Source organism: Pseudomonas sp. ASL7 (assembly GCF_056680375.1).
Genome location: NZ_CM155279.1, coordinates 2,345,939 through 2,403,609 on the forward strand (window position 1 = coordinate 2,345,939; position 57,671 = coordinate 2,403,609).

The window sequence follows — 57,671 nt, forward strand, 5'->3', positions numbered from 1 at the left end:
TCCTGCCGCCGACCCTGATCTATCGATTGCTGTCGCATCCAGATGCCAGGACGCGCGACTGCTCCTCCCTGGAATACGTGATCTACGGCGCGGCGCCGATGTCCGTGGACAAACTGCGTGAAGGCATCGCTTTGTGGGGACCGGTGTTCGTTCAGGCCTATGGCCAATCCGAAGTACCGGGAGTCATCACGGTGCTGACCCGCGAAGATCACATGCGTGACGGCAAGCACCTGGGTTCCGCCGGCCGCCCTACCGGCGCCTGCGAAGTGGCACTGATGGATGAGGAAGGACAGTTCGTCGAGTCCGGTGAACGCGGCGAGATCGTCGCCCGTGGCGAGCTGGTCGCACCGGGTTATTACGACAACCCGCAAGCCAACGCCGAGGCTCGACGTTTCGGTTGGCACCACACCGGTGACATCGGCGTGTTCGACGAAGGGGGTTACCTGTACATCGTCGATCGCACCAAGGACATGATCATCTCCGGCGGCTTCAACATCTACCCGAGCGAGATCGAGCAGGTGATCTGGGCACATCCGGCGGTCATGGATTGTGCCGTGGTCGGCATCCCCGATGCTGACTGGGGCGAGAGAGTGATCGCCGTCATCGAACTCAAGGCTGGCGCACGCGCGACGGCCGAGGAGTTCATCGCGACCTGCCGCGAAAAACTCGGCAGCCTGAAGACGCCCAAACAGGTGCTGTTCTGGGAAAGCCTGCCGCGCAGCCCGGTCGGCAAGGTGTTGAAGAAAGACGTGCGGGCGCAGCTCATCGCGCAGGAGCCTCAACCATGACGCTCGACGCTTCCCGTCTGGCCGGCCGCTACGCCATTGTCGGTGTCGGCGAGGCCGGTCTCGGCAAGGCGCAGCCGGGTGACACTGCGCTGTCGCTGCAATGCCGATCGGCTCGCGATGCCTTGCTCGATGCCGGGCTCACGCTGGCCGATGTCGATGGGGTATTCGCCCATTGGGACGACCGCGCCAATGCGCTGCTGGTCAGTGAGTATCTGGGCATCACGCCGCGCTATGTCGACAGCACCGTGGTGGGCGGCGGCTCGCCGCTCACTCACCTGATCCACGCCATGGCGGCGATCGATGCCGGCTTGTGCTCCGTGGCGCTGGTCACCTATGGCAGCACCCAGCGCCTGGATCACAGCCGCAGCCGTGGCGGCGTAGTCACCGACCCGCGCTCCCCTTCGGGGCAATTCGTGGCGCCGTACGGTGTGCTCAGCCCGATCAGTTGGTACGCGATGCTCGCTCAGCAGTATTTGCATCGCTATCAGGCGAACGTCGAGGACCTCGGCGAAGTGGCGATCAATGCGCGGCGCTGGGCGCAATTGAATCCACAGGCCACGCTGCGTAAACCGCTGACGATGGAAGAGTATCTGGCTTCGCCGCTGATCTCGGACCCGTTGCGCAAGGCCGATATTTGCCTGGTCAGCGACGGTGCTGGTGCGTTGATCCTGACCAAAACCGAACACGCCCGCACGTTGGCCAAGCCACCCGTCTTCATCCGCGGCTTCGCTGATACCTATCGACATCACATGACACCACTGAGCTCTACCGACTGGCTCGACCCTGGCATTATCGCCGGCTGCACCGAGCGCGCGCTGCACATGTCCGGCATCACGCGCGACGAATTGAGCATGGTGCAGATCTATGACGCCTTCACCATCAACGTGCTCGTCGCACTCGAAGCGATGGGTTTCTGCGCGCCAGGTCAGGCCGGCGCGTTCCTGCGCAGTGGCATCGCTGCGCCAGGCGGCGCACTACCGGTGAATACGTCGGGCGGTGGACTGGCCTTCAACCACTCCGGTCAATTCGGCATGCAATTGATGATCGAATCCGTGCGCCAGCTGCGTGGCGAATGCGCAGAGCGTCAGGTCGCCAACGCCAACAGCTGTCTGGTCCAGGCCAGCGGGCTCTTGATGTCGGCATTCATGTCCATGGTGTTGGCGAAGGATGCCGGTGATTAACAATGATGACAACAAACCCGTCTCCCACTATGCAGGCCTTTCGCATGTTCGACTGGCACGACGGCGGCCGCCTGTGCCAAGTGCCGGTGCCGGTTCCCGGCCCCGGCGAGGTGCGACTGCGAGTCGGCGGCAATGGTCTCTGTCAGTCGGACCTGCATGCGCTGGACGATCTGTGCTGTTCGCCACCGCATCTGGATGTGCAACTGCCGATGACCCTGGGCCATGAAATCGCGGGCTGGATCGATGCGCTCGGGTCGGGCGTCAGTTGCTGGTCTGTCGGTCAGGCCTGCGCCGTCAGCATCCCCGGCTGTGGTCATTGCCGCGCCTGCATCGACGGCTGGAACAACTACTGCTCGGCCTCGCGGCGCATCTATGGCGGCGGGTATGACGGCGGGCTTGCCGAGTACGTCGTCGTTCGCGAGGACTGCCTGGTGGACATCGGCAATCTCGAACCCTGGAAGGCCGCGCCGCTAACCGACGCCGGACTCAGCGCCTACCACGCGGTCAAGCGCGTCGCGCCGATACTGCAACCGGGCAGTAGCGTACTGGTCATCGGTGTCGGTGGACTGGGGCATATCGCTATCGCCGCGCTTGGCGCGATTACGGCGGCCGAAGTCATCGCCATCGATACCCGTGTCGAGGCCTTGGGACTTGCTGTCAGCCAAGGGGTGGATCGGGTTCTGGATGCCAACGGCCTAACACCTGAGCTGTTCCTCAAGCGCATCGGCCGGGTCGACGCGGTTCTGGATTTTGTCGGCAGCGGCGACACCCTGCGTCTGGCAGCCGGTGTGATTCGTCCCCTCGGTCACATCGTGGTAGTCGGGCGCGGACGCGGTGCATTTGAACTACGCAATGGCTCGCTACCGTATGGCGCGATGATCAGCACCACCTTCGGTGGTAGCAAATCCGAGTTGATCGAACTCGTCGCTTTGGCGTCCACCGGCCGTTTACCGATCCATCTGAAGCGCCACCGGCTGGACGAATTGCCAGAGGTCTTGCGCCAAATGCGTCGCGGCGAAATCGTCGGGCGTGCCGTCATAGTTCCCAATGAGACTGACTGATGACCCACGAACACTTATCACCGGAACAGGAACTACACGTCCGCCGCGCGAGCACCCTGCAAATGGGCGGCGAGAAAAAACTCCAGGCACGACGCGATACCGGCGTGCTCAACGCACGTGAACGTCTTGATGGCCTGCTCGACCCGCAGTCGTTCAGCGAAATCGGCATGCTGGCCCACTCGTCCCGCCCCGAAGATCGGGACAGCACACCCGCCGACGGCAAGATCACCGGCTTTGGCCGCATCGACTCACGCCGGGTGGCCGTGGTGTCCAACGACATGACCGTGAAAGGCGCGTCGTCCTCGTGGATCAATGCACGCAAGATCGCCTACATGAAGGAATGCGCCACCCGCAACGGCATGCCGCTGATTTTCCTCGGCGAATCGTCGGGCCAACGCATGCAGGATGCGATGGGCGCGGCGAGCATGGCCAGTGGTGGTCAGGACGCCCAGCAATACTGCCGGCGCCGCGAGATCCCTTGGGTCAGCGCCGTACTCGGACCGTGCTTCGGATCGGCGAGTTGGTACTCGTGCCTGGCCGATTTCACGGTGATGCGCAAGGGTGCACTGCTCGCCGTCTCCAGCCCGAAAGTCACCTCAGTCGCGATCGGTGAATCTTCGGACACCGAAGAACTCGGTGGCTGGCGCATGCACGCTGAGATCACCGGGCTGGCCGACATGGTGGTCAATACTGACCAGGAAGCGCTGACCGCTATCCGGCGCTTTCTCAGCTACCTGCCCTCGCACTCGAATGAGACGCCCGCCGTGCAGCCCTGTCAGCCCGAGGACCACCCGGACGCTTCGGGACCGGAAACCATCGTCCCGGTCGAGCGCAGCAAGACCTACGACATGCGCAAGCTGCTCGCCACGCTGGTCGATCGCGACAGCCTGTTTCCACTCAAGGATCGTTTCGGGCGCTCGGTCGTCACCGCCCTCGCCCGTCTTGAAGGTGCCAGCATTGGCATCGTCGCTTCCAATCCGCAATTCAAAGGCGGAGCGCTGGACGCCGATGCCTGCCGCAAGGCCACCGGTTTCATCGCTATGTGCGACTCGTTCAACATCCCGCTGGTGTTTCTCGTCGATACGCCCGGCTTCCTCGTGGGCATCGAAGGTGAGAAACGCAGCGCGCCCGCACACATCATGAACATGATTCACGCCGTGCAACTCTGTTCGGTGCCGAAACTCTCAGTGATCGTGCGCAAGAGTTTCGGTCAGGCTTATCTGAATTTCGGCGGAGGCCGCAACAGCGACCAGTCGGCCGCCTGGTGCATGGCCGATGTCAGTTTCGTCGACCCCGGCGTGGCGGTCAGCGTCGTGCATGACGTGACACGTGAGACCAATCCCGAGCGCTATGCCCAGCTACACGCTGAATTTTCAAAAGACACGTCGGCCTTTGCCCTGGCCGGTGCAATGGGCACCCACGAGGTCATTGCACCGAGTGAAACCCGCCGTTTCCTCGTCGAGGCGCTGGTAGCTCAGCGGCGCGGATTCAATAACGGTGTCGGGCGTCACGAAATGAGTACATGGCCGACCTACTTTTGACCAGCGGCCAGCAAAGCCATTAATCATTGACGTGCGGCGGGTTCGCTTTACGCGCAATCACGCCGCATGAATTTCAAGGAATCGCCATGAACGTTTTAATCGTGCACGCCCACCCCGAGCCAAAATCCTTTACCGCGGCCCTGCGCGACCAAGCGGTGGAGACCTTGCAAGCGCAAGGACATCAGGTCCAGGTCTCGGACCTGTACGCGATGAATTGGAACCCGGTGGCCAGTGCCGAGGATTTCTCCGCCAGGGAAAACCCTGAGTACCTCGTTTACGCGCTTGAGCAACGACGCAGCAGCAAAGAGCAGACGCTCGCCGCCGATATACAGCAAGAGCTGGACAAGCTGTTGTGGGCGGACTTGCTGATCCTCAACTTCCCCATTTACTGGTTCTCGACACCGGCCATCCTCAAGGGCTGGATTGATCGGGTACTGGTGTCCGGCATCTGCTATGGCGGCAAGCGCTTTTATGATCAAGGTGGACTGCGAGGCAAAAAAGCACTGGTGACGGTGACACTCGGCGGACGTGAACACATGTTCGGCGAAGATGCCATCCACGGTCCTTTGGAAGATATGTTGCGTCCGCTGCTGCGCGGGACGTTGGCGTATATCGGGCTGGAGGTCTTGCCGCCTTTCGTTGGCTGGCATGTTCCCTACGTCAGTCACTCGGATCGACAGGCGTTTTTGCAGAGCTATCGACAACGACTGGAGAACATCGGTGAAGATCAGCCAATGGAGTACCCGCGTATGAATCAGTTCGATGATCGTTTATATCCGTTGACGTAAATAGCCGACGTTCCGGGTTGCAAGCCACATCGCTGAAAATTCCTCTTCCGAGCTGGGCGGATCAGTATTTATCCGGGGGTGAGACTTCCGATTTTCCTTATATACCGCTCGGAAAGGTGGCTGGACAATCCATTCTCGCCCACTGCTGCAGCTCTTTACCGTACATGGACTGCGAGGCCGTGGCGCTGGGCATTCCCTGACCAATTGACTTGCACGGTGGACTTTCGTTGATGGGTGAAACCAAAGGGCCGCTCAAACACTCAAGATCACGCTGGCTCGGTACGTGCTCTCAACTTGTCATCTGCGTTGTAGTCCTTGTGGGTGCCGTCGTACTGCTGGGATGGATCTTCGATGTCGATCGCCTGAAGAGTCTTGTCACTGGCGCGGTTTCGATGAAGGTCAACACTGCCCTCGCTCTGCTGGCCTCAGGCATAGCCCTTTGGGCTGGACCACCGAACTCAACCCCTGACGGTCGACGGTTGCTCAGACAAATCCTCGCTAGCCTGGTGACGTTGACAGGCAGCCTGACGCTCGGCGAATACCTCTTCCAGGTTGACCTCGGCATCGACCAATTATTCTTCCTTGATAGCCCGACCGCAGCGTTGACGGTGAATCCAGGACGAATGGCGCCGGCAACGGCGCTGTGTGTCATTTTCTGTGGTGTGAGCCTGTTTGTGCTCGGCATCCACCAACGACTTGCCCAAACCTTTGCGTATTTCACCTTACTTATCAGCCTGACCGCCGTGGTCGGGTATGCCTTCAGCGTTAGCTCGCTTTACACCGTCGGCGCTTACACAGCGATGGCGATCCAAACGGCCATGTCGTTCATGCTACTGAGCATCGGCATCCTGGCAGCGGAGCCAACCAGCGGATTCGTCAGTGTTCTGATTAGCGATACAGCGGGGGGGATTGTCTCCAGGAGCCTGCTTGCCACCATTCCTATTTCAGTGCTCTCAATTGGCGCCGCGCTGATATTCGGAGAAAACCGCGCCTACTACGACAGCCGATTGACCCTGGCACTCATGGCGACCATATGCATTGTGGTCCTGGTGCTGGTGATAGCCGAAGTCTCCACCCGCCTGCACCGCATTGACCTGTCCCGTGAAAGAGCAAGAACCGAACTTGCCGATATCAAGACGGCACTTGAACACAGGGTTGCAGATCGGACGCAAGAGCTTGAAAGGGTAAACGCCAGCCTGGTGGCCGAAATCGCCGAACGACAACGAGTGGAAGAGGAAATGAGGCAACTTTCGCTGACCGACGAACTGACCGGACTACACAACCGTCGCAGCTTCTTCCTTCTAGCGAATCAACAACTGAGAGCTGCTCGCCGCAAGAAAGTCACCAGCCTTCTGTTCTTCGCGGATGTCGACAGGTTGAAACAAACGAACGATACCTATGGGCATGAGGCGGGCGACCTCGTCATTGCCGCTACCGCCCAAGTCCTCAAGGAGTGCTTCAGGGACACGGATATCGTCGCTCGCATCGGTGGCGACGAGTTTGTCATCCTGGCGGTGGACTGCGGCCAATCGTCGGCCGCCATCAACGCGCACATGCAGGCGCTGATCAATGAGCTCAACACCAGCGGTCGCTGTCGCTTCCCGCTCTCTCTGAGCACAGGCGTCGTCAGCTGCCCACCTCATGAACTGATCCCCCTGGAAGCACTGCTGGCGAGTGCCGATTCGATGATGTACAGCAATAAGCAAAAACGTCGCAACCCGCTTTGCGACGTTCAAACTACATGACCCTCGGGCAGGTCAGCCCCCTTCCCGCCCCTTCAGCACATGCACGAATCTATCTGCCCCTGCGCTACCGTGACCGACGTACGCCAACCATCGCGGGCAGGCGCCCACACCTCAGTCCCCTCGCAGAATCAGCGCATGCACACCGTCCCATTCGGCGAAGACTTTTTGCCCGCAATGCACGCCAAGCCGGTTGTAATCGGCATGGGGTTTCTGCACCTGCAGTTCGAGCCCGTCGCTGGCTTCGAGGTAGATGTTAACCATCGAGCCGATGAACTCTTCACCGACGACGGTGCAGGTCAGTCGGTTGTGCCGGACCGGCTGCGCGGTCAGGTCGATATGCTCGGCGCTGACGCAGACAGTGACTCGCTCTCCGGGGACGACCGACTTCCCCTCTGGCAACCGCGCCAGGAATTCACCGTGCTCGCAATCGAGGCGTACCAATCCCGCATCGTTGAAGCCGACGACCGCGCCGCAGAGGATGTTTTTGCCGCCAACGAACTCGGCGACAAAGCGGTTGTGAGGCTCAAGGAAAATCTCCTGTGGCGCGCCGATCTGTTCAACCCGGCCCCGACTCATGATCACCACCCGATCGGCCATTGCAAACGCTTCGGATTGACTGTGAGTGACGTAGACAAAGGTGATACCCAAGTCTTTTTGCAGTCCGGTCAGCACGCCTTGCATGCGCACGCTCAGATGAGCATCGAGCGCGCTCAGCGGCTCGTCGAGCAGCAGGATCGGCGGTTCGGTCACCAACGAACGTGCCAACGCCACCCGTTGGCGTTGCCCCCCGGAAAGCAGGCTGATATCGCGGGTGGCGAACTCCTCCAATCCAAGCCGCTCAAGCCAGTAAAGTGCCTTTTTGCGCCGATCGGCCTTGGCCATGCCGCGCATGCGCAGGCCAAACTCGACATTCTCCACCACGTTAAGAAACGGGAACAACGCCAGGTTTTGCCAGACCAGTGGCGTCTCTCGCTCCCAGGAGCAGAGGTCATTGATTCGCTCACCGTTAAGACGAATTTCACCCTCGCTGGGCTTATCGAGGCCCGCGAGCATGCGCAGCGTTGTGGTCTTGCCGCATCCGCTCGATCCCATGATCGCGACGAACTCACCTTTGTAAATTTCCAGGTTCATACGCTCGACGGCCTGGTAGCTGCCGAAGTGCTTGACCACGTTGTCGAATACCACCAGCGGTTGAGTCATGGCTGAATCCTTCGTGTCCGGATGATTGTCAGGGTGGTATCAGGCACTCGCGGGCTTACGCCGCCGCATCAACAGCAGCTGCGCGAGGGTCACCAGTGTCATGGTCGTGATGAAGACGATCGTGCCGATCGCGTTGATGGTCGGGCTCACCTGGCCTTGCAGGGTATTGAGGATGCGCACGGGGACGGTCTCGTTCAGTCCCGACACGAACCAGGCGACGGCGAACTCATCGAAGGAAACGGCCATGGTCACGAACAGCGCAGCGAATATGCTGGGCGCAGTGAATGGCAGGATCACATAACGCATGGCCTTCCACTGATTGGCCCCAAGGTTCCAGGCCGCCGCCTCGATGTTCGGGTCCATCTGCGCCAGGCGCATCCTGATGACTGCCATCGCGAACGGTGCACACATCACGATGTGGCTGATCATGACCGCGTAAATCTCGCCGGAAAGCCCGACCCGCGACAGAAACGCCAGCATTGCCAGCCCCATGATCACCACCGGAATGGTGGGCGGCATTAGCGCGAGCGCCATGTAGATCGACTTGCCGAAGAACTGGTAACGGAAGTCTGTATATGCCGCAGTGAATCCGAGCAGCGTCGATACCAACGACACGACCACCCCTACCGTGAGGCTGTTCCTGAAGGCTTGCCAAACCGCCGGGTCAGCGGCGATCACCTCGTACCAGTGCAGGCTGAAACCGCCCAGCGGCAACGACGGAAAACGGTCGATGTTGAACGAGAATACGAAGCTGCCGGCAATCGGCGTAAAGATGAAGATGAACACCAGTACGACAAAGCTGCGCAGCAAGAAGTTAATCAAACGATGCTCGTTCATGCGCGTCTCCGGTAAGCAAAGCGAACCGCGCCAAAGGCCGCGATGAGCAGTGTGACGATCATCATCGTTGCGATCACCGCCGCGCGTGGCCATTGCTGACCGGACTTGGTGGTATCAGTGATCAGGGTGCTCAAGGTCGGTGGCTGACCTCCGCCCAGATAGAGCGGACTGACGAAGTCGCCGAAGGTCAGAATGAAACAGAACAGCGCCGCGACAACGATGCCGATCCGCGCCGACGGCACGACCACCAGGAACACTGTTCTCAGTCTTCCGCAGCCAAGGTTATGCGCCGCCTCGATCAACGAACGATCGATGTACATCAGGCTGAAGAGTTGAAGCAGCACCACTAATGGCAGGCATAGCGTGAAGTAGCCAACATAGGTGCCGAACGCTGTGTTCAGCATCGCCAATGGCTCCAGGCCGAGTTGACCCAGCGCGCAATTGAAGATCCCGTTATCGCTGAGGAACACTTGCCAGGAATAGGTGCGAACCAGGTAGCTGGTGAAAAACGGCGTGATCAGCAGCAACACCAGCAACTGCTTGATCGACTCGCGGAACTTGAAGGCGATCGTATAGGCACAGGGGAAAGCCACCATGCTGACCAGTACGGTGGCCCCCGCCGCCATCGCAAGGGTGTGGACGTAGGCATCCCAAAAGAAGCCGCGACTGAGCATGTAGCTCCAGTTCAGCCACTCAAACGTCGGCACCATTCGGAAGTTGCGCACGACCCAGAAGCTGATAGCGACCAGGAACGCCAGCGGAAATACAAAAAAGATCAACTGCCAGATCAGGATCGGCATCGAGAAACCGAGCCCATACCAGGGCAGACGCCATCCCCTTTTGTGGCCTCGCTGCCGCACCAATAGCTCGGCAGAAGCGTTGTCCGTCAGTACCGGCGGTGAAGTCTTTAACTTGTCTGTCATCATTGCGATCACCTCCACGCGTCTCGTCAGGCACCCTTGTATTGCGACCAGAAGTCGTTCCACTCCTCCAGGTTCTGCTGGACTGGTAGCTCGCGGTACTTGATACGGCCGTCGCGGATATCATCCATGACGTTGCGCTGACCGAGCACCATGCCTTGACGCTTCGCTTCGGCGGGGTCCGTTCGGTTCAGCAGTTCCCATCCTTTTTTGTTCGGGATAAGTGCTGGATAGGCCGCCATCTTCGCCGACTTGACCTGGCCTTCCGGTGAGGTGATGTATTGGATGAACTTCTTCGCCAGATCCGGGCTGTGTGCTTTTCGGGCGATGCAGTAAGACTCCGTCCATTGCAACCCGCCCTCCTGCGGCAGCACGGTTTTTACCGGTGCGCCGGCGCGTTGCAGGACCCCGGTGATCCAGTCACCGATGCCGCACATGGCATGGACCTGACCGTTTTTCAGCGAAGAAAAGGTTCCGCCGTAATCGAAGAAGCCACCGATCTGCGGACGTAGACTCATCATCTTCTGCTGCACGGTTTGCCAGTGCGCAGCATCGATGTCATAGGGACGCGCATTGCCATTGAGCAAACTGACCTGTCCAAGGTTCGGCAGGTGCCAGTCGAAGTGTCCGACCTTGCCTTTGAGGCTTTCATCCCAGAACAGGTCGTAGCTGCGCACCTTGGCTTCGGGCACGAGTTGCGTGTTGTAAGCGATGCCGAGAAAGCCAAAGCGGATCAGCACCGAGTAGAGCTTGTCCCCTTGCCAGTGGCCGGGAAAATGCTGGAACTCGGGGTAGAAGTCATCGAAGGGGTAGTCAGCCGGGTCGAGTTGCTCGATGTAGTCGGCGGCATTGAGTTGCTGCACATATTCGGCGTCGGACAGGATCAGATCGAAGGTGCCGGGCGGCGATTGCGAGATCAGCCCCAGCATGTTGTCCCCGCCGGTGTAGTACTTGGCCCGGACCTTGACCCCATATTTACGCTCGAAATCGGCGACGATGTCCGGCTCCGCGTGCCCGGCCCATGCCAGGATCACCAGTTCTTTTTCCGCGGCGGCAAAGCTTCTCAGGGGCAGCACGCCGCAAAGCGCTGCGGTGCCTGCCAGGATGCTAGTGGTCTTGAGGAAGGTACGGCGTGAAAGGTCGATGCGATTATTCATTATTGTCTCTCCTGGGTGATGGAAAGTGCCTCTGTCCGTTTCATCCTTTTGCTGTTGCTTCCTGCTGCTGCGCTGCCAGTCCCACGCATCATTGGCTGGCTGGATCCATTGCAGCAGGTTGCCATCACCCATTTTTGTACGCGTCCGACCTGAAGTTTGTCAGATCCGACTCATGACGCTTCTCACTCAAAAGCGGCGAACCCTCGTCCGATAACCGGACATAAACGACAAACCAGAGGGTGTTTTGTCAATTACGGGTCGGATTTAGACAAATCGCCGCCCGCCCCCTCTGATCGAATTGTTCCAGGCGCCACCGTCGATTCCTGCAATCCAAAGGGGCGGTCAAACACTCGGCAAACGCCCCCCCATCCACCGGTTAAAAATTACCAAGCGGTCAATCACTTTCAGAGGGTGCGTAGATGAACAACAGCGTCGTTATTGGAGAACTCACCTGGCCAGATTATGCAGAGAAGGTCGCGGCCGGCTGCCCGATCTTTCTGCCAGTGGGTGCACTGGAACAACATGGACATCACATGTGCATGGAGGTCGATGTTCTGCTGCCGACCGCGATATGCAAAGCGGTCGCGCAAAATGTCAGCGGCCTGGTCTTGCCTGCACTTGCCTATGGCTACAAGTCCCAGCAGAAATCCGGAGGCGGCAATCACTTTCCTGGAACGACCAGCCTCGATGGCGCCACGCTGACCCACACCGTGCAAGACATCATCAGAGAACTTGCACGCCATGGCGCACGCAAACTGGTGATGATGAATGGTCACTATGAAAACTCGATGTTCATTGTCGAGGGCATTGACCTTGCGCTAAGAGAACTTCGCTACGGTGGCGTCAATGACTTCAAGGTTGTCGTGCTGTCCTATTGGGACTTCGTTAACGATCCAGGCGTCATCGAAAAGCTGTATCCCGATGGATTCCTCGGCTGGGATATAGAACATGGCGGTATTTTCGAAACGTCCTTGATGCTGGCTCTTCACCCCGACAAGGTCGATCTGAGTCGTGCCGTAGATCACCCGCCAGCGACCTTCCCGCCTTACGACGTCTTCCCCATCATCCCGGCGCGCACGCCAGCCTGCGGAACACTGTCATCCCCGAAAGGCTCCAGCCGGGAGAAAGGTGAGCTGATTCTGCAAGTGTGCATCTCTGGCATCAGCGCCGCCGTCCGAGAGGCTTTTGATCTGGTGTAGGAGCGAGCTCGCTCGCGATGGACGTAAACGATAACGCGTGCTTTCTGAATCAATGCGTCGCTCTCAAGTCCATCGCGAGCAGGCTCGCTCCCACAATTCACAATTTCCAGCCCGTCGTTAACCCTCCAAAACATAATAAAAAGGGTAAGTCTCATGTCCAGCAGTTCAACCTTGGCCCCAGGCCTCAAGCAGCGTCACGTCACCATGCTGTCCATTGCCGGGGCCATCGGCGCCGGCCTGTTCATCGGATCAGGACACGCCATCGCTTCCGCGGGCCCCGCCGCCATCCTGGCGTACATTTTTTCCGGCACCCTTGTGGTATTGGTCATGCGCATGCTCGGAGAAATGGCCGTAGCATCGCCGGATACAGGGTCATTTTCGACCTATGCCGAGCGCGCGATGGGACGCAGCGCCGGCTTCACCATCGGCTGGCTGTATTGGTGGTTCTGGGTGCTGGTCATTCCTATCGAAGCCATCGCCGCTGCGGCTATTTTGCATGCCTGGTTTCCCGCGATCCAAACGTGGGAGTTTGCGATAGCGGTCACCGGCCTGCTGACGTTGACGAACCTGTTCAGTGTCGCTCGTTACGGCGAGTTCGAATTCTGGTTCGCCATGCTCAAGGTCATTGCGGTACTGGGCTTTATCGCGCTGGGCGCACTGGCCCTGGCCGGTGCATTACCCGAAACGACGGTGAGTGGTGTGGTTCAGTTAAGCAACCAATTTGGTGGGTTCATGCCCAATGGCATGACCGCCGTTGTTGGCGCGATGCTCACCACGGTGTTCAGCTTCATGGGCACAGAAATCGTCACCATTGCTGCTGCCGAATCGCAGAACCCGGCGAAACAAATCACCCGTGCAACAAACTCCGTTGTCTGGCGTATGGGGATTTTCTATATCGTCTCGGTGTTCCTCATCATCTCCATCGTCCCTTGGAACGACCCGATGCTGATGGAGGTCGGCTCTTATCAGAGAGCGCTTGAGCTGATGAACATTCCACACGCGAAAATGATGGTAGATATCGTCGTGCTGATTGCGGTAGCCAGCTGCCTTAACTCCGCCATCTATACCGCGTCACGCATGGTCTACTCGCTGAGCAAACGCGGGGATGGCCCTCAGGTACTGCAGAAGACTTCGTCATCAGGGGTGCCCTATATCGCGGTGCTGGCCAGCACCGCGGTGGGTTTCCTGACCACGGCCCTCAATTATTTTGCACCCAACGAAGTCTTCTCCTTCCTCCTGGCCAGCTCAGGCGCCGTTGCGCTGCTGGTCTACCTGGCCATTGCCGTTTCGCAACTGGTACTTCGCAAAAAAATGAACGCTTCGGGACAGCCGATCGTCTTCAAGATGTGGTTTTACCCTTGGCTCAGCTACCTGGTTATCTTCTGTATCTTGAGCATCCTGGTGGTCATGCTGATTTTGCCGGAGCATCGCATGGAGGTGATTGCTACGGGTGCGCTCACACTGTCCATCGTTTGTATGGGGGCCATTTTTAACGCCAGGAAAAGCACCATACGGGAAGCTGGATTGGCGTAAACCAAAGCGCTCGATGCTTGATTGACCTAGCACTCCAACGACTCACCGTTCACCTCTTTCCGGCCCGCTTTCCACGATGAGCGGGCCGTTTTTTTTTGCCCCCCCTTCTTTCCCCCCGATAGGCCTATTCGTCTGGCTCTCGGTGTAAGATCCAGAGACCCGAAACAGGGTTATCAATCATAAAAACGAGATGATGTTGCCCCTGTCGGCCACTTGCCACAGCGCACGTCACTGACACAGTTGAGGAGCGGTAATGATGGCGAAACTCCACGCGGCGAAACCCGCCGCAGGACGTTCGGCTAATGAACAACGGCCGGTAAAAACCGTAGGTTTTCTGATCATCCCCAACTTCACCACCATCGGCTTCGCCTCCGCGGTGGAAACCTTGCGCATGGCCAATATGGCCGCGCGCCAACCGATGTTCCGCACGGTCATCATCGCCGCCAGCCTGGACCCGGTCACCGCCAGCAACGGCATGCGTATCCTGCCCGACTACGCCATCACTGATGCCCCCAAGCTCGACGTGCTGTTCGTTGTCGGATCAAACCCGATCGTCTCCAATCACAGCAGTCGACCGCTGCTCAATTGGCTACGCAAGCTGGCGCATGATCAGGTGCCACTCGGCGGAATCTGCACGGGTAGCCATTTGTTGGCGCGTGCCGATTTGCTCAAGGGCTATCGCTGCACGATTCACTGGGAAGACATCGAAGCGCTGAAGGAGCGTTTCCCGGGCATCATTATTTCCAACCAACTGTTCGAGCTCGATCGTGATCGCTACACCTGTTCCGGTGGCGTCGCCTCCATGGACATGACCCTGCAGTTGATTGCCCGCGAACCGGGTGGTCGGGACATCGCAGCGCATGCGGCCGAGTTATTGTTGTGTGATCGGGTACGTGGCGCGCAAGAGCAGCAGCGTGTGCCATTGCGGCAGAAGCTGGGCACCTCTCAGCCAAAACTCAGCCAGATGGTGGCAATCATGGAGGCCAATCTCGAGGAGCCGGTAGGCCTGGAGGAGCTGGCTCGGTTGAATGAGGTATCGGTGCGACAACTGGAACGCCTGTTTCACAAGCACCTGCAACGCACGCCGAGCCAGTATTACCTGGAGCTGCGCCTTTCACGGGCGCGGCAATTGCTGTTGCGCAGCGAGTCACAAGTACGTGATGTCGCCCTCGCCTGCGGCTTCGTTTCACCGGCGCACTTCTCAAAATGCTACAGCCGTTTCTTTGGTGTATCGCCCATTGGCGAGCGTAAAAAAGTGGCTGCGGTGCATTGATTGCTGGTATTCAACATTGATGTTGGCTGGAAGGGCCTCATCGCGGGCAAGCCCGCTCCCACAGGGGATCTTCAGTGAACACACATCCTGTGTTCACACAGATCAAATGTGGGAGCGGGCTTGCCCGCGATGGCGTTCGTGAGATCGCCGAGTACTGGTCAGTCCTGCAACGCTTTATGCGCGGTTTCGCGACTCGCCAGCATGGCAATCAAGGCCACCGCCGCTGCCGCCAGCAGGTACCAGGCCGGGGCCATTTTGTTGCCGGTCAATTGAATCAGCCAGGTCGCGATAAACGGCGCAGTGCCGCCGAACACCGCATTGGCAATATTGAAGCTGAAGGCAAAACCACTGAAGCGCACACGGGTCGGGAATATCTCGGCGAGGAAGCACGGCAAGGTGCCGTCGTTCATCGCCAGGATGGCGCCAAAGGCAATCTGAATCATCAGAATCACAATCAGCGGCTGATTTTCCAGCAGGCCGAACAGCGGAAATGTCAGCGCCAGGAACAGCACCGAAGCGGTCAGCAACATGGTCTTGCGCCCGAACCGGTCCGACAGTTTTCCCATCAGGAAAATCAGCCCGATATAGGTCGCCAGCGACACCGTCGACGCCAGGAACGAATCACTCTCGCTCATGCCCATCTCGGTAGACAGGTAGGTCGGCATGTAGCTGAGCAACAGGTAAAACGCCACCGCATTCAGGCAGGTCACGCCAATCCCGATCATCACACTGCGGCGGTGGACAGTCAGCAACTCGCGAACCGGCGCGTGGGTCGCGCACTCCTTGGCTTCCAGTCGCTTTTCCATCTCCAGGAACTTGGGCGTGTCCTGCAAACTCATGCGGATATAGCGCCCCACCAACCCGAACGGCGCCGCTAACATAAAGGGTAGACGCCAGCCCCAGCTGTGCAGGTCCTCGACGCTCATCCATGAATGCAGACCGGCCACAAATACGGCGCCGAACAGCAAGCCGGCCGCGGTACTCGCCGGGACAATGCTGGTGTACAAACCCCGTTTTCCCTCAGGGGCATACTCGGCGAGAAAGGCTGATGCTCCGGCGTATTCACCCGAAGCGGAAAAGCCCTGGAACAAGCGAATCAGCAACAATAAGGCAGGTGCCCACAGGCCAATATGGTTGTAGGTCGGCAGGATGCCGATGCAGAAGGTCGAGATCGACATAATCAGAATCGACCAGGACAATGCACTGCGTCGCCCGTATTTGTCACCGAAGTGGCCCCAGACCAATCCCCCCAACGGGCGGACGACAAAGGACAGCGCGAACACCGCGAATGTCGCCAGCAGCGCGGTCGCCTTATCGGTTTGCGGAAAAAACGTCGCTGCGATGACGGTTGCCAGATAGCCATAGGCTGCATAGTCGAACCACTCGACGAAATTACCCATGAAGCTGGCGCTGGCAGCACGCCGCAAGGCTTTGCGCTCGGATGTTTGTTCAAGTTGCTGTGCCAGGTTCAGGCTTGCGCTTTGGGTGCTCATTGGGCACCTCCGGTGGTAGAGGTGCGTTGAGTGAGATAAGAAGTCGGGACGTTAAACATGACAAAACCCTCTATTGTTTTACTTGGCAGGGTTAAGGGTCAGTAGAGGCTGCGCGTTATTGGCGTGCAACCGTTGTTTTTTCTTCGGTACAACTCAGCCGCCGGGACGGTTTCTACTCCATCTGTACCTCGTCAAAAAGCAACGCCGCACAGATGCACTGTGCGGCGCGTATTTATCACTTCTTGATGATGTTGTGCTCCGGGCCATACGGGAATTTGGTGATGTTTTCACCGCCCTGTTCGTTGACGATCAGTATGTCGTGCTCACGATAGCCGCCTGCACCCGGAAGGCCTTCAGGCAGCATGATCATCGGTTCAATGGACACCACCATCCCGGGTTCCAGTACGGTGTCGATGTCTTCGCGCAGTTCCAGCCCGGCTTCACGGCCATAGTAGTGGCTCAGCGTACCGAAGGAGTGGCCGTAGCCGAAGGTGCGGTATTGCAGCAGATCATGTTCCAGGAAGATCTCGTTCAACTGCAGGGCGATATCGCAGCAGCGCATGCCTGGCTTGATCAGTTTCAGCCCGGCCTCGTGCACTTTGACGTTCACTTCCCACAGGCGCAGGTGCTCGTCGGAACAGTGATCCAGGAACAAGGTGCGTTCCAGCGCGGTGTAGTAACCGGCGATCATCGGGAAGCAATTGAGGCTCAGGATGTCGCCCTTGTTGACCTTGCGCGACGTCACCGGGTTATGGGCACCGTCGGTGTTGATCCCGGACTGGAACCAGGTCCAGGTGTCCATCAACTCGGAATCCGGGAAGGTGCGGGCAATCTCGCGCACCATGGCCTGGGTGGCGTGCAAGGCCACCTCATATTCTGGCACCTGATCACGCAATGCTTCGACGATGGCGGCACCGCCGATGTCCGCTATGCGGGCACCGTGACGAATGATCGCGTGTTCTTCGGCGGACTTGATCATGCGCATGCGCATGCAGGGTGCGGCGATATCCACCAGTTCAGCCTGCGGATAGCGGCTGACGAGTTTGTCGCGGTTAAGCAAGTTCAGATGGTCGAACTCGATGCCGATCCGCCCGGCCTTTGGCAAGGCTTGCTGGATCGCGACGAAATAGTTATCGCGCTGCCAGTCGGTGTAGACGATGTTTTCGGTGCCGACGGTCCGGCGCCATGGCTGGCCACCATCGATGTTGGCGCTGATGGTCACGGCGCTGTCCTGAGTCACGACCAACGCGTATTGACGACCGAAGGAGCAGTACAGGAAATCGCTGTAGTAATTGATGTTGTGATAGGAGGTGAAGACCGCCGCGTCGATATTGTTCTGCGCCAGGTAAGCCCGCAATTTCGCTTGGCGATTGGCGTATTCCTGAGCGGAGAACGTCGGGTTCTCTTTTTCGCCGTTCTTGATCTGGATGGTTTTAGGCATTTGCATGTCATAGATCCTTGTCATTGTTTGAGCTACAGAAGGCGCCAATCTGGCGGGCCGTTGAAGATCATTCGAACAGATGCAAGGTGAGTTTTTTTGCGCGAATCCGACCTGTAGTTGGTCATATCCGCTGTTTGCGAAAGTGCCTGCTCAAGGCCAATGCCAACTAAGCCATAACTCACGGCCCCTGTAGGAGCGAGCTTGCTCGCGATGGTGTGTCAGCAGCATTGATGTCGACTGACACTCCATCGCGAGCAAGCTCGCTCCTACAGGGGCCGGATGCAGGCTGCGCCAGGTGCTACAGGGAATGTGGTGTTACGGGTTGGCGTGGGGGGACCACTTTTTATTTCAGCATTGATGTCGGCTGACTTGCCGCCATCGCGGGCACGTTCGCTCCCACATGCTCGCGAGGATGAGCGCCGAAGTACTGGCGATAGCAGCGAAAGAAATGTTGCAGCGAGACGAATCCGCACTCGCGAGCGACATCCGACAGGGGCTGTTCGCCGGCCCGCAACAACTGACGCGCCTGTTGTAGACGCAAGTCCAGATAGTGCCTGGAGGGCGAACACCCCAGGCTGCGTTTGAAAAGCCGCTCCAGATGCCGCCGCGAAATGCCCATGGCCTGGGCCAATTCGTCGATACCCAGCGTTTGGTCCAGGTGCTCATTCATTAATGCCAATGTCGCTTGAAGTTTGGCCGGGGCGTTGGGTATGGGCAGTAGCGGCCGGGCCTGGCGCGCTGCATGTTTTTCCATGCGCAGGATCAGGCCTCGGCCGTGGGTCCGGGCCAGCAGTTCGTGCATCAACCCTTGGACGGCCTGCGGGCCGACGCAGGTCAGGCGTTGGCGATCGACGCAAAACGGTGCCGCCACCGGCGTCAATTCGCTGAAGGCCGCAAATGCCATTGAAGGGTCGAGCTCCGGCAGGCTGCAGCGAAAACCCTCCAGGGCGCCCATCTGCGCCAGCAGCCAACCGGCCTTGCCCAAAGCACCGAGGCTGATCGGCTGCGTGGCCCAGTAACGCAGCTGCTGTCGAACGTCCGGATGATCCGAGCCTGTAGGCAGGTTCTCGCCCCCGCAGAGGATTAACACATCAAGCGTTTGTGCCTGTTCCAGTCGTACAGTCGCCGTAGCGATGCCATTGCTGGCGTGCAGTGGCTGGCCTTCCAGGCTGAGAATTTGCCACTGGCAAACACTGCGCCCCGCCAACTGATTGGCGAGGCGCAAGGGCTCCAGCGCATTGGCCAGGGCAAACAAATCGAAGGCTTCCATCAACCAGAAGCCAATGCGCAACACCGGCGGTTGTGGCCGGCCAGATTCAGTCAGTTGCAGCATGTCGTGCATCGCGCAGGGTGCTCGACTCCACGCTTGAACAGGTCAAAACCACTGATAGCCATCGTTGATCTCCGCGCCGCTTCAAAGTTGTCGGGAACTCATCCGATTGTCGGCGTCAGGGATCATCAAGGCGTGTCAGATATCGACTCCTGATTGTTCGCCATTACCGATGGCGGGCGGAATGTGTGGCGAAATGCGGGGGGTGCCAAATGCCGAAAAACTACCCCAGTTGAGCCTGAATCTTTTCCACCACGCTGCGCATCGCTGGCAAGTAGCGGCGAGCGGCCTCCTCAACAGGCATCGCCTTGGCGATGTAAACCAGGTTAAGGCAACCCATGACCCGCGCTTCGTGGGTGATCGGAATTGCAATGGCGGCGATCTTGCGCTCCGCTCCCCAATGCGAATTATTTTCGCCATAACCCTTGCTGAGCGTGTGCTCCACCAACCGATCGACAAATCGGTGATCCGCGGCAAACGTCGATTGTTCGTCTTCGCGACTGACCATCAACTCAATCAGCTCCTCTCGCTCCGCAGGTGGGCAAAACGCAAAATACGCGCGCCCGGTCGCGGTCATGAGCAACGGCAGACGCCGGCCGACCATGGAGCGGTGAAACGACAGCCGGCTGAAACGATGAGTGGTCTCGCGGATAACCATGGCATCACCGTCCAGTGTGCACAGGTCGGTCGGCCAAACGACCTGCTGCAACAACTCACCAAGCAAGGGTGCAGCTATGGAGGAGATCCATTGTTCATCGCGAAAGCCTTCGCTGAGCTCGCGCACTTTCAACGTCAGCCGATAACTGTCATCCGACTCGCTACGCCGTACATAGCCCTCAGCCTGCAAGGTCTCCAGCAACCGTCGAACCGTGGTGCGGTGCAATCCGCTCTGCTCGGCCAGTTGCGCGGTGCTGGCCCCGCCATCAACGCGGTTCAAACCATTGATCAGTGCCAGACCGCGCATCAGACCGCGCACGGCTTTGTATTCGGTCTCGCTCATGGATAGATCCTTTATTGTTGAAAATCAATCATGTGCACCCAGTGCACATTAACAAGGGTTGTCGTTGTCGACCAGTCCCGTGATTTCCATACTGCGCCCAACAAGAAATCCAAAAGCGCTGTACGGAGATACCCATGAGTTCTGCACCCACTCCTTCCACATTGGACCTGACCACTGACGTCGCCATTGTCGGCGCCGGTCCCGTCGGATTGATGATTGCCAATTACTTGGGCCAATGTGGTGTGAATGTCACCTTGGTGGAAAAGCTCGACAGCCTGATCGACTACCCCCGCGCCATCGGTCTGGACGACGAAAGCCTGCGTACTTTCCAGGCTGTCGGTCTGGCCGACGCCGTGCTGCCGCACACCACACCCTGGCACGCCATGCGTTTCCTGACGCCCAAGGGTCGCTGCTTTGCCGACATACAGCCCAAGACCGATGAGTTCGGCTGGTCGCGACGCAATGCCTTCATCCAGCCCTTGGCCGACCGCGTACTGTTTGAAGGCTTGCAGCGTTTCGACAACATCAAAGTACTGTTCGGTCGTGAGCTCGAAGGCTTTGAACAAAGCGACAGCGCTGTAGTGCTCAACCTCAAGGATCAGAACGGCCGCGGCGAGCGCCTGCATGCCCGGTACTTGATCGGCTGCGACGGTGGCAACAGTCTGGTGCGGCGCAGCCTGAACATCAGTTTCGAAGGCAAGACCGCGCCTAATCAGTGGATCGTCGTCGACATTGCCAACGACCCGCTGAGCACGCCCCATGTTTACCTGTGCTGCGACCCGGTGCGCCCTTACGTTTCAGCCGCCCTGCCCCACGGCGTGCGCCGTTTCGAATTCATGGTGATGCCCGGCGAGACCGAAGCCGAGCTGAGCAAACCCGAAAACATGCGCAAGTTGTTGGCTAAAGTGCTGCCGAATCCGGATCGCATCGAACTGATCCGCAGCCGTGTCTACACCCATAATGCCCGCTTGGCCGGAAGGTTCCGTGAAGGGCGGGTGCTACTGGCCGGCGACGCCGCGCACATCATGCCGGTATGGCAGGGCCAGGGTTACAACAGCGGCATGCGCGACGCCTCCAACCTGGCCTGGAAACTGTCGCTGGTGATCAAAGGCCTGGCCGCCGACAGCCTGCTCGACAGCTACGAACAGGAGCGCCGTGACCACGCGAAGGCAATGATTGACCTGTCTGTGTTGGCCGGTCACGTGTTGGCACCGCCAAAACGCTGGCAAGGCACCTTACGTGATGGCCTGTCGTGGTTGCTCAACTATGTGCCACCCATCAAACGCTATTTCGTGGAAATGCGCTTCAAGCCGATGCCGCAATACACCCAGGGCGCCTTGATTGTACCCCGCGAAAAAAACTCACCCGTGGGCAGGATGTTCATTCAGCCTCGGGTATTGACCGAAGCTGGCGACACCGTGCTGCTCGATGATGTAATCGGCGAGCACTTCGCGATTATCGCCTGGGGCTGCGACCCGACCTGGGGCCTGACGGCTGCACAGGTCAATCAATGGCAAGCACTGGGCACGCGCTTTATCCAGGTACTGCCAGACGTTCAGCTCAAAGCCGCCAGTGACGTCAGCCAGGGTGTGATCCGCGTCGGCGACAGCACCGGCCGTCTCAAGGAATGGTTCGCCCGTGGTTCGGCGTCCATCGCCTTAGTGCGTCCAGACCGCTTCCTCGCCGGGCTGGCCATTCCTCAGACCGTCGGCCAGGCCTGTGATGAATTGGCCTTGGCGCTCACGGCGCTGCCGCAACCCGAAGTGGCGATCCTCGCCAGCAAGGTGGCCTGACATGAGCGCGTATTTGCACTGTTTGTCGCACACGCCGCTGGTGGGCTACGTCGACCCGACGCCGCAAGTGCTGGCCGAGGTCGACGGCATGATCGCCGACGCCCGTGAGCGCATCGCCCGCTTCGATCCGGAGCTGATCGTGCTTTTCGGCCCCGATCACTACAACGGCTTTTTCTATGACGTGATGCCAGCCTTCTGCATCGGCATGGCAGCCCACGCCATCGGCGATTTTGATACAGCTGCCGGCCCCTTGGAGGTGCCAAAAGCGCTGGCCGAAGCCTGCGCCCAAGCCGTACTGGACGCTGGTGTCGATGTTGCCGTTTCCTACCGTATGCAAGTTGACCACGCATTCGCGCAGCCGTTGGAGCTGTTGTTGGGCGGCCTGCAAGGGTGTCCGGTGATTCCGGTGTTCATCAATTCGGTTGCCGTGCCGTTGCCCGGCTTCAAGCGCGCTCGTTTGCTCGGTGACGCGATTGGGCGGTGGGCACAGTCGCTGAACAAGCGGGTGCTGTTCCTGGCTTCCGGCGGCTTGTCCCACCAACCCCCTGTACCGGAACTGGCCAAGGTCGATTCACGCATGGCCGATCGGCTGATGGGCAGCGGTCGCCAGTTGCCCGCCGATGAGCGACAGGCGCGCCAGCAACGCGTCATCCAGGCTGCTCGGGATTTCGTTGAAGACCAACACAGTCTGCACCCGCTCAATCCCGCTTGGGATCAACAGTTTCTCGACACCCTCGAACAGGGCCGCCTGAGCGACCTCGATACCTTGGGCAATGACGAGCTATCGGCACTGGCCGGCAAATCCACTCACGAAGTGAAAACCTGGGTCGCCGCGTTCGCTGCCCTTTGCGCCTTCGGCCCTTATCAGACCGAGGGACGCTACTACCGTCCGATTCCCGAATGGATCGCAGGCTTCGCCGCCCTTGGCGCCAAGCCGCTGAACAACAACCAATGAATCCGAGGAACACTGCCATGACTGCCACTGCGCCTGCCTTCACCGAAGCCTCCACCAGCCGTTTTGTCGACATCAGCGAAGGCGAATTGAATCTGCGCCTGCATTACAACGACGTTGGTGAGGGAAACGAGACCGTGGTCATGCTCCACGGCTCCGGCCCTGGTGCCAGCGGTTGGGCCAACTTCCACCGCAACATCGAACCGCTGGTGGCCGCCGGTTTCCGTGTGATCCTGATGGACTGCCCAGGCTGGAGTAAAAGTGATCCGATCGTTTGCGACGGCTCGCGTTCGGACCTCAACGCGCGTGCCCTGAAGGGGCTGCTCGACGAGCTGGATCTAAACTGCGTACACATTCTCGGCAACTCCATGGGCGCCCACAGCACCGTAGCCTTTGCCCTGGCAAACCCGGAGCGCGTCGGCAAACTCGTGCTGATGGGCGGCGGCACCGGTGGCCCAAGCGCCTTCGTGCCGCAACCGACCGAAGGCATCAAGCTGATCGGCGCGCTGTACCGCGAACCCACCATCGAAAACCTGAAGAAGATGATGAACGTGTTCGTCTTCGACGCCAGCAGCATGACCGATGAATTGTTCCAGACCCGTCTGGACAACATCCTCGCGCGCCGCGACCACCTCGAGAATTTCGTCAAGAGCAGCACCCTCAATCCCAAGCAGTTCCCGGATTTCAGCCACCGCTTGCACGAAGTCAAGGCCCGGACCCTCCTTGTCTGGGGTCGTGAGGACCGCTTCGTGCCCATGGACACAGGCTTGCGCCTGCTGGCCGGCCTGCCTGATGCACAACTGCACGTATTCAACCGCTGCGGCCACTGGGCCCAGTGGGAGCACGCCGAGACGTTCAACCGCATGGTCCTGGATTTCCTGACCCACTGATCACCGAGGCTGACATGACCCCTATTCAAGACACGCTGGAACAACTCGCCGCGGATCTGCGCCGGGCCGAAGCCCACGGTGAGGCCATCGCCCCGTTGCGCGAACAGATCGGCGAAGACAACGCTGAGGCGGCTTACATCATTCAGCGCCTCAACGTCGCCCACGGTGTGGCCAGCGGCCGTCGCGTGGTCGGCCGCAAGATCGGCCTGACCAACCCCAAAGTGCAGGCACAACTGGGCGTCGACCAGCCTGACTTCGGCACCCTGTTCGCCGACATGTGCTATGGCGACAACGAAACCGTGCCGGCGGGCCGCGTGCTGCAACCAAAGATCGAAGCCGAAATCGCGCTGATTCTGGAGCGCGATCTACCACGAGCCGACACCACGTTTGCCGACGTTATGGCGGCTACCGGTTGGGTCGTGCCGGCGCTGGAAATCGTCGGCAGCCGAGTGCAGGCCTGGAACATTCGCTTCGTCGATACCGTGGCAGACAACGCCTCCAGCGGCTGCTTCGTGCTCGGTGGTCCGGCCCGTCGACTCGATGGCCTGGACCTGCGTCAAGCCAGTATGCGCATGACCCGCAACGGTGAAGAAGTGTCCAGCGGCAGCGGCGCCGAATGCCTCGGTCATCCCCTCAATGCGGCGGTATGGCTGGCACGCACCATGGCTCGCCTGGGTGATCCGCTACGGGCGGGCGACATCATTCTGACCGGGGCACTCGGGCCGATGGTGGCGGTCGCCGCCGGTGATCGGTTCGAGGCCGAGATTGAAGGCATTGGTCGGGTTGGTATTGGGTTCACCGCCGAGTGATCGGCGACTTGCGTGCAAACGAGGTAATCACCATGAACAAGAAACTCAAAGTCGCCATCGTCGGTTCCGGCAACATCGGCACCGACCTGATGATCAAGATCCTGCGTAACGCCAAACACCTGGAAATGGCGGTCATGGTCGGCATCGACCCAGCCTCCGACGGCCTGGCCCGCGCCCAGCGCATGGGCGTGGCCACCACCCATGAAGGCGTCGAAGGCCTGACCCGCCTGGACGTGTTCAAGGACATCGATTTCGTCTTTGATGCCACCAGTGCGGGTGCCCACGTCAAGAACGATGCGTTCCTGCGCTCGATCAAACCCGGCATCCGCCTGATCGACCTGACCCCGGCCGCCATCGGTCCGTATTGCGTACCAGTGGTGAATCTGGAGCAGAACCTCTGCCAGCTCAACGTCAACATGGTCACCTGCGGTGGCCAGGCGACCATCCCGATGGTCGCGGCGGTGTCGCGCGTGGCCAAGGTGCATTACGCCGAAATCGTTGCCTCGATTGCCAGCAAATCGGCTGGTCCGGGCACCCGGGCCAACATCGACGAATTCACCGAGACCACCTCCAAGGCCATCGAAGTGATCGGCGGCGCCGCCAAGGGCAAGGCGATTATCGTGATGAACCCGGCCGAGCCGCCGCTGATGATGCGCGATACGGTGTTTGTGTTGTCCGAGGCCGCCGATCAGGCTGAGGTCGAGGCCTCGATTGTCGAGATGGCCGTAGCCGTACAGGCCTATGTGCCAGGTTATCGCCTGAAACAACACGTGCAGTTCGATGTGATCCCTGAAGATGCGCCGTTAAATATTCCGGGCCTTGGAAAATTCTCCGGCCTCAAGACCTCAGTGTTCCTCGAAGTCGAAGGCGCCGCCCATTACCTGCCGGCCTACGCCGGCAATCTCGACATCATGACCTCCGCAGCCTTGGCCACCGCCGAGCGCATGGCGCAGTCGATGCTCAACGCCTGAGGAGACCGACATGACTTTTAATCCTGGCAAGAAACTCTACATCTCCGACGTCACCCTGCGCGACGGCAGCCACGCGGTGCGTCATCAGTATTCACTGCAGAACGTGCAGGACATCGCCCGCGCCTTGGACAAGGCCAAGGTTGACTCGATCGAAGTCGCCCACGGTGACGGTCTGCAAGGCTCAAGCTTCAACTACGGCTTCGCTTCGCACACCGACCTGGAGTGGATCGAAGCCGCCGCCGATGTCATCAGCCACGCCAAGATCACCACCTTACTGTTGCCCGGCATCGGCACCGTGCATGACCTGAAAGCGGCCTACAACGCCGGGGCCCGGGTGGTGCGCATCGCCACCCATTGCACCGAAGCGGACGTGTCGAAACAGCACATCGAATACGCCCGCGAACTGGGCATGGACACCGTCGGTTTCCTGATGATGAGCCACATGATCCCGGCCAAGCAACTGGCCACCCAAGCCAAGTTGATGGAGAGCTACGGTGCCACCTGTGTGTACATGGCCGACTCTGGCGGGGCGATGAACATGCAGGATGTGCGCAAGCGCTTCCGTGCGTTCAAGGCGGTGCTCAAGCCGGAAACCGAAACCGGCATGCACGCTCACCACAACTTGAGCCTGGGTGTGGCCAATTCCATCACCGCCGTCGAGGAAGGTTGCGACCGCATCGACGCCAGCCTCGCGGGCATGGGGGCTGGGGCCGGTAATGCGCCACTGGAAGTGTTCATCGCCGCCGCCGAGCGACTGGGCTGGAACCATGGCACCGATCTTTACACCCTGATGGACGCCGCCGATGACATCGTCCGCCCGCTGCAGGATCGTCCGGTTCGAGTCGACCGCGAGACGCTGGCGCTGGGTTATGCCGGCGTCTACTCAAGCTTCCTGCGCCATGCCGAAATCGCCGCCGCGAAGTACGGTCTCAAGACCCTCGATATCCTCGTCGAACTGGGCAAACGGCGCATGGTCGGCGGTCAGGAAGACATGATCGTCGACGTCGCGCTGGATCTGCTCAAGCATTAACACCACACAACCTGTGGGAGCGAGCCTGCTCGCGAATGGTTATGACCTTCAACCGATGCGTTGACTGACCCACCGCCATCGCGAGCAGGCTCGCTCCCACAGGGTTCGCATTATGGCTGACATAACAACAATAAAACGGGTACTGCCCATGACAACGCTCAACCTGCCAACACCCCTGCACATGACGCGGACCATCACTCTGTGTTTCCTCGTCGCCTTGATGGAAGGCCTTGACCTGCAGGCCTCCGGAATTGCCGCCCAAGGCATGGCTGCCGCTTTCGAGCTGGATAAATTACACATGGGCTGGGTGTTCAGCGCCGGGATTTTCGGCCTGCTGCCCGGTGCTTTCCTGGGCGGCCTGCTAGCTGACCGCATCGGCCGCAAACGGGTCTTGATGGCGTCGATCGCTCTGTTCGGGTTGTTCTCGCTCATCACGGCCATGGCCTGGGACTTCAACAGCTTGATGGTTGCCCGTTGCCTCACGGGCGTGGGTTTGGGCGCTGCCCTGCCTAATCTGATCGCCCTGACCAGTGAAGTGGCCGGCCCGCGTCTGCGGGGCATGGCCGTGAGCCTGATGTATTGCGGTGTGCCCCTGGGCGCCGCAGTGGCGGCCAGCATTGGCATCGCGCAATTGGCCGGCGGCTGGCAAGTGGTGTTTTACGTGGGCGGCCTGGTGCCACTGTTGATCGTGCCCCTGCTGGGGCGTTATCTGCCGGAGTCGGCGCACTTTCACAGCGTCCGGGACGTCGCCCCCATCGGTGTGGTCCGGGGCCTGTTCCGCGAGGGCGCGGCACTGCCGACCGCCATGATCTGGGTGAGTTACTTCTTTACGCTCATGGTCGTGTACATCTTGATTAACTGGTTGCCCAGCTTGTTGGTCAGCCAGGGTTTTAGCGGTCGCCAGGCCAGCTGGGTAATGTTTGCCCTACAGCTTGGCGCTGCGACCGGGACCTTGCTGTTGGGCTGGGTGATGGACCGACTGCCGGCCTGGGCCCTGTCGGCACTGATCTATGTCGGCATTCTCGCTTCGTTGACCGCGCTGGGCATGGCCAGACAATTGGAAAGCATGCTGGCGGCCGGTTTCGTCGCCGGTTTTTTCGCCACCGGCGGGCAGTGCGTGCTGTATGCCTTGGCACCGCATTTCTATCGCCCATCGGTACGCGCCACCGGCGTGGGCAGTGCGGTCGCCATTGGTCGGCTGGGCGCGATGAGCGGCCCGTTGGTGGCCGGCAAAATGCTCGCGTTGGGCACCGGTACGACCGGCGTGATGATGGCCTCGGCACCGGGGATAGTCATCGCGGCACTGGCGATGTTTTACCTGTCGGTTCGACGCAACGGCTCTCAGTCTGACTGACAACCCACTCGTAATACCCCGTGCCTGAACAGCACGGGGCCCTCCCAACAACAATAAAAAGTGAACACCCTCATGCTCAAGATCACTCTTCGGGCGCTCAACGCCTGCGCCTGTGCTTTACTCCTTGGTCAGGCTTGCGCCAGCGGCTTTGTCGATGACAGCCACGCCGATCTGACGACGCGCAACTATTACTTCGACCGAAACTATGTGAATACCACGCCCCAGGCGGCTGCCCGTGAGTGGGCGCAAGGCTTCATCCTCAACCTGCGCTCGGGTTACACCGATGGACTTGTGGGGTTCGGCCTGGATGCTCAGGGTTTACTGGGTGTACGCCTAGATTCTTCGCCTGATCGCACGGGAACCGGCCTGCTGCCATCCAACCCAACCACCCACGAACCGGCCAGTGAATATTCGGAACTGGGCCTGACCGCCAAGGTCAGGGCATCGAAAAGCGAGTTGCAACTGGGCACCATCAGCACGTTTCTGCCTATTGCCTTCGCCAGCCCTACCCGCCTACTGCCACAGACCTTTCGCGGCGCGTACCTCAAGTCCCAGGAAATCGACAACCTGACCTTGCACCTCGGCTGGCTGGATCGCATCAACCTGCGCGACTCCACCAACTACCAGAAAATGTCGGTGGCTTCACCCAACGGACGCTTCAATGGCGCCGCCGAGTCGGACCGTTTTTCCTTCCTCGGCGGCGACTACGCCTGGTCGCCGCAATTGACGTTGAAGTACTACCACGCGGAACTTGCGGACCTGTATCGCAAGGACTTCTACGGCTTTGTCGACAATCGTCCGATGGGGCCTGGCAGCCTGAAAAGCGACTTTCGTCTGTTCGTCACCGGCGAGGATGGCGCAGCCAAGGCCGGCCCGGTGGACAATCGAAACGCGGCACTGATGCTGACGTATGCCTTGGGTGCTCACAAATTCGGTGCCGGCTATATGCAACTGACCGGCAAGACCGCCATGCCCTACCTCTTTGGTACCGAGCCACTGGTGATCACCGAAGGTACGCTGAGCTCGGAGTTTCTCAACCCGAAAGAGCGCAGCTGGCAGGTGCGGTATGACTACAATTTCGTGGCCATGGGCTTGCCGGGTCTCAATGGCATGCTGCGCTATGTGAGCGGCGACAATATCGAGTTGCCCCAGCTGGGGGGCTCTAACCTGACGGAAAGCGAAAAAGATATCGAACTGTCGTACGTACTGCAGGGCACGCCCCTGAAGGGCCTGGCTCTGCGCGTACGCAACGCCTGGTACCGCAACGACTTCACCGCCCAGGCCAGCCAACGGGATGATAATGAGCTGCGGGTGAACGTCGACTACACCTGGAAGCTTTGGTGAATTTCACCCTTCTGTGAGTGGCCCCAGGATGGTAAAAGACAGGGCGAAGTCTTCTGTTTAAAACACCTGAAAAGGATCACATCGGTGAAGCCTCCCGCCACGCCAGATTCAAGTGTCGCCGCCGAGGCGGGTCTCAGCGTGCAAACCCGCCTGATTGCATGGGTTGTCGCGGTGACCTTTTTTATGGAGAACCTCGACGCCACGGTCATCGCGACGGCGTTGCCAACCATGGCAACAGCATTCGCGATTACACCGGTCGACATGAACGTGGGGATCACCGCCTACATTCTCGCGGTGGCGATTTTCATTCCGCTTTCAAGCTGGATCGCCGACCGGTTTGGCGCACGGCGGGTGTTCGCCGGGGCAATCGTGGTCTTTACCCTCGCCTCGCTTTTATGCGGGCTCAGCCAAAACCTTGAAATGTTTGTGTTGGCTCGGGTGCTACAAGGTATTGGCGGCGCACTGATGGTGCCGGTGGGACGCCTCGCGGTCCTTCGCAACACCGACAAAAAAGACCTGGTGAACATGATTGCGGTGATTACCTGGCCCGGCCTGGTGGCCCCTATCCTCGGGCCGTTAGTGGGCGGCCTGATCGTTACCCATGCGTCCTGGCCATGGATCTTTTACGTCAACTTACCACTCGGCGTTTTGGCGTTGATTGCCGCGCTTTGGCTCGTCCCCGAAGGCCGTGAAGAAAACGTACGTACATTTGACGGGAAAGGCTTCGCCCTGCTGGCGGGCGCCTGCGCCTCCCTTCTGGGCGGTCTGGAATGGCTGGGCAGCCAGGACGGCAACGCGATGTTTTCAGGGTTTGGACTGGTGATTGCGGGGGTGATCCTTGCCGTGTGGGCGGTGCATCACTGTCGGCATCACGCCAGCCCGCTGTTGCCCCTAGGCACCGTGTCGATCAACACCTTTCGGGTCAGCCTCTTCGGCGGATCGCTTTTTCGCCTGGCGATCAGCGCCTTGCCGTTTTTACTGCCGCTATTGTTCCAGGTCGGGTTCGGGCTGTCCCCCGTCGACGCCGGCCTCCTGGTGTTAGCGGTCTTCGCCGGCAACCTCGCCATGAAGCCGTTTACGACGGCAATCATGCAGCGCTATGGCTTTCGCAACGTCCTGCTCGTCAACGGCGTCATGGGTGTGATCTCGATCTTGGCTTGCGCACTCTTCACCCCACAGACCCCATTCGCGTTGATCGCCGCCGTGCTATTCGCGGGCGGATTATCGCGATCCATGCAATTCACTTGCTACAACTCCATCGGCTTTGCCGATGTCCCCATGGAACGTATGAGCGAGGCTTCGGCACTGTTCAGTATGTTTTTTCAACTGGCCATGGGGATGGGAGTGACCGTCGCCGCACTGCTACTGCGTGCCTCCATGTCCGTGCAAAACCACGACCTGCAGGCCCAGATCGCCGACTTTCGAGTGGCCTTTCTAGGCGTAGCGCTGTTGGGGTCGCTTGCCCTGGTTGATGTGCTCAAGTTGCCCAAGCATGCAGGGGAAAGTGTCTTGAAGCGCCCTTGATCAGGCCTGTCTTCACACAGGAGAGATCGTGGCAAGCGCACCAATCAAAATGGTTAACAGCAGGAATCCACCGAGAAAAATAGCCATCTTGCCCATTGGGGCCTCCTAACATATGAGTTTGCGATGCAGCCGCTACAGAACCGCGGAGTGTGCCGTCATTGTGAGCCGGAGGCTGGGTGCATTACAGATGCAGATGGTGAAGGAAAAGGCGGATCAGCGTGGAAACCGCGCAGATAAGTCCACTGACGTTCAGCGGCTTAACTGCGTGGCACGTATCGCACCGGATAGATCCTTATGGTGTTGTTCGCGCGTCGTAAGCGCTAAGCACTCACCTGCTTAATCCAGTCAAGGCTCGCAACAGTTGTACCGGAAGGACGGTACTCACACCCGATCCACCCTGAGTAGCCACGCTGCTCCAGCGCAGCGAACAACGCAGCAAAATCGATGCTCCCCGTTCCGGGTTCGTGACGACCCGGGCAGTCGGCGATTTGCACATGGACGGTTCTGTCATAAAACCGCGCCAGGACATCGGGTGCGTCGCCGGTCAGAACCTGCGCATGGTAAAGATCGAGAATCAGCCCAACACTCGGGAAGGTCTCCAGCACCTGCTGTGCCTTACTGAATTCAGACATGTAATAGCCTGGCATCTCCTGCGAACTGATCACTTCGATAAGCGGCCGCAACCCCTGATCTTCGAAGTACTTGACTGCATATTCAAGGTTACCCTCGAAGATAAGCGCTGCCTCATCCTGCGTCGTAATTCCAGACATGATGTGGACATCCGAACACCCCAGCGCCTTTGCATAGTGGGTGGCCTGGAGCAACCCGTTGCGAAACTCTTCCTCCTTGCCCTGCAAGGCAGCAATGCCTTTGGTAACGCCAGCCGGAGCGGAGAACTGAATCAACGGCAGACCGTATTGAGCCAGGTGGTCCGCCAGGAGGCTCGCGTCGAATTCATAGGGCGACGGGAACTCCACCGCCCGAAAACCAGCGGCGGCGGCAGCTTCGATGCGTTGCAGAAAAGGCAACTCATTGAATTGGAAACCGAGATGAGCATTGAACTTGAGCATGGGGTAAACATCCATCCTGGGAAGAAACGAAATCATCAGCCTGGAGCATCCTTCGCAGCTCCAGCGCTGCATTATCGGGAGTGGTCAATACAGGCAAACCAGAGCGGGCCTGAGCTTGGCCCTGCGCCGCCTGCGTTGCACCAGGGACGCTCGTATGCCTCTACAAGGTTGTTCGACACGTCCAGCAGCGCTCTTTGTGCAGATACCCACATCCTCTTCGTATGGTATTTTCCAGCGCCAGTCCGCTGGTGGTATCTGCCCCAACGAGCACGGACTGAAGCAAACCATTCGAGATAGAGCCTGTGATCAAGAAAGACCTCGCCTTGCAATTGGCCCCTCGCGTTATCGAGATGGTTCGCGCCCGGTCGATGAAAGCCGGTGAGCCGTTGCGCGAGGAGACATTCGCGCAAGCGCTTGGTGTTTCGCGCTCGCCTATTCGGCGAGTTTTTGCCTTGCTCGCGGAGTGGGATCTCGCCGTCCAGGAGCCCAATCGTGGCTACTTTCTGAAACAAGGCGCAGGGCAACTTCAGGAAACAACATTCCCTCTCTCCAGTGATCCTTTCGAAGACTTTTACCTTCGCGTGGTCGACGACATTCTTGGCGGCGAAATACCTGCCCACTTTTTCGAAGCACAGTTGTTGCGCCGTTACGAAGTGCCCCGCGGACAATTGCTCAAGGTATTGAACAGGCTGGCCAGCGAAGCCATGGTGGAGCGCAAGCCGGGGCAAGGATGGGTGCTCAAAGACTTCGTGCATAACGCCCAGACATACATCCAAAGCTACCGCTTTCGTATGGCTATCGAGCCGGCCGCCCTGCTTGAGCCCGGTTATCAGATCAATAAAACCGCGTTTGCCAAGGCCAGGCAACAGCAGCAGGCGTTGCTCGATGGGGATATCCACACTTTGTCCCGTTCCCAACTGTTTGAAGTGGGCGCCCAGTTTCACGAGCTGATCGTGCAGTGCTCCAGAAATGTCTTTTTCATCGATGCCACCCGCCAGCAAAATCGGCTCAGACGTTTCATGGGCTACAAAGCCAACGTCGATCGCACTCGTCTTATGGCGCAATGCCAGGAACACATCCATTTGCTCGACCTCATCGAGGCTGATCGGCGTGAAGAAGCCGCGCAATTTCTCTGGAGGCATCTGGATGACGTGGGCCGACTCAAGACTCAACAAGACGTCATGCCAGAAGATGATGAGATGAAGAGCGCACCCCTAACACCCCATTTCTGATCGAAGCTCCGTCAAATCGCTCTCCAATAATTCGCTAATCAGCGCAGCACTATTGTCTCTCGTCGGCACACGATACAGAAATACAGCTCACTCGTACTCAATGTCACGGTCAAAAATTGTATTTCAGTGCAACACGGGTCAATTGTGCACCCTGCTTCTGGCACGGAAATGCAGAGCATTTACTGCTTGAAGATACATTCGGCGTTCACCATCAACCGAGTGAGATTTCATCAAGGCTCACGACCAGCTTGACTGATTGTCGAACGAAAACAGCCACGGACATTACCTTTTAATGCCCTTCACTGCCGTTCAATCAATGCCTGCACTCGGCCAACACCACTTGACAGGTATTCGGTGTCCCACCGGATCGGCCGGCATAGCGTATGCAATTATCCAGTGATTTTTGGCGAGCCGTGCTCAAAGTGGAACCCCAAGCCAGGCCGCCCTCGCCGGCAGTGGGTAGCGCTTTTGCATAGCAGCTTGAGCCGCTGTTCGAGGCCGAATAGCGGGTCCTGGCATTTTTGCCTGCACACCCTGACAGCACGAGGTTGATGGCGAGTAGGCACGGTAGGACCCAGAACAAGCAGTGGCGCGCTGTTTTTCCGTCCATCCCATTCCCCCTGTATCAAGAGGCTAGCGGCATGTTTGTGGTCGTGCGCTATTTAGATTAGACGGTGTCGCGGCTGCCACCGGGACCTGTTTAGCGGACCTCACTCATTCGGCTGCGTTCGTCAGGGGCAGGTTGAAATGGCCGTGGCTATTTCACCGCGCTTCCTTTCTTGATATCTCCGCAAAATATATCGACGCTGCCACTGTCCGGTGCGGTCTGCACAACGATGGAGTATTCACCGGAGAGCAGAACGGGCAGTTCGACCGGTGCGCCTCGTGTAAAAGACCAGCCGCGTATGGGTTGGCGCTCGGTGGTGACCTGATCATTCATTGCGAAGGCGACGGGGCCAGGTTGCTGGCAGCTGCCTTTATTGATGAAGGTGTAGAGGCGCAACGGCAGAGAGACTCCGCTTGGAGCACCACTGATGAAGAAATCGAATCCGGTTTTTTTGTCCCAGCTTGTCAACGTTACATTACCGATCTGACCCATGTTCTGCCGTGTCGCAACCAGAGTAACCGACACTCCATGGTCTGATGACGTGGTACAGCCGAAGAGGCTTGCAGCGGTCATCAGGACTGCAAGTGAGTATCTGAGCTTCATTGCGAACCTCCTTCGCGAATGGGTGACAGCGTGTTGAAACGTCCTTGATCGAACGACTTGCTATCGCCCTCCTTCAATCAGCGAAGTCGAGCGTGTCGCCAGGACGTCACTGTTCCGGCGTTTTAAGCGGTGACAGTCAAGGGATCTCGTCCATCGCTTGATTGTAGGTCCTGTCCAACTGATCCAGCAGATCGTTTTCTTTTTCGAGTTGCTCGAGCAGCTTTAGCATGTCGTCCGTCCCCCCAGGCTTTGTATCGGCCTTACGGACACCGAGTATCTGCGCCAGTCTGGTAAAAATGTGGTGCACGGTGGAAACCGGCAATTTTTCCTCGATGACGATTTTTACAATCTCGATAGCGATCTTGCCGGCGACATCCAGGGCTTTCGCCACCGGAAAATCCTTGGGTGCCCCCTTCAGCGCTTCAGAGATACGACGACCAATCTCCTCCCAACTGACATCGAGCTTATCCCTTGAAAATGTTTGAAACGTAGAACGACGCATCAGCAATGCGATCGTCGCCAGACATTGAACCCGAATCACCAGATTGCCGATTTCGGCAGCCCGTGGGAAAGCTTCAGCCTTATATCGTTCGAGGTTTTCCCGGGCTTGTTGGGTGTCATCGCTCAGTTTTTTGAACGCTTTTAACGCGCTCGACGTCAGATCATGCTCTACGGCATCACCCTCATCGACCGGCGGAAGATTGAAGGGCTCCTGCTGAAGCTCAAACCCTCGGATCATGAGGGCGGTAATGGCCTGCTCCATCTTCATGTGTACCAGGTTTACCTTGCTCGCAAACGACCCTCGCTTCTCCGGGAAGCTGGTGATGTAACGTTGTGCCTCCAGCGCAGACTGACTTGTTCTCTCGGCTCGTTTGGGGTTGTTGTCACGGAAGTCGCAAAGATAGCTTTCGATGATCCTGCGACCCAATTCATCGTCCTCGATACTTTTTTCGTCCGCATCGATAAAAGCCTTCAGCCCCTCGTTAAGGCGTCGTTGCAAGGCTTCAAGGTCTGGAGGAGGATCGGCCATTTCAGGTCTCCGGAAGGAGGCTGTTGAGCTCCGAAATAGTCTAGTTCATAGGCGATAACCCATGATGCTACTTAAATCCGGGCGAACAGGCGCGCCTCTGGAAGGGAGACTCATCGCGCTCATGACTCTCGGTCCGGAGCAGGGAATTCTGTCCCCTGAATAAACCTTGCAAAGTCTCTAGCTTGCACCTTTACTCGTTACAGAATGTCTGAACATAACCTCATCAAACTGGTCTTCCACAACAAGGGTTAAACACGCTTGTTGAAATTCCGCGTTGTTCTCTTCCGGATCTACCTGGAGAACTCAATGGATGATGAAGAACATGAAAGAGCGTTTGACGGCAGTTCTGCGAAAACTCATATCTCCTTCAATACGGTATGAGATAAGAAATGCTGCAAACTGGACAGGAGATATCCTTGGACGTGCATGTATCTGGCGCTGGGAAGTTGCCAGATTCAAATTGCAGAAGGAAAGTCCTTACGAAATCCTCTATATCGGAAGGAAAAAGCAGCGGGAGATGGCCAAGCTGCTCATAGGGGGCAAGTCCCCAGAGGATTCCCCCATGGTCGACGGCGAACCGGAACCTGTGACGTCGAATCATGTGGTAGTGGTCAGTGAAGCGCCGAGCGCAGGGGCCTTGTCTGTACCCATCTATCTGAGCGCCGTCGTACCGCTGGGGCGATCCATCGAGGACATCACCGCAAAATACGATAGCGAACTGCGTCGAAGTATTCGCAAGAACCGACCGCACTACCGAATGCGTCAAACCCTGCTGGATGAGGAAATCGAAAAGGCGGACAGGGAATTGCTTCGCCCTTATGCCGCGGCAAGGCAAGGCATCCACGCTGCGCAACTTGCCACGCAGGAGGTGTTGAGGATAGCCAAGACTGTCGGCCGGCTCGACCTGATAATGCTCGGGGACGAGGTTGTTGCCTGCCACCTTGGCTGTGTCATAACACGGGGCGCAAAGCGCTACTGGAGCACGCTGCGTTTCGGCTATTGCGAGGCGGTTTTTTCAGATGCCAAGCGACTGCGTGAAGTCAATTCGATTACCACGTTCATGGCACTTGAATGGGCAATAGATAATGGCTTCGATTATTACGACATCGGTCTTTGCCTGGCACGACCGGATGACGGCCTTCTGAAATGGAAAAGAAGGCGTGGCGGTGATATCGATTCCTTGGGAAACCACGCGTATATGTTTATCCGGCTGCCCAAGACGGGCATAGCCAAATTCCTCTGGGCCACGCCGCTATTCGCCGTCGAAGGAAACAAATTGACTCTCCACCTTGGCTTGCCGGACGGGCCAAGCGATGAGGAAGTCGCCAACCGCTATCATGAAATGGTATTTGGCGGGCTGCACAAAATTTATCTCTATTGCGCCAAAAGCTCGGGCGAACAGTTTCTCGAAACCTTGCGCAGTCGCTACGCCAATTTGCAGACCCTGCCCATTGTGGAAAGGATTTCATCCAGCTGAGCAATTTCCAGGACTGAACTGAATACCGCGCTTCACGCCTGACTATTGACCCTATCCCACTGGGAGGACTCTTTATGGAAAGCGATGTCTCGGAAATACGCACGTCGACGGCGGGTAATCGAAAAAAATGGACCCTGGCCGCCTACAAATATATTGCAAGAAAAAGACTCGCCCGAAAGGCAGAGATCGACTTGAAAAGCGTCGCTGCAAAAAGCTGGGATATTGCGCCGGGCGAGACATCGCATGCGCCGTCGGCGTTCTTCCTGCCCAATCAACTGGAACGCGTGACAGGATGGGAGGCGAAGCGCTTTTATCCTTTTGAGCACCCCGCTCGCACAATGAATGGGCTGGGCCGCGTAGAACAAGGCCCGACACGCGGCTACTTGATCAAGGATGTCTGGCTGATCGATGGTGCGCTCTACAAGGACAATGCCAGTCTCTGGGTGTCTCTCAAACCGAGTAGGTTTCCGCGAATTTCCGTGGAACACGAATTCGATCGCGCAGCCGTCTACTGCACGCAAAATGGCAATACATGGTTCGGTACCTGGTTGATGGAAGACTGCGTGACCTATCCATTGGCCTGCAACGAAGGCGTCCCGGTGACTACCGCGCCATCCACCCGGTTTCCCCTGTTTCCCCAAGGCCCCGCCTATGAGGACTGGCTGGGTATGAAACCGGTGCGCTCGCACAGTGCATTTTTTCGTGAGCTGGTGATTTTCGACGATATGAGCAACAACCGAAGCCGGTATTCACGTTTCCGTGCCATGGGTGAAAAACTACTGTCGCACGTGAGCCATGACGCTCACCCTGGCGTGTTCATTCTCCGGGGTAGCGGCGGTGAAGTGCGCTTTATGCGCAATGAACTTGAGCTCGCGGAACATCTGCGTCAGAACCGGGGATTTCGCATCATCGACCCTTCGAAATCCGATGTCCCAACCATAGTAGCGACCTGTGCCGGGGCGCAGACTGTGATAGGGGTCGAAGGGAGCCAGCTCGTACACGGCATCAATGTACTCCAGCCGGGTGGTTCGTTGCTGGCACTGCAGCCACCGAACCGTTTCGTCAGCTACTACAAGTACCTGACGGATCGCGACCGGCAGAATTTTGGATTTGTAGTCGGAACGCCAGAGGGCGATGGCTTCAAAATCGACATTGCAGAGGTTGAACGCACACTGGACCTGTTCCCCGCATGACGCTGGCTTGAGGGATGCCTGAAAAAGACGTCCCGAACCTGCTGCCCCCTCCCCCCAAAAACCCGCTGACCGTTATCGGTTCAGCGGATTTTTTGCTGCGTATCCCGTCGATGCATTGAGGTTGGGTAGCCACTCAGCCCCAAGCACGGATGCACCCATACACGAAAGTGTAAGAGTTCTCTGAAAATCATTCCGGAACTCCCGTTAAAGGTCCTAAGTCAAAACTGGGTGCGGCATCCTGTGCCCCTGGGAAATAAAAAATGAATAAGCAAGAAATCGCAGGCAAGGCTTCGGTTGTTGCCCATCGCTCGTGGATAAAAAAACTGGGGCCTGGCCTTATCACGGGCGCGGCGGATGATGATCCAAGCGGTATAGCGACCTATTCGCAAGCTGGCGCACAGTTTGGCTTGAATACACTCTGGACCTTGTTTTTCACCTTCCCCCTGATGGTCGGCATTCAGATCATCAGCGCCAAAATAGGCCGCGTCAGCGGGCACGGGCTCGCGACCAATATCCGCCGTCATTACCCCAGGCCTTTTTTGTTTGTCATCGTCGCGCTGTTGATGCTTGCCAACACCATCAATATTGCCGCGGACATCGCCGCGATGGGCAGTGCAATGAAACTGCTGATCGGTGGCTCCGCACATTTCTATGCGGTCGGCTTTGGCGCGATTTCACTGCTGCTGCAAGTGTTCATTCCATACAAACGCTATGTGCGGGTACTTAAATGGCTGACACTCGTGTTGCTGGCGTATGTGGGCACTGTGTTTGCCGTGCATATTCCCTGGGGCCAGGTCGCTCGCCAGACCGTATGGCCCCAGCTGTCCTGGAAGCCGGAATACATAACAATGGTGGTGGCCATTTTTGGCACCACCATCAGCCCCTATCTTTTTTTCTGGCAGGCATCGCAGGAAGTTGAAGACATGACCGCCGCCCCCGACGCCCGGCCACTGATTGATGCGCCCGACCAGGCACGAAGCAGCTTTGGTCGCATTCAAACGGACACGATCGTGGGCATGGGCTTTTCCAACATCATTGCTTTTTTCATCATGTTGACCACGGCCGTCACACTCAATATGCATGGTGTCACAGACATTCAAACATCCTCCCAGGCGGCCAGTGCCTTGCGACCGATTGCGGGGGAGTTCGCTTTTTGGTTGTTCAGTGGGGGCATCATTGGCACCGGCATGTTAGCGGTCCCTGTGCTGGCCGGCTCAGCCGCTTATGCAGTGTCCGGTACATTCAAATGGGACAATAGCCTGGCCGCCAAGCCAAAAGCGGACAAGGCGTTTTACGGCATTATCAGCGCGGCAACCTTGTTGGGTGTCGTGATCTGCTTTGCGCCGATTGACCCCATTAAAGCGTTGTTCTGGAGCGCCGTAATCAATTGTGTGATCGCGGTACCTATCATGTTCATCATGATGTTGATGGCGTCGCGCAAAGACATCATGGGCACGTTCGTCATTCACCCTGGGCTGCGAACATTGGGCTGGTGCTGTTCGATCGCAATGGCGCTTGTCGTGATCGCGATGTTCTGGGGCTTCATGGCGATGTAGAGCACTTTCCCGGCGATACCCCATTCGCCGATTCAGGAGACCACCATGTTCAGCAAACTCGACCAGCAATGCATCGACACCCTGCGCTTCCTGTCGGTGGACATGGTGCAAAAGGCCGACAGCGGCCACCCCGGCTTGCCGCTCGGCGCCGCACCGATGGCCTATGTGCTGTGGACACGTTGGCTCACATTCAACCCGCGCAACCCACAGTGGCCTGACCGCGACCGTTTCGTACTCTCTGCCGGGCACGGCTCGGCGCTGCTCTACAGCCTGCTGCACCTCAGCGGCTACGAGCTTACGCTGGAGGAGATAAAGCGCTTCCGCCAATGGGGCAGCAAGACGCCGGGACATCCCGAGCGCGGGCACACGCCCGGCGTAGAAACCACCACGGGTCCTCTTGGCCAGGGCCTGGCCAACGCTGTCGGCATGGCCCTGGCCGAGGCGCAACTGGCCGCGTGCTACAACCGTCCCGGTCACGTGGCCGTCGACCACCATACCTACGCACTCGTCAGTGATGGCGACCTGATGGAGGGCGTGGCGAGCGAAGCCGCCTCGCTCGCCGGCCACTTGGGGCTGGGCAAGCTCACCTGCCTGTACGACGACAACTCGGTCACCCTGGCTGCCGGAACCGCCATGACATTCTCCGAAGACCGCGCGCTGCGCTTCGAAGCCTATGGCTGGCATACGATATCGGTGGCGGATGGCAATGACCTCACGCAGATAAATGCCGCACTGCAGGCGGCACGGGAACACACTGCGCGGCCGTCGTTAATTCTGGTTCGTACGCACATCGGTTACGGCTCACCCGAGCAAGACACCTTCAAGGCACACGGCTCACCGCTCGGTGTGGATGACGTGCGCAAGACCAAGGAGAAGCTGGGCTGGCCAACCGACCCAGACTTCCTGATACCCGACGCGGCGTTGGCGCATTTTCGCAAGGCCGTGGAACACGGGGCACAGAACGAGACCGCCTGGCGCGTGCGCATGGACGCCTACACCAAGGCCTTTCCAGAGCTCTCCCGCGAATTGGAGCAGCGCTTGAACGACGAACTGCCGTCGGGCTGGGATGCAGACATTCCGGTGTTTCCCACCGATGCCAAGGGGTTGGCCACACGCGACGCCGGCGCCAAGGTGATCAATGCCATCGCGCCCCGGCTGCCAGCACTGAGCGGAGGCTCCGCCGACCTCGACCCCTCGACGAAAACAGCGCTCAAGGGCCTCGGCGACTTCAACCCGCCACTCACCACGGGCACGGACCGGCAAGGCTCCGACGTTGGCGGCTGGAGCCGGGCGGGTCGTAACCTGCACTTCGGCGTGCGCGAGCATGCGATGGGCGCCATCGTCAACGGTCTTGCCGCACACGGCGGCTTCATTGCCTATGGTGCGACCTTCTTGATCTTCTCCGACTACATGCGCCCACCGCTACGCCTTGCGGCACTGATGGGCCTGCATGTGGTGCATGTGTTCACCCACGACAGCCTCGCGCTCGGCGAGGACGGTCCTACCCATCAGCCTGTCGAACAACTGGCGAGCCTGCGCGCCATCCCGAACCTGATTGTGATCCGCCCCGCCGACGCGAATGAAACCGCGGTCGCCTGGCAGGTTGCATTGACCACCCGTGACCGCCCTGTGCTACTGGTCTTGACCCGGCAAGCGTTGCCAACCCTGGATCGCAACCACTACGCCACGGCAGAGGGGTTGCGCCGTGGCGCCTATGTGCTCAGCGACGCGGCGAACAACAAGCCCGAGCTGATCCTGCTCGCAAGCGGCTCGGAAGTCGCCTTGATCCTGGCGGCGGGTAAACGCCTGGAGGGCGAAGGCATCGCCGTGCGCTGTGTCTCGATGCCGAGTTGGGAGTTGTTCGAGGCTTTGCCGCAGGCCGAGCGCGACGCCGTACTGCCGCCTTCGGTCGGCGCGCGACTGGCGGTCGAGTTGGGGGTGCGGCAAGGCTGGGAACGCTACATTGGCGCTGGTGGTGACATGCTTGGGGTGGAACGTTTCGGCGCCTCGGCACCGGCCGACGTCTTGCTGCGCGAATACGGCTTCACCATCGACAATGTCTGCGTGCGCGCCAAGGCGCTGCTGACACGGTCGTAGGGTGTTTCTCAGCGCTCCATCCAACGCGCCAGCCGTAGCCTGACCCGCGACGGCAGGCGCGTACGATTGTAGGCGTCGGCGGCCTTGCAAATCGCCTCCGCCTGCGTGGGATAAGCGTGAAGCACCAGGGCGATGTACGCAGGCCAACCCCGGCGACGATGGCCAGGGTGATTTCGTTGATCAACTCACCCGCATGCCGAGCGACGATGGTGGCACCGAGAATCCGATCCGCACGCTGAATGATTTAGCCAATCTGTTGCATCGACCGGTTGAATCCACAGTTGATTGCAGCCCTTGACGACAGGCAGAAATCGGCCAGGAACGGTCACTCACAAATGATCAATGTCGGTCATTTAGTTTTATCTACGTAACCTGTGGCACGCCCGGCTTCACAACGAAATTTGATCGAGAGAGCGTCACCGCTATCCCAGCAGTGCGTGTTTGAGCACCGAGTCGGTCGTGGTCTGATAGTGACTGGACAGCAGTTCGCAAGCCTTGTCTATGTCTTTGGCAAGCGCAGCATCCATCAACTGACGGTGTTCGTTGGGCACATCACGTGCGCTGCTGTCGGCATAGTGCATCGACAGAAAACGATAGCGCGCTGTCTGGTCTCGCAGTGACGAGCACAGCCGCAGTAATGTCGGTGAATTGCAGCCGGAGATCAGCGCCTGATGGAATACTTCGTGAGCTTTTTCCCACTCGGGTTTTAGCAGTCGCTCCGGGCCTTCGACGATGGTCAGGCGATCCAATCGGTGGTGAGCGGCAAGAACACGACTCTCCCACTCCACATCACCCTGACGAATCGAATCGGCAAGCGCCTTACATTCAATGTGCAATCGCGCAGCAGTGATGTCGGCGATTTCTGCTGCGGAGATACGGCCGACACTGAAACCTTTCTGATCGGCGGCAGATACGAAGCCACTGCTGGCCAAGCGCGACAAGGCTTCACGCAGCGGAATCACACCGACATCGTAGGCTTCGGACAATTCCTTGAGACGCAGGCGACTGCCCGGAGCCAATTGGCCATTGATGATGTCCTGGCGGATCCGTTCTTCCAGCTGCGAAGCCATGGTGCGCTTTTCGGTGGGCTCGGCCGATTGCCAGTTGATCAAAGGGGAATTCAAGGTCGACTCCATTTTTCGCTTGTCTGCGCGAATCATACACAGAATGAATAATTTCTCACATCATCTGAAATATATATTTTTTTGTTGACGGTATATTTTTTTGGCTCTAGCTTTGTAACACGCAGTCGGTACTGCCCTTCACCACCGGCGCCCATCAAGTCAACAAGAGAAACCCGTCATGCGCTACGTCCGCTTCCTCAATCAAGGTCAACCTGTTCTGGGTGTCGTTACTGCCGACGGCGTACGCGTACTAGGAACCGAAACGCTTGAGTCGTTGTTGGCGCGAGGTGTCGATCTGACCACTCATGCCCAAGGTGCCAATGGCGCTATCGTCGAAATCGCCGAAGACGCTTACCTGCCATTGATGGAACGTCCGACCAAAATCGTTTGCGTCGGCCTGAACTACGCCGATCACACCAAAGAGTCCCCTTACGCTCAACCGACCTACCCCACCCTGTTCCCTCGCTGGAACTCCAGCCTGACAGCCCATAACAAACCGCTGATTCGTCCGCGCATCTCCGACACCCTCGACTACGAAGGTGAAATGGCTGTGGTTCTGAAAAGCGGCGGTCGTCATATCCGCAAGGAAGACGCACTCGATCACGTCGCTGGTTATGCGCTGTTCAACGAAGGCTCGGTACGCGATTACCAGTTCATCTCGCCGCAGTGGACCGTCGGTAAAAACTTCGATGACACGGGTGCGTTCGGGCCGGTGCTAGTGACTGCCGATGAGTTGCCAGCGGGTGGCAAAGGTTTGTTGCTTGAGACACGCGTCAACGGCAAGGTTGTACAATCGGCCAACACCACAGACATGCTATTCGACGTCGCCACCATCATCTCTACGTTAAGTGAAGCGGTCACTCTCGAAGCAGGCGACGTGATTGTCAGTGGCACCCCGGCTGGCGTTGGTTTTGGCATGAATCCCAAGGTTTATCTGAAAGCAGGCGATGTGGTCGAAGTATCGATCGAGGGCATCGGCAAACTGGTCAACCCGGTTGTCGACGAAGTCTGATACAGACACGGCTTCGAACTCGGCGCAGGGCCGACCTCGCCCCTGCGCCCCACTACAAGAATAATTAAATGGAGGCAATCATGAGCGTTTCCCATGGTGTGCATTCAATCGATCATTACGCGCTGAACGTCCCGTCTCTGGACGAAGCCTGCCAATTCTTCGAAAGCTTCGGCCTCGACGTTCTCCGTGAACAGGACCAGCTTCTCTTGCGAGCAGCTGACGGCCACGTCTGGGCAAAAATTTTCCCTGCGGCCTCCAAGTCCCTCGCCTATCTGAGTTTCAACTGCTACGAGCAGGATTACGCTGCCTTGCGCCAGCAGATCGAAACCGCTGGCGGGCTGTTCGAAGATCGTCCCGAAGCCGGAATCTGGTTTCGCGACCCGGACGGCAACCTGTTGCACGTGAAGGTCGGCGAAAAAACCATGCCCGATCAAAAGTCCGACCACCACAACAGCATCACCCCGTCCAACAGCCGCGGCGCGACCACCCGCGACGCCATGGCGCAGGTCCGCCCTCGCCGCTTGTCCCATGTCCTGTTGTTTACTCCCGATGTGCTTGGCGCGCTGCACTTTTACCAACAGGCCCTGGGCTTGAAGCTCTCCGACAAGTCGATGGACATTATCGCCTTCAGCCACGCCGCCCACGGTTGCGACCATCATCTGGTGGCGTTCGCCAAGAGCAGCGCCAAGGGCTGGCATCATGCGGCATGGGAAGTCGACAGCATTGATGAAGTTGGCGCGGGCGCTTCGCAAATGGCAGCGGCGGGACACGTGAAAGGCTGGGGCACGGGCCGTCATTGCCTGGGTTCGAACTACTTTCATTACGTGCAGGATCCGTGGGGTTCGTTCTGCGAGTACTCGGCAGACATGGACTACATCTCCGAAGGCAGCGAATGGCCTGCCGGCGATTATCCCCCGGAAAACTCACTGTACCTCTGGGGCCCGGACGTGCCGGACAACTTCATTTTCAACACTGAAGCGGACACCCCGGCACCTGCCTGAGTCGCCTGCCGCTTATTGTTTAAAAAAACTGGAATTCCTGCATTGCGCGAGCCTCCCCGGTTCGCGCAACAGGCCCGGCCATGTCCGGAAATCATTGCGAAGTACACGAGGCACAGATCATGAACCAGCACACTACAGTCGATGTCGCCATTGCCGGTTACGGCCCCGTGGGCCAGACCCTGGCCATTCTATTGGGCCAAATGGGTTATTCAGTCGCCGTCTTCGAACGCTGGCCAGCGCTTTACCCGCTCCCGCGGGCAGTATTTTACGATCATGAGATTCGCCGCATTTTCCTTTCCATGGGCCTTGGCGAAGAACTGGCGAAAATCTCCCAGCCGTCGGCACGCTACCAGTGGTTCAACGCTGACTGGAAAGTCCTGGTAGAGATCGATTGGTCGGCTGAATCCATCAGTGATGGGCCGTTCGGTTACCTGTTCAATCAGCCATCGCTGGAAGCCGCACTGGACCGCAAAGCCAAGAGCATCGGCAACGTGCAGGTCCATCAGGGCTGGGAAGCAACTGCGCTGAAACAAGACACCCAAGGCTGCGATATGGTTCTCAATCGGGTCATCCGCGAAGACGGCAAGTTTTCACTCGGTGAAGAGCAGCAAAGTGTCCGGGCTCGTTATGTGATCGGTGCCGACGGCGCCAACAGCTTCGTGCGCCAGTCGCTGGGAGTTGAATGGCAGGATCTGGGCTTTCAGGAAGACTGGCTGGTGGTCGACTTGCAACCCAAACCCGGTGTGCAACTGGATGTGCCGGACATCGGCCAATGGTGCAACCCCGAACGACCGACCACCATGGTCCCTGGCGGCCCCGGTTATCGCCGCTGGGAATTCATGCGCCTGCCCCATGAAACCATCGAAGACTTGCAAGACACCGACAAGGTCTGGTCGCTGCTGTCGCGCTGGGTGACGCCGGACACCGCTGACCTGGTGCGCCACGCGGTCTATCAGTTCCGTTCACGTATTGCCTCGAACTGGCACAGCGGTCGGGTCATGCTGGCCGGCGACGCGGCCCACGTGATGCCACCGTTCATGGGCCAAGGCATGTGCTCGGGGATCCGGGATGCATGGAACCTGTCCTGGCGTCTCGATTTGCTGCTCCGCGGTTTGGCTGACGACAGCCTGTTGGACAGCTACACGCTGGAGCGCAAACCGCAGATCCGCGCCGTCATCGAAGCGTCCATGGCCATGGGTAAAGTCGTTTGCGTATCGGACCCGGCGAAGGCCGCCGAGCGCGATGCAGCCTATTTGAGCGGCAACGTAGCACCACTGCCGCCGTTCCCGGGTTTAACCGATGGTCTATTGCAGAAGGATGGCCAATTGCGCGGCATTCTTGGGGTTCACGGCTCGATCGAAATCGGTGGCAAGGTCAGCCGCTATGACGAAGTTATTGGACGCGGTTTCCACCTGCTTGTCCGAGGTAACCAGGATCCTCTGGCATCGCTCACGCCTGAACAGCAGAGCTTCATCCATGACTACGATCTGAAAGTCGTTCGACTCGCAGAAACGGCTGACAGCAGCAAAGGCATCTATCGCGACGTCTCTGGCAAATACTTGCGCTTCATGGCCGAGGCCGGACTCAAAGCTCTTATCGTGCGCCCCGACTACTACTGCTATGGCGGCGTTGCAGAGCTGTCTGCGCTACCCAAATTGCTCAACTCCCTGCGCGAACAATTGCAACAAAGCAGCCAACCCCACGTCGTTAATGGTGGAAAGGCCCGCCACGCCTGAGACGATTTTCCGGTGGCATGGACGCCCCGCCCCTAAAACTCTGACAAAAAAAACAAGAGACAGATAATGATCAACATCAAGGTGAAAACGCTTGGTGCGGTTCTGGCCGCCTTCGCAACGCTCAACACACACGCAGCCGAATCCCCTGAAACGGGTGAAGGCACACTGTTTCGTAGCCTGTTTGGGGACACGCTGGAAAAGGATTACGGGATTCAGGTCTCTGGCCTTTTTGACGTCGCTTACTCTCGCAATAATCGTTCGACACACGATGAGCGTCAGGGTGGGTTGAGCAATCTCCCGGTGGTTGGTTTCGCGGACGAGGGCCTGGAATGGGGTAGCTTGCATCTGTTCGTCGACAAGCCACTGAAGGGCACCATGGTACCACGTATCACGCCGTTGCCAGGTCCTGCGCCGAGCGAAGCATCCTTCGGCTTTACCTTCGAAATGAACTACGGGCGTAATGCGCAGTTCGCCCGCACCGCGGGTTGGGACCAGTACTGGGACGTTAACGCTCCTGGTGATAACAACCTCGCCAAGGCCCAGAGCGACAAGCAGAAGTTCCTTGCCATTCCCAACATCGCCGCCACCGCCTACCTGCCTTACGGCCCTGGTATCACTGCCATGGCCGGTATATTCGGCCCAGCCATGGGCTATGAGATACCGCCCAACATCCGTGCTGCGCGCAATCAATTTGCCAGCAAGACTTACGCCTTCGTCAGCGAGCCGGGAACCGTAAGTGGCGTGCTGCTCGGCACCCGATTGTACAACGGCGAATCGTCGATTCTCGGCGCCGAATTGGGCGTCGTCCAGGGTTGGGACAACCTGAGCGATAACAACCACCAGAAGTCGATTATGGGGGCCTTGCGTTGGCGTACTGCGGACATGCAGACCTGGGTGGACTATGAATTCATCGTAGGGGATGAACAGAACGACAGCTTCAGCGATGTGCAGGCTCCAACGTCGCGCTTGGTGTCGCCAGAGGGTCAGTTAAAGCAACAACACTCGCTCAACGGCTGGCATCGTTTCGACTCAAACTGGTCGATGGGCGCCGAGCTGGTTTATGGCCGTCAGAACGGTGACGGCAAGGCCACAACCATCGACATCATCAACGGTCCTGGTTTCGATGGCGCCCATTGGTGGGGTGCCAATGCGGTGCTCACCTACCAGCAACGCCCGGACCTCTCCTACTCGGTGCGAGCCGAACATTTTGCCGATCCCGACGGGTTCATCCTGCTGCCGGTATCTACCGCTCGCGGCAATTTCAATGCCCTCACTGCAGGCCTGCGCTATGACCTGAACAAGTACATCTCGTTGCGCCCTGAAGTGCGTTACGACGTGTTTGATGGCAATGCCGACGATCACCCGTTTGGCGCGGGTCGCTACAACACGCAGCTGACCGGCCTAGTTGAAGCGCTGTTTTATTTCTAAGACCTTGGCGGCCGGGCTTGCATACGGCCGCTAACCCTCAACTTCATCCGAGTAACAACCATGAACAACAATAAGCATGCGTGGGATGTGCGTTACGAATTCAAAGCGGTAGCCCTGCTGGCCTTGGGCTTCGGCCTCGTGGGCCTGGACCGGTTTATCATCCTGCCGCTTTTCCCGGTGATGATGAAAGACCTGGGCCTGAACTATCAGGATCTGGGCAACGTGACGGCGATACTGGGCTTGGCCTGGGGCATTTCCTCGATCTTCATGGGGCGGCTGTCCGATCGCATCGGTCGACGCAAAGTGCTGATTCCGGCCGTGCTGGTGTTTTCGCTGCTCGCAGGCCTTTCCGGTTTGGCGACTGGCATCGGCGGGTTGATGCTGATTCGCGCGATCATGGGCATTTCCGAAGGCGCTTTCACCCCAACAGCCCTGGCGGCCACGGCAGAGTCATCGCATCCTCGCCGGCGCGGGATGAACATCGGCATTCAGCAGGCGTTTTTCCCGATCCTCGGCTTGGGTCTCGCGCCCATACTCGCCACACAGCTGTTGCTCGTCGTGCCTTCATGGCGCTGGGTGTTCGCAATCGTTTCGCTGCCGGGTTTCCTGCTGGCATTGGCGATGTACCGTTACTTGCGGGAAACGCGCGCAGCCACTCCGAAAAAAGCCGAAGCAAGTGCCGCAGTGGATCACCCGCGCTGGCTGGATGCCCTGCGCTATCGCAACGTACTGCTGAACATCGTCGGCATGTTCTGCATGCTGACCTGCCTGTTCGTGATCAGCGTGATGATGCCTAACTACCTGATGGACTATTTGCACCTGGAAGTGCAGCAGATGGGCTTCGTCATGTCGGCTATCGGCCTGGGTGGTTTTCTCGGGCAATTAATCATGCCTGCTGTGTCAGACCGCATCGGCCGTAAACCGGTAGTGCTCATTTCGTTCGTCGCCACCGGCGCATTTCTTTGGTTGCTGATGGGCACTGGTGCCGAGCCGGTCAAGTTGTTCGCGCTACTGTTTCTGACGATTTTCTTCAACTTCAGCATGATCTGCATGACGGTCGGGCCACTCACCAGTGAATCGGTGCCGGCCGAGCTGACGTCTACCGCTACCGGGTTGGTGGTGGGCATTGGTGAGATTTTTGGCGGCGGTGTCGCGCCGGCTATCGCGGGTTATATCGCACAGCATCACGGAATCGAAAACACGATGTATCTGGCACTCGGCGCGGTGGTGGTCGGGTTACTGGTCGCGACCTGTTTACGTGAAACCGCACCCGCCAGATTGGCCGAGCCTGGGGTCGAAGGCATCGACAGCGTTTAACAAAATTCACTCTCCACCCGGGGAGCGACAGGAGGTCGGGATGGGATTGTTTGTTCGCAAGAACAGCTCTCCCGCGCCACGCACACGATGAGCGTGCCAGCGCCAGGCGCCACGATCGCCCGGCGCTGATTTATCCCTTGAGCGTTTCATCGAAGTAAGGCGCCGGCCACAAGCCGGCGCCGTCTCATCTGATGTTCGCTAAGACAGCGGCAAAAAAACAAAGCGTCCATCAATGCGCACGCTGCGATCCCCTTCTTTGAGGACAAATCCGTTGTTTTTCAGAAAAATGAAGTTGGCACCGCGCTCAATTTTCGGCTTTGGTTTGATTGGCTTGGTCGTCCTGCTGCTTGGCCTGTTCTCATTGAGTATGGTCAAGCAAATGAGTGTGCAGTCCGAAGCCATCAGAGAAGTCTGGGTCCCCGCAATCATCCGGCTTGCAGCGTTGAACACAACGGAGGATCGAGCCGGAATAATGACCTTCAGGATGGTGGTTCTACAGGACCCCTCTGCCTTGGCCGCCAATCAGACAGCGTTGAAGCAAGTACTCGAAAGCGTTCGACAGCAGCAAGATGATTTTGCCGCGCACCTGCACGAAAAGTCGGAGCAGGAAATCTTCGAACGCTACCTTCAGGCCTACAAGGCTTTCAGTCATGAGCGACTCGAAGTCATCCGGCTCGCAGCAGGTGGGCAAACGGCATCGGCTATCGAGATACTGAACGGCCCCATCGATAAATTTGCCATGGAACTGGCCGTCAGCTCGGGGCAGCTGCTGGATTTTTATCTGAAGCATTACCATCAGGCGGCTGAAAACGAACAGCAGACACGTGATCGTGTCGTGACGGGGGTCATTGCGGCAATGGCACTGGCCGCCCTGTTGACTGTGCTGCTGGCGACGCTCTACACCAGAAGTATTAACCAGCCACTGCTCGACGCTCTTAAGGTAGCGGAGAACATTGCGCAAGGTGATTTGACCTCTTCAATCGACGATACGGGGAACGATGAGCCAGCCTTATTGCTTCGAGCATTGAGGGCCATGCAGGGCAATCTTCACGACACCGTTCTGCGTATAACGGACTCTTCCACCCTGCTGGCTTCGTCCTCGCAGCAGTTTCATTCAGTGATAGCGATCGCTACGAGCGGGCTTCAGGAACAGAACAGGGAAATCGAGCAAGCCGCCACCGCCGTGAATGAAATGACCGCTGCGGTCGATGAAGTCGCGAGAAATGCATCGGCAACGGCACACGCTTCACGAACCACGGATGTCGCGGCACAAACTGGTAAAGCTCGTGTCGTCGAAACACTTGAGTCGCTCTCACTATTAGCAGAGCGCATTTCCATTACCGCAGATCGCGTAGAAGCACTTGCAAGCAGCGTGTCCGGCATTAACCGGGTGCTTGAGGTAATACGGTCTATTGCCGAGCAGACTAACCTCCTCGCGCTTAATGCGGCCATTGAAGCCGCCCGGGCGGGGGAAGCAGGTAGAGGTTTTGCTGTCGTCGCCGAGGAAGTGCGGGCATTAGCTTTTCGGACGCAACAATCTACGGGTGAGATTGAACTGATGGTCAGCGAGCTAAGCAGCGTGGCGGCGCACACATTGTCGTCCATGCAACTGAGCACGGATCGTGTCCACTCAACCTTAGGCCTTGCTCAAGAGGCGGATTCGGCATTGCAACAGGTAACCATTGCAGTCGAGTCAATCAGTCAAATGAACATCGTCATCGCCAGTGCGTCGGAGCAGCAAGCCCAAGTCTCTCGGGAAATTGACCGGAGCTTGATCAGCATTCGTGATCTGTCGGTGCAAACCTCGGCGGGCGCGGTACAGATTCATTCGACCAGCGAAGAACTGTCGCTCCTGGCCACGGGCCTGCGCGGTCACATCAACAAGTTTCGCCTCTAGCTCGGGCGTTCAGCATTCTTTGCGCGAGGTTTTATACATGATCGAATTCCACCAAGTCACCGCGTACCAACAACAGACACGGGGGCTCAATCGGTTGTCGTTGAAGATTGAGCCGCACGAGCGCGTGGCAATCCTGGGCCCCAACGGCGCGGGTAAAAGCACCCTGCTTAAACTGATAAACCGGGAGCTGTATCCCGTTGTGCAGGAAGGCAGCTACCTGAAGCTTTTTGACAGCGAAACCATTCATCTTTGGCAGTTGCGGGACAGGATCGGTTTTGTTTCGCACGACCTGCAAGAGAACTACACGCCCTATACCACGGCATTAGAGGTTGTCGTTTCCGGGTTTTTCGGTGCGATTGGCAGTCATGAACACTTTCAACCGACGAATATCCAGGTCGATCAGGCGCGGGCAATGATGACCAGACTCGGAATTGCGCAGGATGAGGCCTGCATGTTTCAGCGCCTTTCCACCGGCCAGAAGCGGCGTCTCCTGCTCGCCCGAGCACTTGTTCATCATCCCGAGGCGTTGATTTTCGATGAGCCCGCCAATGGCCTGGACATGGGCGCCAGCCTGGCCATGCTGACGCTGTTGCGCAGCTTTTGCAGTGAGAACCGGTCATTGATCATCACCACTCACCACGTTGACGAGATCATTCCCGAAATTGACCGCGTGGTGCTGATCAACCGAGGACAAATTATTGCTGACGGCCCAAAACCCGAAATTCTCACGAGTAAAAACTTGTCGGAGCTGTATCAGACCAGGCTACAAATCACCGAGAACAACGGTTGGTATCGCTGCTGGCACGATTGAGGCTGCCGTTCAAATCAAGGCGAATCAGTGGGGGGGCTCGCCGGGTCACCCGCAGCCGATGCCACTCCCGCCTGCAGGTAGACCTTGGAAAACGCCACGGCCTCCTGCGCCGGGGTGTTCGCCACACCGAAACCGCGCAGCACCATCAAAATGACCGCGTCGATATAAACCTCCGGGTCGTCCACCTTGCGCTGGGTCATGCTGCGAACCCCTTCCAGCGTCGCGCCGATCAGAGCATCGACGCCTGCCTGCATCGAGGGCAGTTCTAGCAAGCCTGCGCCTCGTCCCGCCTCCAGGTCGGCGAATACGTACTTCAGCAGGATCGACTCGTGCTGCACTAACTCGGCCCTCAGGAAAAACGCCGCCCAGCGACGGTCGGTATGTGCACGAAGCAGAAAAAGCCGCATCGCCGTGCTGATGCGCTCCAACGGATGAGTCAGCACGTCATACACGGGCAGGATGTGCAGGGTCATGCCGTCGGTGGCTTCCTGGCCTATGGCAGCCAATGCCTCCTCCAGTGAAGCAAAGTGTTTGTAGAACGCTCCTCGGGAAATCTGCGCCACCCGGGCAACATCCTCGATGCTGACTGAAACCTTCGTAGGGTCGGCTAGCAAGTCCATGGTCGCCGAAAGTATTCGAGCGCGCATCGCATCACGTTTGCGCCGAGCGGTCACGGTTCGGTGATCCGGCGGTGCGTCCATGTCCGCTCTCACTGTGGCCGGACTTTCCATTTGCGTTATGCCTTTTTGCATCAAATCGCCCACTCGCCCAGATGAATATATATCTTGACTGCAAAAATATATTTTAATTAATATCGAATTCGTCACCGTGACGGATTCGTCACTATTGTGTCACATGCCCATCCAAATAATCCCAATAACAGGAAAAGCCATGAATTCCGTCCTCCAAAATGCGGTTGTCGACGCCCAGATCGATAGCAGCGACCTTATTGCCCGCGCCAGCGGTTTGGTCGAGACCTTGCGCTCGCGTACCCGTGAAGTCGATGAACTGGCCCGTCTGCCCGAAAACACTGTGGCCGACCTCGACGCCATCGGCGCCTTTGACCTGATGATTCCACGCCAGCATGGCGGCCTGCAAACCAGCGTCAGAACCTACATGGAAATGGTCAGCGAAATTGGCCGTGGAGATGCCTCGGCCGGCTGGGCCTGCGCGCTGATCAATATTTGTAACTGGATGGTCGCAACCCTTTATCCCAAAGCGGTCAGCGACCCCATCTTCGCCAGCGGCGGCAAGGTGCGTAGCAGCGGTGTGCTGTCGCCACGCAAAGCCAAGGTCAAGCGCCAGGCAGGCGGCATTCTTATCGAAGAAGGCCTGTGGGGATTCAACAGCGGCGTGTACCACGCACAGTGGGACCTGCTGGGGATTCCGATCGTCAACGAAGCGGGTGAAACCGTGGACCAGGGGCTGGCGCTCATCCCGATCCAGGACATCACCCTGCTGCACGATTGGGACACCATGGCACTGCGCGGTAGCGGCAGTACCTCGGTATCGGTAAAAAATCTGTTCGTACCCGATGAGCGCATCGCTTCGGTGTCCAAAGCCATCGCCGGCGATTACGCGTCCACACACCTGCAAGGTGAAGCGCTTTATCGTGGCGCGTTCATCCCGCTGCTGGCAATCATCCTGGTGTTTCCGGCCTTGGGCATCGCCAAGGCAGCACTGGAAACTTTTCTCGCCAAACTGCCCGGCCGCGGCATTCAGTACACCTGGTACAGCCAACAGGACGAGGCTGCAGTGACCCACCTGCAGGTAGGTGAGGCCTCGGCCAAGTTCGATGCTGCACGCCTGGTGGTGGAGCGCTGCGTGGACGAAATCGACACCTGTGCCGCTCGCGGCTTGGCCATGGACCGACAAACTCGCGCGCGCATCCGTCGCGACACCGGATATGCCAGTCAGTTGATCTGGGAAGGCGTCGACCTGCTGGCCACGGCCAGCGGCGGTTCCCTGGCGGGTACTTCCAACCCGTTCAACCGCCTGTGGCGCGACGCCAGAGTGGCCAATCTGCACGGTGTGGTGTGTACCTCGACCAACCTGGAACTGTTTGGGCGAATCCTGTGTGGCAAAGAGGCCAATACACCTCTGGTGTAATGCACGATTCAGGCAGCGGCCACGCGCACTGGCCGCTCGGCAAACGAATGGAGAATGACAATGAATAATGCACACAATGACGCTGCCAAATTTCGCCGCGTGATGGGCCGCTTTGCCACGGGTGTAACAGTGGTGACCTACGAACGGGAAAACCAACCGGCAGGTATGACGGCCAATGCGTTCCTGTCGGTGTCACTGGAGCCGCAACTGATCCTGGTGTCGATCAAGAACGAGTCACGCTTTTGCAACCACATCAAGCAAGGCGACTGTTACGGCGTGAACTTTTTGACCGAACAACAGGAACACCTTAGCGGCCACTTCGCCGGGCGTGCCGTGGAGGGACTGGACGTGGCCATGAACAAGGTTCAGGGCGTGCCAATCATCGAGGGCAGCCTGGCCCACATTGTTGCTCGGGTAGTCCAGATCCATGCGGCTGGCGACCACCAACTGTACATCGCTGAGGTGGTCGAGCTTGTCGAAGCAGAACAGGCGCGACCGCTACTGTTCTTCTCTGGCCAATACGGCAAGTTGAACGCGGCTTGAGGCCGGGAGGGTCGACGGCGAGCCGGCTTCATTGCCCCCGCGCCAACGATCACAACGTTGCTGGCGCCACTGCGCCTTGATGTGCAACCCTCAGAAATGCGCGCACCGCACCGCCGGTTTCGTTGACGCGGCTGATGAGCAGCAAGTCGGTGTGAGGTTCTACGTCGTCGAATGTTCGGTAGGTCAGGCCCGGAATGCTGACCTGCATCAACGGCGCAGGCACCATCGCGACCCCCATGCCGGAAGCAACCAGCGCGAGCACGCTTAACGTGCTGGTTGTCCGTTGAACCTTCGGCTCGCGCCCCAATGCCTTGCGCAGCCTGGCCAGCATGTATTCATCTGCGCCGTGATCGGCATAAATGATCAACGACTCCGCGCCCAGCATCGGCACGCGCAACGTTGGCTGGTTCGCCAACGGGTGGTCTTCGGGCAATGCAACCACTAAGGGCCAAGTGCCGATGCGCGCGAATAACAAGGCACTGTCGAGGGCCTGACCGCCGTGACTCGGCGCATAACCCAAGTCCAATTGACCGCTCTGAATGGCTTCGACCTGTAGCTGCGGCGCCAGCTCGCGGAGGATGACTTCCGCGTCCGGATAAGCTGCGCGAAAGGCGCGAACGTCAGCCATCAACCGGCCGCTGAACACGGCGTTGCCGGCGAAGCCGATTCGCACGCAGCCCATCTCTCCTCGTAGCGAGCGCTGTACCACACGCTGGGCGTGCGCCGCCTGATCGAGGGTGCGCTGTGCTTCGGCACGCAACAACACACCGGCTTCCGTGAGTTCCACGCGACGACTCGTGCGCAAGAACAAAGGACCACCGAGTTCCTCCTCCAGGGCGCGGATCTGCATGCTCAACGCGGACTGAACAATGTGCAGGCGCTGAGCTGCCCGGCCGAAATGCCCTTCCTCTGCGACAGCAAGGAAATAACGCAAATGACGCAAATCCATGAGTGTTTTTACCCATCAGAATTAGTGATCGATCCTTCATATCAATCTATTTGAAGTTATCTGTCCAGGGGAAGATGCTGACGCTAACACCCCACCACCCGCCAAGGACACCGCATGCAGACTTACCTGGAAGACCGCCTCCAAATTACCGACCTGATTACCGGCTGGATCCATCGCGATTTAGGCCAATGGGATCAACTGGCCGACCTTGCCCACCCTGACGGGACCATAGAAGTCACTTGGTTTGAAGGACCGTTTGCCGAGTTCGTCGAAGGTTCAAAGCGCATGGGCAAGTCCGACTTGCGCACCAAACACCTGATCGGCACGCCAGTGGTCACCATCAATGGCAGCAAGGCCATCGTTGAAACCAACGCGGTAATTGTTGGCGAAAACCTCCGGTTGGATCTGGGTTGCAGCGTGCACAACCGTTTCTACGACCTTGTCGAGAAACGCCAAGGCCTGTGGAAGCTGGTCAAGCGCCAGAGCATCTATGACATGGGCGGCTTCACCTTCCCCCAAGGCCTGATCGAGATTGATCGTGAAACCGTGGCGCGCTACCCGCGCGAATACGCGCCGCTTGCCTACCTTCTGGAAAAAAGCGGCTTCCCGCTCAATCGGGTATTCGCCACCCGCGGCAGCGACCTTGAACTGACCATGCGGACCGAGGCCAGCGCGTGGCTCGCTGACTGATAACCCGCTATCGCCCACTTCACAACAGAGATTTTCCCGCACCCGGCAACCGCTTTGACCTTGCGTCCCGAACAGCACCACTACCGAAAATAATTACAACAGAGGTATTCAGTCGTGAACAATCAACTCGACATCTGCACGATAGTCGAAAGGAGTCGCTTGGGCGCCTTTCAGGTACTTGTGCTCGTACAGTGCTTCCTGTGCATGGTCGTCGATGGGTTCGACATTCAAGCCATGGCCTATGCCGCGCCCAGCCTCATCACTGAATGGGGCATTCCCAAAGCCAACCTGGGGCCGGTGTTCAGCATCAGCATGCTAGGCATGTTGATAGGTTCGCTCGCTTTGGGCTCGATAGCCGACCGTATCGGTCGCCGGCCAGTATTGGTGACCGCCTCGTTAGTGATGGCGGTTCTGATGTACTTCACCGCTCACACCACGACGGTGGACGGACTATTGGCACTGCGCTTTCTTACCGGGATCGCCATGGGTGCAATCGTGCCTAACGTCGCCACCCTGGTGACGGAATATGCCCCCCGGCACAACCGTGTGATGCTATTGACGCTGGTGTCATCGGGAATGGTCGTGGGAGGTCTCGTCGGCGGCGCCCTCGCTGCCGCACTGATTCCGCAGTATGGCTGGCAAGCAGTTTTCTATTTGGGTGCCATCGCCCCACTGTGTGTGGGTGTGCTGATGTTCTTTGCACTCCCCGAATCGCTGCAGTGGTGCGTTCTGCGCGGACGCCAACTCGACCGCGTCAGGGCCATCCTGACCCGTATAGAGCCCGGCCTTCAAATTAGCGAACAAACGACCCTGGTGATCGGTGAACCGCGCAAGAAAGGCCTGTCGCTCGCTCACTTGTTTGCCGATGGCAGGCTGCCCGGCACTTTGCTGCTGTGGCTGATCAACTTCATGAATATGCTCTGCGTGTATTTCCTCGCGTCGTGGACGCCGGTGCTGATGAGTGGCGCGGGCCATTCACCGTCGCAGGCGGTACTGGCGGGCACGTCCATGTGGCTGGGTGGCCTGGCAGGCGGC

The 57,671-nt window shown here is 58.5% G+C and carries 49 protein-coding genes and 1 pseudogene (2 of these 50 running past the window's edge); 34 read left to right on the forward strand and 16 right to left on the reverse strand.

Annotated elements, in window-relative coordinates:
• The 6 genes from AC1MDT_RS10660 to AC1MDT_RS10685 all read left to right on the forward strand — a co-directional run.
• Positions 1–788, forward strand: the 3' portion of a protein-coding gene (locus AC1MDT_RS10660; protein ID WP_480421984.1) for an AMP-binding protein. 742 nt of this gene lie to the left of the window's left edge; only the last 788 of its 1,530 coding nucleotides appear in the window; its start codon lies off the left edge, out of view; the stop codon is at positions 786–788.
• Positions 785–1,969 carry a thiolase C-terminal domain-containing protein gene (locus AC1MDT_RS10665; RefSeq protein ID WP_480421985.1) on the forward strand — a complete coding sequence of 395 codons (1,185 nt, stop codon included), beginning with the start codon at positions 785–787 and terminating at the stop codon, positions 1,967–1,969. Before AC1MDT_RS10660 ends, AC1MDT_RS10665 begins: the two co-directional genes overlap by 4 nt.
• 44 nt (positions 1,970–2,013) lie before the next feature.
• Complete coding sequence (locus tag AC1MDT_RS10670; RefSeq protein ID WP_480421986.1) at positions 2,014–3,030, forward strand: alcohol dehydrogenase catalytic domain-containing protein; 1,017 nt, start codon at positions 2,014–2,016, stop codon at positions 3,028–3,030.
• The gene (locus tag AC1MDT_RS10675) at positions 3,030–4,571 is read left to right on the forward strand and encodes an acyl-CoA carboxylase subunit beta (protein WP_480421987.1); all 1,542 of its coding nucleotides are present in this window, start codon (positions 3,030–3,032) and stop codon (positions 4,569–4,571) included. The genes AC1MDT_RS10670 and AC1MDT_RS10675 overlap by 1 nt, the downstream gene beginning before the upstream one ends.
• A gap of 86 nt (positions 4,572–4,657) precedes the next feature.
• On the forward strand, positions 4,658–5,359 hold the full coding sequence (locus AC1MDT_RS10680; RefSeq protein WP_480421988.1) for an NAD(P)H-dependent oxidoreductase: 702 nt from the start codon (positions 4,658–4,660) through the stop codon (positions 5,357–5,359).
• Positions 5,360–5,589: 230 nt separating this feature from the next.
• Positions 5,590–7,104, forward strand: a complete 1,515-nt coding sequence (locus AC1MDT_RS10685; RefSeq protein ID WP_480421989.1) for a diguanylate cyclase domain-containing protein — start codon at positions 5,590–5,592, stop codon at positions 7,102–7,104.
• A 111-nt stretch (positions 7,105–7,215) separates the two neighbouring features.
• Here AC1MDT_RS10685 and AC1MDT_RS10690 read toward each other — a convergent pair whose 3' ends face one another.
• From AC1MDT_RS10690 to AC1MDT_RS10705, 4 genes are read right to left on the reverse strand one after another with little or no spacing between them, the layout of a single operon-like run.
• Positions 7,216–8,304 carry an ABC transporter ATP-binding protein gene (locus tag AC1MDT_RS10690; RefSeq protein ID WP_480421990.1) on the reverse strand — a complete coding sequence of 363 codons (1,089 nt, stop codon included), beginning with the start codon at positions 8,302–8,304 and terminating at the stop codon, positions 7,216–7,218.
• A gap of 39 nt (positions 8,305–8,343) precedes the next feature.
• On the reverse strand, positions 8,344–9,141 hold the full coding sequence (locus tag AC1MDT_RS10695; protein ID WP_480421991.1) for an ABC transporter permease: 798 nt from the start codon (positions 9,139–9,141) through the stop codon (positions 8,344–8,346).
• Entirely contained in the window at positions 9,138–10,067 is a 930-nt protein-coding gene (locus AC1MDT_RS10700) for an ABC transporter permease (RefSeq protein ID WP_480421992.1), read from the reverse strand. The genes AC1MDT_RS10695 and AC1MDT_RS10700 overlap by 4 nt, the downstream gene beginning before the upstream one ends.
• A 23-nt stretch (positions 10,068–10,090) precedes the next feature.
• Entirely contained in the window at positions 10,091–11,218 is a 1,128-nt protein-coding gene (locus tag AC1MDT_RS10705) for an extracellular solute-binding protein (protein WP_480421993.1), read from the reverse strand.
• A gap of 419 nt (positions 11,219–11,637) precedes the next feature.
• On the opposite strand from AC1MDT_RS10705, the gene AC1MDT_RS10710 reads away from it, so the two are divergent.
• From AC1MDT_RS10710 to AC1MDT_RS10720, 3 genes are all read left to right on the forward strand, one after another.
• Positions 11,638–12,417: a creatininase gene (locus AC1MDT_RS10710; RefSeq protein ID WP_480421994.1), complete on the forward strand. Its 780-nt coding sequence runs from the start codon at positions 11,638–11,640 to the stop codon at positions 12,415–12,417.
• 153 nt (positions 12,418–12,570) lie between these two features.
• Complete coding sequence (gabP, locus tag AC1MDT_RS10715; protein ID WP_480421995.1) at positions 12,571–13,950, forward strand: GABA permease; 1,380 nt, start codon at positions 12,571–12,573, stop codon at positions 13,948–13,950.
• Positions 13,951–14,206: 256 nt separating this feature from the next.
• Complete coding sequence (locus tag AC1MDT_RS10720; protein WP_480422752.1) at positions 14,207–15,223, forward strand: GlxA family transcriptional regulator; 1,017 nt, start codon at positions 14,207–14,209, stop codon at positions 15,221–15,223.
• A gap of 158 nt (positions 15,224–15,381) precedes the next feature.
• Here AC1MDT_RS10720 and AC1MDT_RS10725 read toward each other — a convergent pair whose 3' ends face one another.
• From AC1MDT_RS10725 to AC1MDT_RS10740, 4 genes are all read right to left on the reverse strand, one after another.
• Positions 15,382–16,716: an MFS transporter gene (locus AC1MDT_RS10725; RefSeq protein ID WP_480421996.1), complete on the reverse strand. Its 1,335-nt coding sequence runs from the start codon at positions 16,714–16,716 to the stop codon at positions 15,382–15,384.
• Positions 16,717–16,951: 235 nt separating this feature from the next.
• A complete protein-coding gene (locus AC1MDT_RS10730; RefSeq protein WP_480421997.1) occupies positions 16,952–18,163 on the reverse strand; it encodes a M24 family metallopeptidase in 1,212 nt (403 codons plus the stop codon).
• Between the two features lie 337 nt (positions 18,164–18,500).
• Complete coding sequence (locus tag AC1MDT_RS10735; protein ID WP_480421998.1) at positions 18,501–19,490, reverse strand: GlxA family transcriptional regulator; 990 nt, start codon at positions 19,488–19,490, stop codon at positions 18,501–18,503.
• 220 nt (positions 19,491–19,710) lie between these two features.
• Positions 19,711–20,487: a DNA-binding transcriptional regulator gene (locus tag AC1MDT_RS10740; RefSeq protein WP_480421999.1), complete on the reverse strand. Its 777-nt coding sequence runs from the start codon at positions 20,485–20,487 to the stop codon at positions 19,711–19,713.
• 134 nt (positions 20,488–20,621) lie between these two features.
• Between AC1MDT_RS10740 and AC1MDT_RS10745 the strand changes: the two genes are divergently transcribed.
• The 9 genes from AC1MDT_RS10745 to AC1MDT_RS10785 all read left to right on the forward strand — a co-directional run bounded on the left by AC1MDT_RS10745 (position 20,622) and on the right by AC1MDT_RS10785 (position 31,154).
• Positions 20,622–22,280 (forward strand): bifunctional 3-(3-hydroxy-phenyl)propionate/3-hydroxycinnamic acid hydroxylase, encoded by a 1,659-nt coding sequence (locus AC1MDT_RS10745; RefSeq protein ID WP_480422000.1) that lies wholly within the window; start codon positions 20,622–20,624, stop codon positions 22,278–22,280.
• 1 nt (position 22,281) lies between these two features.
• The gene (gene mhpB / locus AC1MDT_RS10750; RefSeq protein WP_480422001.1) at positions 22,282–23,235 is read left to right on the forward strand and encodes a 3-carboxyethylcatechol 2,3-dioxygenase; all 954 of its coding nucleotides are present in this window, start codon (positions 22,282–22,284) and stop codon (positions 23,233–23,235) included.
• Positions 23,236–23,252: 17 nt separating this feature from the next.
• A complete protein-coding gene (locus AC1MDT_RS10755; RefSeq protein ID WP_480422002.1) occupies positions 23,253–24,122 on the forward strand; it encodes an alpha/beta fold hydrolase in 870 nt (289 codons plus the stop codon).
• A gap of 14 nt (positions 24,123–24,136) precedes the next feature.
• A complete protein-coding gene (gene mhpD / locus AC1MDT_RS10760; RefSeq protein WP_480422003.1) occupies positions 24,137–24,931 on the forward strand; it encodes a 2-keto-4-pentenoate hydratase in 795 nt (264 codons plus the stop codon).
• A gap of 32 nt (positions 24,932–24,963) precedes the next feature.
• A complete protein-coding gene (locus tag AC1MDT_RS10765) occupies positions 24,964–25,902 on the forward strand; it encodes an acetaldehyde dehydrogenase (acetylating) (RefSeq protein ID WP_480422004.1) in 939 nt (312 codons plus the stop codon).
• 10 nt (positions 25,903–25,912) lie between these two features.
• Positions 25,913–26,932, forward strand: coding sequence for a 4-hydroxy-2-oxovalerate aldolase (gene dmpG / locus AC1MDT_RS10770; RefSeq protein ID WP_480422005.1), 1,020 nt, complete (start codon positions 25,913–25,915; stop codon positions 26,930–26,932).
• A 148-nt stretch (positions 26,933–27,080) separates the two neighbouring features.
• Positions 27,081–28,286, forward strand: coding sequence for a 3-(3-hydroxy-phenyl)propionate transporter MhpT (gene mhpT, locus AC1MDT_RS10775; protein ID WP_480422006.1), 1,206 nt, complete (start codon positions 27,081–27,083; stop codon positions 28,284–28,286).
• 72 nt (positions 28,287–28,358) lie between these two features.
• The gene (locus AC1MDT_RS10780) at positions 28,359–29,630 is read left to right on the forward strand and encodes an OprD family porin (RefSeq protein WP_480422007.1); all 1,272 of its coding nucleotides are present in this window, start codon (positions 28,359–28,361) and stop codon (positions 29,628–29,630) included.
• Positions 29,631–29,714: 84 nt separating this feature from the next.
• Entirely contained in the window at positions 29,715–31,154 is a 1,440-nt protein-coding gene (locus tag AC1MDT_RS10785; RefSeq protein WP_480422008.1) for a DHA2 family efflux MFS transporter permease subunit, read from the forward strand.
• A 320-nt stretch (positions 31,155–31,474) separates the two neighbouring features.
• On the opposite strand, the gene AC1MDT_RS10790 is transcribed toward AC1MDT_RS10785, so the two are convergent.
• Both AC1MDT_RS10790 and AC1MDT_RS10795 read right to left on the reverse strand, forming a co-directional pair.
• Positions 31,475–32,224 (reverse strand): hydroxypyruvate isomerase family protein, encoded by a 750-nt coding sequence (locus AC1MDT_RS10790; protein WP_480422009.1) that lies wholly within the window; start codon positions 32,222–32,224, stop codon positions 31,475–31,477.
• Positions 32,184–32,354 (reverse strand): annotated as a pseudogene (locus AC1MDT_RS10795) (arylsulfatase); the annotation flags it as partial. The pseudogene AC1MDT_RS10795 and the gene AC1MDT_RS10790, both read right to left, overlap by 41 nt.
• A 172-nt stretch (positions 32,355–32,526) precedes the next feature.
• Between AC1MDT_RS10795 and AC1MDT_RS10800 the strand changes: the two are divergent.
• On the forward strand, positions 32,527–33,456 hold the full coding sequence (locus AC1MDT_RS10800; RefSeq protein WP_480422010.1) for a GntR family transcriptional regulator: 930 nt from the start codon (positions 32,527–32,529) through the stop codon (positions 33,454–33,456).
• A gap of 313 nt (positions 33,457–33,769) precedes the next feature.
• On the opposite strand, the gene AC1MDT_RS10805 is transcribed toward AC1MDT_RS10800, so the two are convergent.
• The 3 genes from AC1MDT_RS10805 to AC1MDT_RS10815 form a co-directional block, all read right to left on the reverse strand.
• On the reverse strand, positions 33,770–34,066 hold the full coding sequence (locus tag AC1MDT_RS10805) for a hypothetical protein (RefSeq protein WP_480422011.1): 297 nt from the start codon (positions 34,064–34,066) through the stop codon (positions 33,770–33,772).
• A gap of 147 nt (positions 34,067–34,213) precedes the next feature.
• The gene (locus tag AC1MDT_RS10810) at positions 34,214–34,666 is read right to left on the reverse strand and encodes a hypothetical protein (RefSeq protein ID WP_480422012.1); all 453 of its coding nucleotides are present in this window, start codon (positions 34,664–34,666) and stop codon (positions 34,214–34,216) included.
• Positions 34,667–34,802: 136 nt separating this feature from the next.
• Entirely contained in the window at positions 34,803–35,696 is an 894-nt protein-coding gene (locus tag AC1MDT_RS10815; protein ID WP_480422013.1) for a hypothetical protein, read from the reverse strand.
• Between the two features lie 322 nt (positions 35,697–36,018).
• On the opposite strand from AC1MDT_RS10815, the gene AC1MDT_RS10820 reads away from it, so the two are divergent.
• From AC1MDT_RS10820 to tkt, 4 genes are all read left to right on the forward strand, one after another.
• Entirely contained in the window at positions 36,019–37,173 is a 1,155-nt protein-coding gene (locus tag AC1MDT_RS10820) for a hypothetical protein (RefSeq protein ID WP_480422755.1), read from the forward strand.
• Positions 37,174–37,247: 74 nt separating this feature from the next.
• A complete protein-coding gene (locus tag AC1MDT_RS10825; protein WP_480422014.1) occupies positions 37,248–38,366 on the forward strand; it encodes a glycosyltransferase 61 family protein in 1,119 nt (372 codons plus the stop codon).
• A 260-nt stretch (positions 38,367–38,626) separates the two neighbouring features.
• Positions 38,627–39,922, forward strand: coding sequence for an NRAMP family divalent metal transporter (locus tag AC1MDT_RS10830; RefSeq protein ID WP_480422015.1), 1,296 nt, complete (start codon positions 38,627–38,629; stop codon positions 39,920–39,922).
• A gap of 45 nt (positions 39,923–39,967) precedes the next feature.
• Complete coding sequence (gene tkt, locus AC1MDT_RS10835) at positions 39,968–42,019, forward strand: transketolase (RefSeq protein WP_480422016.1); 2,052 nt, start codon at positions 39,968–39,970, stop codon at positions 42,017–42,019.
• Between the two features lie 422 nt (positions 42,020–42,441).
• Here the strand turns inward: tkt and AC1MDT_RS10840 are convergent, their stop codons facing one another.
• The gene (locus AC1MDT_RS10840) at positions 42,442–43,143 is read right to left on the reverse strand and encodes a GntR family transcriptional regulator (RefSeq protein WP_480422017.1); all 702 of its coding nucleotides are present in this window, start codon (positions 43,141–43,143) and stop codon (positions 42,442–42,444) included.
• 178 nt (positions 43,144–43,321) lie between these two features.
• Between AC1MDT_RS10840 and AC1MDT_RS10845 the strand changes: the two genes are divergently transcribed.
• The 7 genes from AC1MDT_RS10845 (at position 43,322) to AC1MDT_RS10875 (ending at position 52,345) form a co-directional block, all read left to right on the forward strand.
• On the forward strand, positions 43,322–44,155 hold the full coding sequence (locus AC1MDT_RS10845) for a fumarylacetoacetate hydrolase family protein (RefSeq protein ID WP_201117367.1): 834 nt from the start codon (positions 43,322–43,324) through the stop codon (positions 44,153–44,155).
• An 80-nt stretch (positions 44,156–44,235) separates the two neighbouring features.
• Positions 44,236–45,156 (forward strand): VOC family protein, encoded by a 921-nt coding sequence (locus AC1MDT_RS10850; RefSeq protein ID WP_480422018.1) that lies wholly within the window; start codon positions 44,236–44,238, stop codon positions 45,154–45,156.
• A gap of 119 nt (positions 45,157–45,275) precedes the next feature.
• The gene (gene mhpA, locus AC1MDT_RS10855; protein ID WP_480422019.1) at positions 45,276–46,892 is read left to right on the forward strand and encodes a bifunctional 3-(3-hydroxy-phenyl)propionate/3-hydroxycinnamic acid hydroxylase MhpA; all 1,617 of its coding nucleotides are present in this window, start codon (positions 45,276–45,278) and stop codon (positions 46,890–46,892) included.
• Between the two features lie 66 nt (positions 46,893–46,958).
• Positions 46,959–48,320 (forward strand): outer membrane beta-barrel protein, encoded by a 1,362-nt coding sequence (locus tag AC1MDT_RS10860; protein ID WP_480422020.1) that lies wholly within the window; start codon positions 46,959–46,961, stop codon positions 48,318–48,320.
• 60 nt (positions 48,321–48,380) lie between these two features.
• Positions 48,381–49,637 carry an MFS transporter gene (locus tag AC1MDT_RS10865; RefSeq protein WP_480422021.1) on the forward strand — a complete coding sequence of 419 codons (1,257 nt, stop codon included), beginning with the start codon at positions 48,381–48,383 and terminating at the stop codon, positions 49,635–49,637.
• A 232-nt stretch (positions 49,638–49,869) separates the two neighbouring features.
• A complete protein-coding gene (locus tag AC1MDT_RS10870) occupies positions 49,870–51,534 on the forward strand; it encodes a methyl-accepting chemotaxis protein (RefSeq protein ID WP_480422022.1) in 1,665 nt (554 codons plus the stop codon).
• 37 nt (positions 51,535–51,571) lie between these two features.
• Positions 51,572–52,345, forward strand: a complete 774-nt coding sequence (locus AC1MDT_RS10875; protein ID WP_480422023.1) for an ABC transporter ATP-binding protein — start codon at positions 51,572–51,574, stop codon at positions 52,343–52,345.
• Positions 52,346–52,359: 14 nt separating this feature from the next.
• Here AC1MDT_RS10875 and AC1MDT_RS10880 read toward each other — a convergent pair whose 3' ends face one another.
• A complete protein-coding gene (locus AC1MDT_RS10880) occupies positions 52,360–53,046 on the reverse strand; it encodes a TetR/AcrR family transcriptional regulator (RefSeq protein WP_480422024.1) in 687 nt (228 codons plus the stop codon).
• Positions 53,047–53,236: 190 nt separating this feature from the next.
• Here AC1MDT_RS10880 and AC1MDT_RS10885 point away from each other — a divergent pair, with 190 nt between their 5' ends.
• Together AC1MDT_RS10885 and AC1MDT_RS10890 are read left to right on the forward strand one after the other, a co-directional pair.
• A complete protein-coding gene (locus AC1MDT_RS10885) occupies positions 53,237–54,454 on the forward strand; it encodes an acyl-CoA dehydrogenase family protein (RefSeq protein WP_480422025.1) in 1,218 nt (405 codons plus the stop codon).
• 60 nt (positions 54,455–54,514) lie between these two features.
• Positions 54,515–54,997, forward strand: coding sequence for a flavin reductase family protein (locus tag AC1MDT_RS10890; protein ID WP_480422026.1), 483 nt, complete (start codon positions 54,515–54,517; stop codon positions 54,995–54,997).
• Between the two features lie 49 nt (positions 54,998–55,046).
• Here AC1MDT_RS10890 and AC1MDT_RS10895 read toward each other — a convergent pair whose 3' ends face one another.
• Positions 55,047–55,946, reverse strand: coding sequence for a LysR substrate-binding domain-containing protein (locus AC1MDT_RS10895; RefSeq protein WP_480422027.1), 900 nt, complete (start codon positions 55,944–55,946; stop codon positions 55,047–55,049).
• A gap of 114 nt (positions 55,947–56,060) precedes the next feature.
• Here AC1MDT_RS10895 and AC1MDT_RS10900 point away from each other — a divergent pair, with 114 nt between their 5' ends.
• Together AC1MDT_RS10900 and AC1MDT_RS10905 are read left to right on the forward strand one after the other, a co-directional pair.
• Positions 56,061–56,636, forward strand: coding sequence for a nuclear transport factor 2 family protein (locus AC1MDT_RS10900; protein ID WP_480422028.1), 576 nt, complete (start codon positions 56,061–56,063; stop codon positions 56,634–56,636).
• Positions 56,637–56,795: 159 nt separating this feature from the next.
• Positions 56,796–57,671: the 5' portion of an MFS transporter gene (locus tag AC1MDT_RS10905; protein WP_480422029.1), read on the forward strand. The gene runs 414 nt beyond the window's last position; the window shows 876 of its 1,290 coding nt (coding positions 1–876); it begins with the start codon at positions 56,796–56,798; the stop codon falls past the right edge of the window.

Coding starts and splice junctions, on each gene's coding strand:
- AC1MDT_RS10665 (WP_480421985.1), top strand. CDS start 785: ATGACGCTCGACGCTTCCCGTCTGGCCGGCCGCTACGCCATTGTCGGT.
- AC1MDT_RS10670 (WP_480421986.1), top strand. CDS start 2,014: ATGTTCGACTGGCACGACGGCGGCCGCCTGTGCCAAGTGCCGGTGCCG.
- AC1MDT_RS10675 (WP_480421987.1), top strand. CDS start 3,030: ATGACCCACGAACACTTATCACCGGAACAGGAACTACACGTCCGCCGC.
- AC1MDT_RS10680 (WP_480421988.1), top strand. CDS start 4,658: ATGAACGTTTTAATCGTGCACGCCCACCCCGAGCCAAAATCCTTTACC.
- AC1MDT_RS10685 (WP_480421989.1), top strand. CDS start 5,590: ATGGGTGAAACCAAAGGGCCGCTCAAACACTCAAGATCACGCTGGCTC.
- AC1MDT_RS10690 (WP_480421990.1), bottom strand. CDS start 8,304: ATGACTCAACCGCTGGTGGTATTCGACAACGTGGTCAAGCACTTCGGC.
- AC1MDT_RS10695 (WP_480421991.1), bottom strand. CDS start 9,141: ATGAACGAGCATCGTTTGATTAACTTCTTGCTGCGCAGCTTTGTCGTA.
- AC1MDT_RS10700 (WP_480421992.1), bottom strand. CDS start 10,067: ATGATGACAGACAAGTTAAAGACTTCACCGCCGGTACTGACGGACAAC.
- AC1MDT_RS10705 (WP_480421993.1), bottom strand. CDS start 11,218: ATGAATAATCGCATCGACCTTTCACGCCGTACCTTCCTCAAGACCACT.
- AC1MDT_RS10710 (WP_480421994.1), top strand. CDS start 11,638: ATGAACAACAGCGTCGTTATTGGAGAACTCACCTGGCCAGATTATGCA.
- gabP (WP_480421995.1), top strand. CDS start 12,571: ATGTCCAGCAGTTCAACCTTGGCCCCAGGCCTCAAGCAGCGTCACGTC.
- AC1MDT_RS10720 (WP_480422752.1), top strand. CDS start 14,207: ATGGCGAAACTCCACGCGGCGAAACCCGCCGCAGGACGTTCGGCTAAT.
- AC1MDT_RS10725 (WP_480421996.1), bottom strand. CDS start 16,716: ATGAGCACCCAAAGCGCAAGCCTGAACCTGGCACAGCAACTTGAACAA.
- AC1MDT_RS10730 (WP_480421997.1), bottom strand. CDS start 18,163: ATGCAAATGCCTAAAACCATCCAGATCAAGAACGGCGAAAAAGAGAAC.
- AC1MDT_RS10735 (WP_480421998.1), bottom strand. CDS start 19,490: ATGCTGCAACTGACTGAATCTGGCCGGCCACAACCGCCGGTGTTGCGC.
- AC1MDT_RS10740 (WP_480421999.1), bottom strand. CDS start 20,487: ATGAGCGAGACCGAATACAAAGCCGTGCGCGGTCTGATGCGCGGTCTG.
- AC1MDT_RS10745 (WP_480422000.1), top strand. CDS start 20,622: ATGAGTTCTGCACCCACTCCTTCCACATTGGACCTGACCACTGACGTC.
- mhpB (WP_480422001.1), top strand. CDS start 22,282: ATGAGCGCGTATTTGCACTGTTTGTCGCACACGCCGCTGGTGGGCTAC.
- AC1MDT_RS10755 (WP_480422002.1), top strand. CDS start 23,253: ATGACTGCCACTGCGCCTGCCTTCACCGAAGCCTCCACCAGCCGTTTT.
- mhpD (WP_480422003.1), top strand. CDS start 24,137: ATGACCCCTATTCAAGACACGCTGGAACAACTCGCCGCGGATCTGCGC.
- AC1MDT_RS10765 (WP_480422004.1), top strand. CDS start 24,964: ATGAACAAGAAACTCAAAGTCGCCATCGTCGGTTCCGGCAACATCGGC.
- dmpG (WP_480422005.1), top strand. CDS start 25,913: ATGACTTTTAATCCTGGCAAGAAACTCTACATCTCCGACGTCACCCTG.
- mhpT (WP_480422006.1), top strand. CDS start 27,081: ATGACAACGCTCAACCTGCCAACACCCCTGCACATGACGCGGACCATC.
- AC1MDT_RS10780 (WP_480422007.1), top strand. CDS start 28,359: ATGCTCAAGATCACTCTTCGGGCGCTCAACGCCTGCGCCTGTGCTTTA.
- AC1MDT_RS10790 (WP_480422009.1), bottom strand. CDS start 32,224: ATGCTCAAGTTCAATGCTCATCTCGGTTTCCAATTCAATGAGTTGCCT.
- AC1MDT_RS10805 (WP_480422011.1), bottom strand. CDS start 34,066: ATGGACGGAAAAACAGCGCGCCACTGCTTGTTCTGGGTCCTACCGTGC.
- AC1MDT_RS10810 (WP_480422012.1), bottom strand. CDS start 34,666: ATGAAGCTCAGATACTCACTTGCAGTCCTGATGACCGCTGCAAGCCTC.
- AC1MDT_RS10815 (WP_480422013.1), bottom strand. CDS start 35,696: ATGGCCGATCCTCCTCCAGACCTTGAAGCCTTGCAACGACGCCTTAAC.
- AC1MDT_RS10820 (WP_480422755.1), top strand. CDS start 36,019: ATGAAAGAGCGTTTGACGGCAGTTCTGCGAAAACTCATATCTCCTTCA.
- AC1MDT_RS10825 (WP_480422014.1), top strand. CDS start 37,248: ATGGAAAGCGATGTCTCGGAAATACGCACGTCGACGGCGGGTAATCGA.
- AC1MDT_RS10830 (WP_480422015.1), top strand. CDS start 38,627: ATGAATAAGCAAGAAATCGCAGGCAAGGCTTCGGTTGTTGCCCATCGC.
- tkt (WP_480422016.1), top strand. CDS start 39,968: ATGTTCAGCAAACTCGACCAGCAATGCATCGACACCCTGCGCTTCCTG.
- AC1MDT_RS10845 (WP_201117367.1), top strand. CDS start 43,322: ATGCGCTACGTCCGCTTCCTCAATCAAGGTCAACCTGTTCTGGGTGTC.
- AC1MDT_RS10850 (WP_480422018.1), top strand. CDS start 44,236: ATGAGCGTTTCCCATGGTGTGCATTCAATCGATCATTACGCGCTGAAC.
- mhpA (WP_480422019.1), top strand. CDS start 45,276: ATGAACCAGCACACTACAGTCGATGTCGCCATTGCCGGTTACGGCCCC.
- AC1MDT_RS10860 (WP_480422020.1), top strand. CDS start 46,959: ATGATCAACATCAAGGTGAAAACGCTTGGTGCGGTTCTGGCCGCCTTC.
- AC1MDT_RS10865 (WP_480422021.1), top strand. CDS start 48,381: ATGAACAACAATAAGCATGCGTGGGATGTGCGTTACGAATTCAAAGCG.
- AC1MDT_RS10870 (WP_480422022.1), top strand. CDS start 49,870: ATGCGCACGCTGCGATCCCCTTCTTTGAGGACAAATCCGTTGTTTTTC.
- AC1MDT_RS10875 (WP_480422023.1), top strand. CDS start 51,572: ATGATCGAATTCCACCAAGTCACCGCGTACCAACAACAGACACGGGGG.
- AC1MDT_RS10880 (WP_480422024.1), bottom strand. CDS start 53,046: ATGGACGCACCGCCGGATCACCGAACCGTGACCGCTCGGCGCAAACGT.
- AC1MDT_RS10885 (WP_480422025.1), top strand. CDS start 53,237: ATGAATTCCGTCCTCCAAAATGCGGTTGTCGACGCCCAGATCGATAGC.
- AC1MDT_RS10890 (WP_480422026.1), top strand. CDS start 54,515: ATGAATAATGCACACAATGACGCTGCCAAATTTCGCCGCGTGATGGGC.
- AC1MDT_RS10895 (WP_480422027.1), bottom strand. CDS start 55,946: ATGGATTTGCGTCATTTGCGTTATTTCCTTGCTGTCGCAGAGGAAGGG.
- AC1MDT_RS10900 (WP_480422028.1), top strand. CDS start 56,061: ATGCAGACTTACCTGGAAGACCGCCTCCAAATTACCGACCTGATTACC.